The organism is Isoptericola cucumis (assembly GCF_014635665.1).
Taxonomy (GTDB): Bacteria; Actinomycetota; Actinomycetes; order Actinomycetales; family Cellulomonadaceae; genus Isoptericola; species Isoptericola cucumis.
In genome coordinates this window covers 397,668-452,543 of record NZ_BMDG01000001.1, presented here as the reverse complement: position 1 = coordinate 452,543, position 54,876 = coordinate 397,668, and the positions used below count along the sequence as shown (strand labels likewise).

At 75.2% G+C, this 54,876-nt stretch carries 56 protein-coding genes and 1 tRNA gene (2 of these 57 running past the window's edge); 27 read left to right on the top strand and 30 right to left on the bottom strand.

Annotated elements, in window-relative coordinates; genetic code table 11:
• Positions 1–381, top strand: partial view of a YhgE/Pip domain-containing protein gene (locus IEW03_RS02045; RefSeq protein WP_188521967.1) — the end only. It extends 1,884 nt beyond the left edge of the window; 381 of the gene's 2,265 nt are visible here — the last part of the coding sequence; its start codon lies beyond the left edge, outside the window; the stop codon is at positions 379–381.
• Positions 382–477: 96 nt separating this feature from the next.
• Here the strand turns inward: IEW03_RS02045 and IEW03_RS02040 are convergent, their stop codons facing one another.
• On the bottom strand, positions 478–690 hold the full coding sequence (locus IEW03_RS02040) for a hypothetical protein (protein ID WP_188521966.1): 213 nt from the start codon (positions 688–690) through the stop codon (positions 478–480).
• Positions 691–760: 70 nt separating this feature from the next.
• On the opposite strand from IEW03_RS02040, the gene IEW03_RS02035 reads away from it, so the two are divergent.
• Positions 761–1,792 carry a chymotrypsin family serine protease gene (locus IEW03_RS02035; protein ID WP_188521965.1) on the top strand — a complete coding sequence of 344 codons (1,032 nt, stop codon included), beginning with the start codon at positions 761–763 and terminating at the stop codon, positions 1,790–1,792.
• Positions 1,793–1,826: 34 nt separating this feature from the next.
• Here the strand turns inward: IEW03_RS02035 and IEW03_RS02030 are convergent, their stop codons facing one another.
• The 4 genes from IEW03_RS02030 to IEW03_RS02015 all read right to left on the bottom strand — a co-directional run bounded on the left by IEW03_RS02030 (position 1,827) and on the right by IEW03_RS02015 (position 3,649).
• Positions 1,827–2,288, bottom strand: coding sequence for a PTS sugar transporter subunit IIA (locus IEW03_RS02030; protein ID WP_188521964.1), 462 nt, complete (start codon positions 2,286–2,288; stop codon positions 1,827–1,829).
• Positions 2,288–2,518, bottom strand: coding sequence for a PTS sugar transporter subunit IIB (locus IEW03_RS02025; RefSeq protein ID WP_188521963.1), 231 nt, complete (start codon positions 2,516–2,518; stop codon positions 2,288–2,290). Before IEW03_RS02025 ends, IEW03_RS02030 begins: the two co-directional genes overlap by 1 nt.
• 79 nt (positions 2,519–2,597) lie before the next feature.
• Positions 2,598–2,852, bottom strand: a complete 255-nt coding sequence (locus tag IEW03_RS02020; protein WP_188521962.1) for a PTS sugar transporter subunit IIB — start codon at positions 2,850–2,852, stop codon at positions 2,598–2,600.
• Positions 2,849–3,649 (bottom strand): GntR family transcriptional regulator, encoded by an 801-nt coding sequence (locus IEW03_RS02015; protein ID WP_188521961.1) that lies wholly within the window; start codon positions 3,647–3,649, stop codon positions 2,849–2,851. The genes IEW03_RS02020 and IEW03_RS02015 overlap by 4 nt, the downstream gene beginning before the upstream one ends.
• Positions 3,650–3,953: 304 nt before the next feature.
• On the opposite strand from IEW03_RS02015, the gene IEW03_RS02010 reads away from it, so the two are divergent.
• Positions 3,954–5,330 (top strand): PTS transporter subunit EIIC, encoded by a 1,377-nt coding sequence (locus IEW03_RS02010; protein WP_188521960.1) that lies wholly within the window; start codon positions 3,954–3,956, stop codon positions 5,328–5,330.
• Positions 5,330–7,003 carry a phosphoenolpyruvate--protein phosphotransferase gene (gene ptsP / locus IEW03_RS02005; protein WP_188521959.1) on the top strand — a complete coding sequence of 558 codons (1,674 nt, stop codon included), beginning with the start codon at positions 5,330–5,332 and terminating at the stop codon, positions 7,001–7,003. Before IEW03_RS02010 ends, ptsP begins: the two co-directional genes overlap by 1 nt.
• A gap of 81 nt (positions 7,004–7,084) precedes the next feature.
• Here ptsP and IEW03_RS02000 read toward each other — a convergent pair whose 3' ends face one another.
• Positions 7,085–7,354, bottom strand: a complete 270-nt coding sequence (locus tag IEW03_RS02000) for an HPr family phosphocarrier protein (protein WP_188521958.1) — start codon at positions 7,352–7,354, stop codon at positions 7,085–7,087.
• A 70-nt stretch (positions 7,355–7,424) separates the two neighbouring features.
• Positions 7,425–8,225 (bottom strand): TetR/AcrR family transcriptional regulator, encoded by an 801-nt coding sequence (locus IEW03_RS01995; protein WP_188521957.1) that lies wholly within the window; start codon positions 8,223–8,225, stop codon positions 7,425–7,427.
• A 96-nt stretch (positions 8,226–8,321) separates the two neighbouring features.
• Between IEW03_RS01995 and IEW03_RS01990 the strand changes: the two genes are divergently transcribed.
• Positions 8,322–9,296 (top strand): ABC transporter ATP-binding protein, encoded by a 975-nt coding sequence (locus tag IEW03_RS01990; RefSeq protein WP_188521956.1) that lies wholly within the window; start codon positions 8,322–8,324, stop codon positions 9,294–9,296.
• Positions 9,293–10,147, top strand: coding sequence for an ABC transporter permease (locus tag IEW03_RS01985; RefSeq protein ID WP_188521955.1), 855 nt, complete (start codon positions 9,293–9,295; stop codon positions 10,145–10,147). Before IEW03_RS01990 ends, IEW03_RS01985 begins: the two co-directional genes overlap by 4 nt.
• A 78-nt stretch (positions 10,148–10,225) precedes the next feature.
• Here the strand turns inward: IEW03_RS01985 and IEW03_RS01980 are convergent, their stop codons facing one another.
• Positions 10,226–11,068, bottom strand: coding sequence for an aldo/keto reductase (locus IEW03_RS01980; RefSeq protein ID WP_188521954.1), 843 nt, complete (start codon positions 11,066–11,068; stop codon positions 10,226–10,228).
• A gap of 130 nt (positions 11,069–11,198) precedes the next feature.
• On the opposite strand from IEW03_RS01980, the gene IEW03_RS01975 reads away from it, so the two are divergent.
• Entirely contained in the window at positions 11,199–11,420 is a 222-nt protein-coding gene (locus tag IEW03_RS01975) for a hypothetical protein (RefSeq protein WP_188521953.1), read from the top strand.
• 41 nt (positions 11,421–11,461) lie between these two features.
• On the opposite strand, the gene IEW03_RS01970 is transcribed toward IEW03_RS01975, so the two are convergent.
• A complete protein-coding gene (locus IEW03_RS01970) occupies positions 11,462–12,472 on the bottom strand; it encodes a LacI family DNA-binding transcriptional regulator (RefSeq protein ID WP_229737313.1) in 1,011 nt (336 codons plus the stop codon).
• Between the two features lie 153 nt (positions 12,473–12,625).
• Between IEW03_RS01970 and IEW03_RS01965 the strand changes: the two genes are divergently transcribed.
• The 3 genes from IEW03_RS01965 to IEW03_RS01955 all read left to right on the top strand — a co-directional run bounded on the left by IEW03_RS01965 (position 12,626) and on the right by IEW03_RS01955 (position 16,724).
• Positions 12,626–13,771 (top strand): endo-1,4-beta-xylanase, encoded by a 1,146-nt coding sequence (locus IEW03_RS01965; protein ID WP_188521951.1) that lies wholly within the window; start codon positions 12,626–12,628, stop codon positions 13,769–13,771.
• A gap of 79 nt (positions 13,772–13,850) precedes the next feature.
• Positions 13,851–15,821 carry an NHL domain-containing thioredoxin family protein gene (locus tag IEW03_RS01960; RefSeq protein ID WP_188521950.1) on the top strand — a complete coding sequence of 657 codons (1,971 nt, stop codon included), beginning with the start codon at positions 13,851–13,853 and terminating at the stop codon, positions 15,819–15,821.
• 36 nt (positions 15,822–15,857) lie between these two features.
• Entirely contained in the window at positions 15,858–16,724 is an 867-nt protein-coding gene (locus IEW03_RS01955) for a carbohydrate kinase family protein (RefSeq protein WP_188521949.1), read from the top strand.
• An 85-nt stretch (positions 16,725–16,809) separates the two neighbouring features.
• Here the strand turns inward: IEW03_RS01955 and IEW03_RS01950 are convergent, their stop codons facing one another.
• Positions 16,810–17,508, bottom strand: coding sequence for a response regulator (locus IEW03_RS01950; protein ID WP_188521948.1), 699 nt, complete (start codon positions 17,506–17,508; stop codon positions 16,810–16,812).
• Positions 17,505–18,902, bottom strand: a complete 1,398-nt coding sequence (locus tag IEW03_RS01945; RefSeq protein WP_188521947.1) for a sensor histidine kinase — start codon at positions 18,900–18,902, stop codon at positions 17,505–17,507. Before IEW03_RS01945 ends, IEW03_RS01950 begins: the two co-directional genes overlap by 4 nt.
• A gap of 127 nt (positions 18,903–19,029) precedes the next feature.
• On the opposite strand from IEW03_RS01945, the gene IEW03_RS01940 reads away from it, so the two are divergent.
• Positions 19,030–19,857 carry a GAP family protein gene (locus IEW03_RS01940; protein ID WP_188521946.1) on the top strand — a complete coding sequence of 276 codons (828 nt, stop codon included), beginning with the start codon at positions 19,030–19,032 and terminating at the stop codon, positions 19,855–19,857.
• Positions 19,858–19,861: 4 nt separating this feature from the next.
• Here the strand turns inward: IEW03_RS01940 and IEW03_RS01935 are convergent, their stop codons facing one another.
• A complete protein-coding gene (locus IEW03_RS01935) occupies positions 19,862–20,854 on the bottom strand; it encodes a phosphotransferase family protein (protein WP_188521945.1) in 993 nt (330 codons plus the stop codon).
• A 24-nt stretch (positions 20,855–20,878) separates the two neighbouring features.
• Positions 20,879–21,526: an HAD family hydrolase gene (locus IEW03_RS01930; RefSeq protein WP_188521944.1), complete on the bottom strand. Its 648-nt coding sequence runs from the start codon at positions 21,524–21,526 to the stop codon at positions 20,879–20,881.
• Between the two features lie 75 nt (positions 21,527–21,601).
• Between IEW03_RS01930 and IEW03_RS01925 the strand changes: the two genes are divergently transcribed.
• On the top strand, positions 21,602–22,468 hold the full coding sequence (locus IEW03_RS01925) for a sugar phosphate isomerase/epimerase family protein (RefSeq protein WP_188521943.1): 867 nt from the start codon (positions 21,602–21,604) through the stop codon (positions 22,466–22,468).
• Between the two features lie 31 nt (positions 22,469–22,499).
• Here the strand turns inward: IEW03_RS01925 and IEW03_RS01920 are convergent, their stop codons facing one another.
• Positions 22,500–23,102: a TetR/AcrR family transcriptional regulator gene (locus IEW03_RS01920; protein WP_188521942.1), complete on the bottom strand. Its 603-nt coding sequence runs from the start codon at positions 23,100–23,102 to the stop codon at positions 22,500–22,502.
• Between the two features lie 62 nt (positions 23,103–23,164).
• Between IEW03_RS01920 and IEW03_RS01915 the strand changes: the two genes are divergently transcribed.
• The 3 genes from IEW03_RS01915 (at position 23,165) to IEW03_RS01905 (ending at position 26,712) form a co-directional block, all read left to right on the top strand.
• Positions 23,165–23,728, top strand: a complete 564-nt coding sequence (locus tag IEW03_RS01915; RefSeq protein WP_229737312.1) for a DinB family protein — start codon at positions 23,165–23,167, stop codon at positions 23,726–23,728.
• 107 nt (positions 23,729–23,835) lie between these two features.
• On the top strand, positions 23,836–24,822 hold the full coding sequence (locus tag IEW03_RS01910) for a hypothetical protein (RefSeq protein ID WP_188521941.1): 987 nt from the start codon (positions 23,836–23,838) through the stop codon (positions 24,820–24,822).
• Positions 24,823–25,677: 855 nt separating this feature from the next.
• Entirely contained in the window at positions 25,678–26,712 is a 1,035-nt protein-coding gene (locus IEW03_RS01905) for a pirin family protein (protein ID WP_188521940.1), read from the top strand.
• A 7-nt stretch (positions 26,713–26,719) separates the two neighbouring features.
• Here IEW03_RS01905 and IEW03_RS01900 read toward each other — a convergent pair whose 3' ends face one another.
• The 6 genes from IEW03_RS01900 to IEW03_RS01875 form a co-directional block, all read right to left on the bottom strand.
• Positions 26,720–27,211, bottom strand: a complete 492-nt coding sequence (locus tag IEW03_RS01900; protein ID WP_188521939.1) for a nitroreductase family deazaflavin-dependent oxidoreductase — start codon at positions 27,209–27,211, stop codon at positions 26,720–26,722.
• Positions 27,212–27,220: 9 nt separating this feature from the next.
• A complete protein-coding gene (locus IEW03_RS01895) occupies positions 27,221–28,480 on the bottom strand; it encodes an MFS transporter (protein WP_188521938.1) in 1,260 nt (419 codons plus the stop codon).
• 142 nt (positions 28,481–28,622) lie between these two features.
• Positions 28,623–28,696, bottom strand: a tRNA-Gly gene (locus IEW03_RS01890).
• 69 nt (positions 28,697–28,765) lie between these two features.
• The gene (gene crcB, locus IEW03_RS01885; RefSeq protein ID WP_188521937.1) at positions 28,766–29,143 is read right to left on the bottom strand and encodes a fluoride efflux transporter CrcB; all 378 of its coding nucleotides are present in this window, start codon (positions 29,141–29,143) and stop codon (positions 28,766–28,768) included.
• Positions 29,140–29,649, bottom strand: a complete 510-nt coding sequence (locus tag IEW03_RS01880; RefSeq protein ID WP_188521936.1) for a fluoride efflux transporter FluC — start codon at positions 29,647–29,649, stop codon at positions 29,140–29,142. The genes crcB and IEW03_RS01880 overlap by 4 nt, the downstream gene beginning before the upstream one ends.
• Positions 29,649–30,167, bottom strand: coding sequence for a universal stress protein (locus IEW03_RS01875; RefSeq protein ID WP_188521935.1), 519 nt, complete (start codon positions 30,165–30,167; stop codon positions 29,649–29,651). The genes IEW03_RS01880 and IEW03_RS01875 overlap by 1 nt, the downstream gene beginning before the upstream one ends.
• 106 nt (positions 30,168–30,273) lie before the next feature.
• Here IEW03_RS01875 and dcd point away from each other — a divergent pair, with 106 nt between their 5' ends.
• From dcd to IEW03_RS01830, 9 genes are all read left to right on the top strand, one after another.
• Positions 30,274–30,849, top strand: coding sequence for a dCTP deaminase (gene dcd / locus IEW03_RS01870; RefSeq protein ID WP_188521934.1), 576 nt, complete (start codon positions 30,274–30,276; stop codon positions 30,847–30,849).
• Between the two features lie 124 nt (positions 30,850–30,973).
• Positions 30,974–32,092 carry a hypothetical protein gene (locus IEW03_RS01865; protein WP_188521933.1) on the top strand — a complete coding sequence of 373 codons (1,119 nt, stop codon included), beginning with the start codon at positions 30,974–30,976 and terminating at the stop codon, positions 32,090–32,092.
• Positions 32,093–32,238: 146 nt separating this feature from the next.
• Positions 32,239–35,190, top strand: a complete 2,952-nt coding sequence (locus IEW03_RS01860) for a Na+/H+ antiporter subunit A (protein ID WP_188521932.1) — start codon at positions 32,239–32,241, stop codon at positions 35,188–35,190.
• On the top strand, positions 35,187–35,732 hold the full coding sequence (locus IEW03_RS01855; RefSeq protein WP_188521931.1) for a Na(+)/H(+) antiporter subunit C: 546 nt from the start codon (positions 35,187–35,189) through the stop codon (positions 35,730–35,732). The genes IEW03_RS01860 and IEW03_RS01855 overlap by 4 nt, the downstream gene beginning before the upstream one ends.
• Positions 35,729–37,366, top strand: coding sequence for a Na+/H+ antiporter subunit D (locus IEW03_RS01850; RefSeq protein ID WP_188521930.1), 1,638 nt, complete (start codon positions 35,729–35,731; stop codon positions 37,364–37,366). The genes IEW03_RS01855 and IEW03_RS01850 overlap by 4 nt, the downstream gene beginning before the upstream one ends.
• Positions 37,363–37,971, top strand: coding sequence for a Na+/H+ antiporter subunit E (locus tag IEW03_RS01845; RefSeq protein ID WP_188521929.1), 609 nt, complete (start codon positions 37,363–37,365; stop codon positions 37,969–37,971). The genes IEW03_RS01850 and IEW03_RS01845 overlap by 4 nt, the downstream gene beginning before the upstream one ends.
• A complete protein-coding gene (locus IEW03_RS01840) occupies positions 37,971–38,375 on the top strand; it encodes an MrpF/PhaF family protein (RefSeq protein WP_188521928.1) in 405 nt (134 codons plus the stop codon). Before IEW03_RS01845 ends, IEW03_RS01840 begins: the two co-directional genes overlap by 1 nt.
• Entirely contained in the window at positions 38,372–38,743 is a 372-nt protein-coding gene (mnhG, locus tag IEW03_RS01835) for a monovalent cation/H(+) antiporter subunit G (RefSeq protein ID WP_188521927.1), read from the top strand. The genes IEW03_RS01840 and mnhG overlap by 4 nt, the downstream gene beginning before the upstream one ends.
• Before the next feature lie 83 nt (positions 38,744–38,826).
• Positions 38,827–39,840: a cation diffusion facilitator family transporter gene (locus tag IEW03_RS01830; protein WP_188521926.1), complete on the top strand. Its 1,014-nt coding sequence runs from the start codon at positions 38,827–38,829 to the stop codon at positions 39,838–39,840.
• Positions 39,841–39,870: 30 nt separating this feature from the next.
• Here the strand turns inward: IEW03_RS01830 and IEW03_RS01825 are convergent, their stop codons facing one another.
• The 4 genes from IEW03_RS01825 to IEW03_RS01810 form a co-directional block, all read right to left on the bottom strand.
• Positions 39,871–40,428 (bottom strand): methylated-DNA--[protein]-cysteine S-methyltransferase, encoded by a 558-nt coding sequence (locus tag IEW03_RS01825; RefSeq protein WP_188521925.1) that lies wholly within the window; start codon positions 40,426–40,428, stop codon positions 39,871–39,873.
• Entirely contained in the window at positions 40,425–42,056 is a 1,632-nt protein-coding gene (locus IEW03_RS01820; RefSeq protein ID WP_188521924.1) for an AlkA N-terminal domain-containing protein, read from the bottom strand. Before IEW03_RS01820 ends, IEW03_RS01825 begins: the two co-directional genes overlap by 4 nt.
• A 61-nt stretch (positions 42,057–42,117) precedes the next feature.
• On the bottom strand, positions 42,118–43,104 hold the full coding sequence (locus IEW03_RS01815) for an alpha/beta hydrolase (RefSeq protein WP_188521923.1): 987 nt from the start codon (positions 43,102–43,104) through the stop codon (positions 42,118–42,120).
• Positions 43,097–44,293 (bottom strand): LppM family (lipo)protein, encoded by a 1,197-nt coding sequence (locus tag IEW03_RS01810; RefSeq protein ID WP_188521922.1) that lies wholly within the window; start codon positions 44,291–44,293, stop codon positions 43,097–43,099. Before IEW03_RS01810 ends, IEW03_RS01815 begins: the two co-directional genes overlap by 8 nt.
• A 145-nt stretch (positions 44,294–44,438) precedes the next feature.
• Between IEW03_RS01810 and clpB the strand changes: the two genes are divergently transcribed.
• Both clpB and IEW03_RS01800 read left to right on the top strand, forming a co-directional pair.
• A complete protein-coding gene (clpB, locus tag IEW03_RS01805) occupies positions 44,439–47,063 on the top strand; it encodes an ATP-dependent chaperone ClpB (protein ID WP_188521921.1) in 2,625 nt (874 codons plus the stop codon).
• Between the two features lie 115 nt (positions 47,064–47,178).
• A complete protein-coding gene (locus IEW03_RS01800) occupies positions 47,179–49,335 on the top strand; it encodes a GMC oxidoreductase (RefSeq protein WP_188521920.1) in 2,157 nt (718 codons plus the stop codon).
• A 99-nt stretch (positions 49,336–49,434) separates the two neighbouring features.
• Here the strand turns inward: IEW03_RS01800 and IEW03_RS01795 are convergent, their stop codons facing one another.
• From IEW03_RS01795 to IEW03_RS01775, 5 genes are all read right to left on the bottom strand, one after another.
• A complete protein-coding gene (locus tag IEW03_RS01795; RefSeq protein ID WP_229737311.1) occupies positions 49,435–50,241 on the bottom strand; it encodes a C40 family peptidase in 807 nt (268 codons plus the stop codon).
• 430 nt (positions 50,242–50,671) lie between these two features.
• A complete protein-coding gene (locus IEW03_RS01790) occupies positions 50,672–51,403 on the bottom strand; it encodes a septum formation family protein (protein WP_188521919.1) in 732 nt (243 codons plus the stop codon).
• Between the two features lie 11 nt (positions 51,404–51,414).
• The gene (locus tag IEW03_RS01785; RefSeq protein WP_188521918.1) at positions 51,415–52,290 is read right to left on the bottom strand and encodes an exodeoxyribonuclease III; all 876 of its coding nucleotides are present in this window, start codon (positions 52,288–52,290) and stop codon (positions 51,415–51,417) included.
• Positions 52,291–52,344: 54 nt separating this feature from the next.
• Positions 52,345–53,151 carry a MerR family transcriptional regulator gene (locus IEW03_RS01780; protein ID WP_188521917.1) on the bottom strand — a complete coding sequence of 269 codons (807 nt, stop codon included), beginning with the start codon at positions 53,149–53,151 and terminating at the stop codon, positions 52,345–52,347.
• A 55-nt stretch (positions 53,152–53,206) separates the two neighbouring features.
• Positions 53,207–53,713, bottom strand: coding sequence for a VOC family protein (locus tag IEW03_RS01775; protein WP_188521916.1), 507 nt, complete (start codon positions 53,711–53,713; stop codon positions 53,207–53,209).
• Positions 53,714–53,832: 119 nt separating this feature from the next.
• Here IEW03_RS01775 and IEW03_RS01770 point away from each other — a divergent pair, with 119 nt between their 5' ends.
• Positions 53,833–54,606 carry an SDR family NAD(P)-dependent oxidoreductase gene (locus IEW03_RS01770; RefSeq protein ID WP_188521915.1) on the top strand — a complete coding sequence of 258 codons (774 nt, stop codon included), beginning with the start codon at positions 53,833–53,835 and terminating at the stop codon, positions 54,604–54,606.
• Positions 54,607–54,650: 44 nt separating this feature from the next.
• Here IEW03_RS01770 and IEW03_RS01765 read toward each other — a convergent pair whose 3' ends face one another.
• Positions 54,651–54,876, bottom strand: partial view of a TetR/AcrR family transcriptional regulator gene (locus tag IEW03_RS01765; protein ID WP_188521914.1) — the end only. 806 nt of this gene lie beyond the right edge of the window; 226 of the gene's 1,032 nt are visible here — the last part of the coding sequence; its start codon lies off the right edge, out of view; it ends in the stop codon at positions 54,651–54,653.

Here is a 54,876-nt window from a genome sequence, read left to right as displayed (position 1 = left end):
GCCGTCGAGCACCTGAGCGTCGGCGGCTGGGTCGGCGCGGTCCTGCTCGGGGCCGTGGCCTCGGTCGTGTTCGTCGCCGTCCACCAGGGCTTCGTCGGCCTGCTGGGCAACCTCGGGCGCGGGATCAGCCTGCTCATCGCCGTGCTGATCATCGCGACGGGCGTCGTCGCGACGGTCCCCGCCGTGCTGCAGGGGCTGGTCGACGTGCTGCCCGTGGGCGCGGCGCGCGAGGCGCTGACGGCCGTCGTCGTGCCGGACGCCGGCGGGTTGGGCGGCGCGACCGCCGCGCTCGTCGTCTGGGGGCTCGGCGGGCTGGCGCTCGCCACCCTCGTCACGGCGCGCGGCCGGCAGCTGGGGGTGCGGCGGCTGCTGCGGGCCTGACCCGCCTGACCTGCCTGACCCGCCTGACCCGCCTGACCTGCCTGACCCGCCTGACCTGCCCGACCCGCCTGACCTGCCCGACCCGACCGGCCCGCCTCAGCCGGCGAGGCCGCGGCAGGTCGCGGCGACGGCGCGCCACCGGTCGACCAGCTGGCCGTCGGCGCGCCGTCGCGAGGCGGGCCCGAGGTGGGCCAGGCGGCGGTGCTCCCGCAGCGCGGTGAAGTCGTGGTCGAGCGCCCACAGCAGGGCGTCGAACACCTCGTCGGGGGACGGCGGCAGCGCTGCACGCGCGGAGGTCGGACGGCTCACACGGGGAGAGATGTCCGACTCGCCGGTTTGTGACGCGATCTGTGTCACACCCGTGGGCCAGACTCGCCGCATGGAGCTGACCCAGGCGCGCGAGACCAAGAAACAGCTGTCGGACTTCGCCCGTGACCTGGCCGAACGCCACGGCGTCCCGCTCGCGCCGTACTCCCTGGGAGAGGACGTCAGCGCGGCCGACGTGGTGCGTGCGCCCACCCTGTCGCTCGGCCTCGCGCCGCAGTCCGGCGGCGGGTACGGCATCGCGGTGCGCTACCGCCTCGGGGTGCCCACGGCGCGCGCGTTCGTCCGGCGCGTGACCGCCGAGGTCGGCCCGCAGGTCGACGTGCGGCGCACCGGGCGGATCCGCACGCTCGAGGGCAAGGCGCGCCCGCGCCCGCCGGTCGCCACCGCCCTGGCGGCGGGCGAGACCGACCGGGTGCGGCCGCTGCGTCCCGGGGCGTCGATCGCCCACGTGGACGTCACCGCGGGCACGCTCGGCGCGTTCGTCGCGCGGGCGGACGAACCCGACGCGCGGTACGTGCTGTCGAACTTCCACGTGCTGGCCGGGTCGCCGTCCGCGCGGGAGGGCGACGTCGTGCTGCAGCCCGGGCCGGCCGACGGCGGTCGTGACCCGGCGGACCGGGTGGGCACGCTGTCGCAGGTGGCGCCGCTCGCGCCGGGGGAGCCCGCGACGGTGGACGCCGCGCTGGCGCTGCTCGACGACGGCGTCGGCACGGACCCCGCCTACCCGGTGGGCCGGGTCACGACCACCGCCGAGGCGGTCGGCCGCGAGAGCGTCGCCAAGATCGGCCGCACCACGGCGCTGACCGCCGGGACGGTGACGGCGATCGAGCTCGACGACGTGGTCGTCGGCTACGGCGACGAGCTGGGCGTGCTGTCCTTCGACGGCCAGATCGAGGTGGAGAGCACGGGCGAGGGCCCGTTCTCCCGCGGCGGTGACTCCGGGTCGCTGGTGTACCGCGAGGACGGCGTCGCGCTGGGGCTGCTGTTCGCCGGGTCGGAGACCGGCGGCACCAACGGGACCGGGCTGACCTACTGCAACCCGATCGACGCCGTCCTGGCCGCGCTGGGCGTCGCCCTCGCCTGAGCACCTCGCGCCGCTCGGGGGCGACGGTCGGGCGTCAGGACCAGCTGAGCAGGGGCTGACCGTGCTCGATCGTGGTGCCGACCTGCGCGAGCGTCTCCACGGCGTCGGGCGTCGCCTCCAGCGCCACGACCGGGCAGACGGCGGACCGGCCGCCGCCGCGGACCGCGGCCGGGTCCCACGACACGAGCACCGCGCCGCGCTCGACGACGTCGCCCTCGGAGGCGTGGGTCGTGAACCCCTCGCCGCCGAGCTTCACCGTGTCGATGCCCAGGTGCACCAGCACCGCCCGGCCGTCGTCCGCCTGCACCACGAACGCGTGCGGGTGGAGCTTGACGATCGTGCCGGTGATCGGCGCCACGGCCTCGGTACCCCGCACGCCGTCGGGCTCGACGGCGAGGCCGGGGCCGACGAGGCCGGCGGAGAAGACGGGGTCGTCGACGTCGGACACGTCGACGACGGTGCCCGCGACGGGGGACAGGACGGTGAGGCCCGCCATCAGCGCAGGTCCTCGATGTCCGAGGCGATGTTGTCGGCCTCGGGCCCGACGATGACCTGGATCGCCGCGCCCGACCGCACGACGGCGATCGCACCGGCCGCGGTCAGGGCCTTGTCGTCGACCTGGTCCGGGTTCTCGACCTCGACGCGCAGGCGCGTGATGCACGGCTCGAGGTCGACGATGTTGTCGTCGCCGCCGAGGGCGTCGAGGATCTGCTGTGCCTTGCTCATGTTGCTCCCAGATTGTGCTCAGAACGGGTCTTGCGGGGTGTCGGTGGTGCGGTCCGGGCCGGCGGGGCTCACGTGCGGCTCACATGAGCTCGGCGAGGTCCGAGGCGATCGTGTCCACGCGCGGGCCGACCACGACCTGCACGACCCGCCCGTTGATCATCACGCCGAACACGCCTGCCCGCCGCAGCAGGGCGGCGTCGACGAGGGACGGGTCCTTGACGAGGGACCGCAGGCGGGTGGTGCAGGGGTCGATCTCGTCGATGTTCTCCACACCGCCGAGGCCGGCGAGGATCGACGCGGCGACCTGTTCGTCGGACGTGCCGGACGGGGTCATCGTGGGCTCCCTTCGGGGATGCGCCCGGGTCGGCCGGCGGAGGCCCCCGAGCGGTCGGTGCGCGGCACGAGCGTGGGCCGGGCCTCGCGGAGGGGGACGAACACGCTGTAGCGGTCGCCCCGGTAGCAGGCGCGCGAGAGCATCAGCGGCGCGTCGCCGCCGAACGTGCGTCGGGTGGTGCGCATGACCGCCTGCGAGGTGCGCATCTCCAGCGCGGCCAGCTCGTCGGGCGTCGCGTCGGCCGCGGTGATGGTCTCCTCGCCCCAGGTCGGGTCGAGGCCGCGGGCGCGCAGCGCCGCGTAGAGGCTCTCGGGGACGCCGCGGTCGAGCAGGTCGGGGGCGAGGTCCACGGGGATCCATGCCTCCTCGAGGCTCATCGGGTTCCCGTCGGCGGTGCGCAGGCGCAGGACGCGGTGCATGGGGGTGCCGGCCGGCCGGTCGAGGGCCTCGGCCACGGGCGCGGGGGCCGGGGCGGTGCCGGCCTCCAGCACGTCGGCGCCGGGCACGAGGCCGCGGCGGCGGGCCTCCTCGCCGAACGTCGTCAGGCGCATCTCGAAGTCGGCGCGGGGCGGGGCGACGAACGTGCCCCGACCCTGCGCGCGCTCGAGCACGCCCTCCGTGACCAGTGCGTCGACCGCCTGCCGGACCGTCATGCGCGAGACGCCGAACCGCTCGGTGAGGCTGCGCTCGGAGGGGACGGCGTCGCCCACGGAGAGCCGGGTCGCGACGAGGTCGGCGAGGTACGCGCGCACCGCGAGGTACTTGTGCTCACCGCTGTGGGCGCGTGCCGTGACCATCGTCGTGTCCTGTCCTGCCTCGTGACCTGCGCCGTGACGTGCCTGTGAGCTGCCCTGCGAGCTGCCCCGTGACCTGCGTCGTGCCGGCGCCGTCGTCCGTCGCTGCCCCGTGCACGATCGCCGGGGTTGACACATCATGAGGTCTAGACCACTCTTCCTGCAAGTGGTCCAGACAACTGCCGCGCGGCAGGGTCGACCACAGGCAACGGCGCCCGACGCCGTCGCGACACTGCCGCCGGACGACGACCGCCCGGACCGCGCTCGCACCAGCTGCCCGTCCCGGGCCGCCCCACGGAGGAGAACCATGACCACGGTCGCACAGACCAAGGAGAAGAGAGGCTTCCCGGGCCTCGCACAGCTGCAGCGCATGGGGCGCTCGCTGATGCTGCCCATCGCCTCCCTGCCCGCCGCCGCGCTGCTGCTGCGGCTGGGCCAGCCGGACATGCTCGGCGCCGACGGCGTCGCGGGGACGCTCCCGTGGATGCAGCCCGTGGCCGACGTGCTCGGCGCGGCCGGCAGCGCGCTGATCGACAACCTGCCGGTCCTCTTCGCCCTCGGCGTCGCGGTCGGGTACGCGCGCAAGTCGGACGGCACCACCGGCCTCGCGGCGCTCATCGGCTACCTCGTCTTCACCGGCGTGACGGACGCCCTGTCCCCGGCGATCGGTCTCGGGGTCGACGAGGCCGGCGAGCAGGTCCTCATCAACTACGGCGTGCTGGGCGGCATCGTCATCGGCCTCACGGCCGCGCTCCTGTACCAGAAGTACTACCGGATCAAGCTGCCGACGTACCTGGCGTTCTTCGGCGGCCGCCGCTTCGTGCCGATCGTCACCGCCGGCGTCTCCGTCGTCATCGGCGTGGTCGCGTCGCTCGTCTACCCGGCCTTCGACTGGCTCATCAACGACCAGATCGGCAGCTTCGTCACGGGCTCGACCGTCATCGGCGGCTTCATCTTCGGCACGGTGAACCGCCTGCTCCTGCCGTTCGGCCTGCACCACCTGCTCAACTCGCTGCCCTGGTTCCAGTTCGGCTCGTACACGGGAGCGGACGGCACGACGGCGCACGGCGACATCGCGCGCTTCCTCGCGGGCGACCCCACCGCGGGCACGTTCATGACCGGCTTCTTCCCGATCATGATGTTCGCGCTGCCCGCCGCCGCGCTCGCCATGATCCACACGGCGAAGCCGCAGAACCGCAAGGTCATCGGCGGCGTGCTCGGCTCGGCCGCGCTCGTCGCGTTCGTCACCGGCGTCACCGAGCCGCTCGAGTACGCGTTCGTCTACGTCGCCTACCCGCTGTACGCGATCCACGCGGTGCTCACGGGGTCGTCGATGGCCCTGGTCAACGCGATCGGCATCCGCGACGGCTTCGGCTTCTCCGCCGGCGCGATCGACTACCTGCTCAACTTCCGCATCGCCGAGATGCCGCTGCTGCTCATCCTCATCGGCCTCGGCTACGCGGTCATCTACTACTTCCTGTTCCGGTTCGTCATCACGCGGTGGAACCTCAAGACGCCGGGACGTGAGGACGACCCGGAGGAGACCGCCGCCGTCGTCGGCGACCAGGCCACCGAGCAGCGGGCCGACGAGGAGAAGGCCGCGAAGGCGGCCGCGGCGAAGGGTGCGGCGGAGCGCCCGGGCGACGGCGGAGGAGACTCCGCCCCGGGCAGGGACGCGGTCTGATGAGCACCACCCTCACCGGTGCCCCGGTGAGCCCGGGGCGGGCGGCCGGCGTCGTCGTGACGATGCCGGCCCCCGTCCCGGAGCCGCCGCTGGCGACCGTCGCCGAGACCGACGTGGACGCCGCCGTCGAGCGGGTGCGCGCCGCGACGGCTGCTGTGCAGGAGTCGCTCCTGGCGCTCGCCGCCGGGGCGACCGGGACGGCGGCCGACGTCCTGTCCGTCACCGCGGCCATGGCCGCGGACCCGACGCTGGCGTCCGACGCCGAGCGCCGGGTCCGCGCCGGGTCCCGCACCGCCGAACGGGCGGTGTGGGAGGCCGCCGACGCGCTCGCCGCCCAGCTCGAGACCCTGGGCCCGCCACTGAGCGAGCGCGCCCGCGACGTGCGGGACGTGCGCGACCGCGTCGTCGCCGAGCTCACCGGCGTGCGCCCGCCCGGCGTGCCCGCCCCCGGGCACCCGTTCGTGCTGGTCGCGGACGACCTGGCGCCCGCCGACACGGCGACCCTCGACCCGGCGGTCGTCGTCGGCATCGTCACCAGCGGCGGCGGGCCCACGTCGCACACCGCGATCCTCGCGCGCACGCTCGGCATCCCCGCCGTCGTCGCCGTGCAGGGCGCCGCCGACATCGTGGAGGGCGAGACCGTCGTCCTCGACGGCGGGGCGGGCACGGTGCTGCGCGACCCGTCCGACGACGAGGTCCGGGCCGCCCGGGACGCCGTGCGCGTCGAGCGCGTCTTCGACGGCCACGGCCGGACGTCCGACGGGCACCGGGTGGAGCTGCTGGCCAACGTCGCCGACCCCGAGGCCGCGCAGGCCGCCGTGGCCGCGAACGCCGAGGGCGTGGGCCTGTTCCGCACCGAGTTCTGCTTCCTCGGCCGGGACACGGAGCCGTCGGTGGCCGAGCAGGTCGCGGCCTACCGCGGCGTGCTGGCCGCGTTCGGCGGCAAGAAGGTCGTGGTGCGGACCCTCGACGCCGGGGCGGACAAGCCGCTGCCGTTCGTCACGGCCGACGACGAGCCCAACCCGGCGCTCGGCGTCCGCGGGCTGCGCACCGCCGTCCGCCACCCGGAGGTGCTCGACCGGCAGCTCCAGGCGATCGCGGAGGCCGCGGCCGCCGAGTCCGCGGACGTGTCGGTCATGGCGCCGATGGTCGCGACGGTGCCCGAGACCGTGGCCTTCGTCGACGCGTGCGAGCGCCTCGGCCTGAGCCGGGCCGGCGTGATGGTCGAGGTGCCGGCCGCGGCCCTGCGCTCGCGGTCGATCTTCGCGCGCGCCACGTTCGGCAGCATCGGCACCAACGACCTCACCCAGTACGCGATGGCGGCCGACCGCATGCTCGGCGACCTCGCCCCGCTGTCCACGTCGTGGCAGCCGGCCGTGCTCGAGCTGGTGCGTGCCACGTGCGACGGGGCGGCCGCGCACGGGCGGCCGGTGGGGGTGTGCGGCGAGGCCGCGGCCGACGCCGTCCTCGCCCCGGTGCTCGTGGGTCTCGGGGTCCGGTCGCTGTCCATGACCCCGCGGGCGCTCGCCGACGTCGCGGCGGTGCTCGCGCGGGTGTCGTTCGTCCGCTGCCGGGAGCTGGCGCACCTCGCCCTCGAGCAGCCCACCGCCGACGCGGCACGCACCGCCGTGCGCGGCGCGCTCGCCGAGGTCCTGGAGGAGCTCTCCCTCTGACGGGGCGTGGGGACGACTTCGACTGCCGATCGGTCTCGATCGGCAGCCGAAGTCGTCGCCACGGGTGTCAGGCGGCCGGAGTCAGGCCACGGCCTCCTGGGAGAGGAACTCGACGAGGGCGTCGAGCGCGGCCGTGGCGTCGTCGCCGTCGGCCTCCGTGCGCAGCACGACCTCGTCGCCGACGGAGGCACCGAGCGTCATGATCCCGAGGATGCTCGCGGCGTCGACCGGGTCGCCGCCGGTCTTGGCGATCTGCACCGGGACCGGCTGGGCGCCCGCCTTCTGGGCGAAGAGCGCGGCGGGGCGCGCGTGCAGGCCCTCGGTGATGGCGACGACGACGGTGCGTTCCACGGTTCCTCCGTACGACAAGTGGTCTGGACCAGTTCATCGTAGAGACGGAGCGCGGCGTTGGGAAGTGCGGTCAGCGCTCCCGGGCGCGGGCGCGGTCGATCGTCGCCTGCACGGCGTCGAGCAGTCGCTCCAGCGGCCCGGTGAACTCGTCCGTCTCGGGGGCGTCGAAGCCGCCGGCGTTCCAGATCCGCGTCATCGTCGGGTAGCGCTCGGGGTCGAAGTAGTCCACCCAGAAGCTGCTCAGCGACGTCCAGTACTCGTCGTTGCTCTGGCCGGAGCTGGCCTTGTCCGTGGCCTCCGCGACCGTCGCGCGGGCGAGGCCGCGGACGAACGCGTCGATCAGCCCGACGATCTCCACCACCTGGGCCTCGGGCAGCCCGGTGTCCACGAGCGTGCGCAGGCCGGCCTCCTGGGCGTCGAGGGTCGACGGGGTCGGCGGCAGCCGCCACATGCTGGTCTGCAGGATCCACGGGTGGCGCTGGTACAGCTCGAGGTGCTCGCGCGCGTACCGCGTGAGGCCCTCGCGCCACGGCGCGCCGGCCGCTGGGAGGTCGAGCTCGGCGAACGCGCGGTCGACCATGAGGTCGACCAGCTCGGTCCGCCCCGGCACGTACGTGTACAGCGACATCGCCCCGACGCCGAGCTCGGCGGCGACCTTGCGCATCGACAGCCCCTCGAGCCCCTCGGCCCGGGCGACGGCGATCCCCGCCGCCACGACCTGGTCCAGCGTGAGCCGGGCCTTGCGGCCCCGTCCGGACGGCTGGGGCGGCGTCGTCCACAGCAGCGCGAGGCGTCGGGTGGCCTCGGGCGGGCGCGGGACGTCATCGGTGGAGCCGACGGCGGGGTCGGTGGCGGGGTCGGTGGTGGACATGGCTCGTCATCCTCCCATCCCTCGGCGACGCCGTTCCCGTACAGCGTATGCTAATCTGGACGATCCATTCCAGTACTGCGTACGAGAGGTGTGTCGATGATCCGAGCACGCGGCCTGACCAAGACGTTCAGCCGCCGGAAGGAAACCGTCGAAGCCGTCAAGGGGATCGACGTCGACGTGACGGAGGGCGAGCTCGTCGCCTTCCTCGGGCCCAACGGGGCCGGCAAGTCCACCACCCTGCGGATGCTGACCTCGCTCCTGGAGCCGACGTCGGGCGAGGCGACGGTCGCCGGGTACGACGTGACGACCCACCCCGCGCAGGTGCGCGCCCGGCTCGGCTTCATCGGGCAGGGCAACGGCGGCGGCTTCAGCTACAAGGTGATCGACGAGCTGCACAACCAGGGGCGCTTCTACGGCCTGGCGCCGGCCGTCTACTCCGAGCGCGCGGCGGACCTCATGGGCGCGCTCGAGCTCACCGGGCTCGAGAAGCGGTCCGTGCAGTCGCTGTCCGGCGGCCAGCGGCGGCGGCTCGACGTCGCGCTCGGCCTTATGAACCACCCGCCGCTGCTCTTCCTCGACGAGCCGACGACAGGCCTCGACCCGCACTCGCGGGCCAACCTGTGGGAGCACATCACGGCGATGCGGGAGCGGTACGGGATGACCGTCGTGCTCACCACGCACTACCTGGACGAGGCTGACAGCATGGCCGAGCGCGTGGTCGTCATCGACCACGGCGAGATCATCGCCGACGCCGCGCCCGACGTCCTCAAGCGCCGGCACGCGGACGACGTCCTCAACCTGGCGGTCGCGACGGACGACGGCGCGGCGGTGCGCGCCGCGCTGCCGGACGGCCTCGGCGAGGTGGAGCTCACCGCGCTCGACCCGCCGGGCTCCGACGGCCTGCGGGTGCGCGTGGCGACCGCGCGCGGCGCCGACGCCCTGCCCGGCGCCATCGAGGCGCTGCGCCTGGCCGGCGTCGCCACGACCTCGGCGAGCGTGCGCCAGGCCAGCCTCGACGACGTGTTCCTCAACCTCACCGGCCGCAGCCTGCGCGAGGAGGCAGCAGCATGACCGAGCAGACCCGCACCGCACCGCCCGCGACCGCCCACGAGGCGCCGCGGATCGTCACCCGCACGGGCCTCGGCAAGTTCTTCGCCGACACGGGCGCCGTCTTCACGCGCGAGATCCTGCTCGTGCTGCGCGACCCGTTCACGCTGATCTTCTCGCTGCTGCAGCCGCTGATCTTCCTCGGGCTGTTCGGCCCGCTGCTCACCGGCACCTTCGGGGGCGGGTTCGGCGGGGGGTCGGGGAGCGTGAGCACCGCGGACACCCTGCAGTGGTTCGTCCCGGGCGTCATCGTGATGATCTCGCTCTTCGGCACCTCGATGTCGGGGTCCAACCTGCTGTACGAGATCATGACGGGCTCGTACGAGCGGGTGCTCGCCACGCCGCTCGACCGGTCGGCGATCCTCGTCGGGCGGGCGCTCAAGGAGTTCGCGCCGCTCCTGGTCCAGGGCCTCATCATCGCGCTCGTCTGCATCCCGTTCGGGTTCACGTTCCACGTGCTGCCCGCGCTGCTGGGGCTGGCGCTGCTCGGGGTGTTCGGCATCGGGGTGGGTGCGCTGTCGCACTCGCTGGCGCAGGCGTCCAAGAACCGCGAGTGGCTCTTCTGGGGCGTGCAGCAGTCGCTGCTGTTCCCGCTGCTCATCCTGTCCGGGATGATGCTGCCGCTCGAGGCCGGGCCGTCCTGGATGCAGGCGGCGGCGAAGTTCAACCCGCTCACGTACATGGTCGACGCCGAGCGGGCGCTGTTCGCCGGCACGGTCGCCGATCCCGCCGTGCTGTGGGGCGCGATCGCCGCGTGCGTGACGTGCGTCGTCGGGGTCGCCGTGGGCATCCGCTCCACGCGCCGCGCCGTCTGACGCCGACCGAGGTGCCCGTGCCGGGACCGACCTTCAGCGGGTCGGTCCCGGCACGGGTACCTCGGTCGTGCGGCGGGGTCAGCGTCCCGTGTCGTTCATCTCCTCCGGGTGCGAGCCGATGCGCTCGCCGCGGTCCAGGCCGGTGATGTCGGCCATGTCGGCGTCGGACAGCGTGAAGTCGAAGAGGCCGAAGTTCTCGGCGATGCGAGCCGGCGTCACCGACTTGGGGAAGACGACGTCCCCGCGCTCGACGTGCCAGCGCAGCACCACCTGGGCGGGCGTCCGGTCGTGGTCCGCGGCGATGCGGGCGATCGTCGGGTCCTCCAGGACGCGCCCGCGCCCGAGCGGCGACCACGCCTCCGTGACGATGTCGTGCTCGGCGTCCACCGCACGCACCTCCTCGTTGCCGAGCCACGGGTGGACCTCGACCTGGTTCACCGCCGGCACCACCGTGGTCTCGGCGAGCAGGCGGCGCAGGTGACGCGGCTCGAAGTTGGAGACGCCGATCGCGCGGGCGCGCCCGGAGCGGTAGATCTCCTCCAGCGCGCCCCACGCCTCGACGTACCGGTCGACGGCCGGCAGCGGCCAGTGGATGAGGAAGAGGTCCACGTGGTCGAGCTGCAGCTCGTCGAGCGACCGGTCGAAGGCCGCGAGGGCGTCGTCGTGCGCGTGGAAGGCGTTGTTCAGCTTGGTGGTGACGAAGAGCTCGTCGCGGGGCAGGCCCGCCGCGGCGATCGCGTCGCCGACGCCGCGCTCGTTGCGGTACATCTGCGCGGTGTCGAGGTGCCGGTAGCCCGTCTCGAGGGCGACCGTCACCAGGTCGCGCGTCTGCTCCGGCGGGATCTTGAAGGTGCCGAAGCCGAGCTGCGGGATCGACGTGCCGTTGTTCAGGGCGAGGGTCGGGACCGAAGCGGTGCTCATCGACCCATCCTGCGCAGAGACGGCCGGGCGATGCGAGCCGCGGCGCCGGTTCGCCGGTCCGGGTGTGACGGCCGCCGCGGCGAGGGCTGGACAGGGGGAGCACAATGGAAGGGCAGCCGGAGGTGGATCCATGGTCACGAGGGACGAGGCACGCGCCGCCAAACCGACCCTGCGCCGGGCGCTCGAGAGCGTCGAGGGGGTGTGCGGCGTCGGGCTCGCGCAACGGGGCGACGCCGCGGACTGGGTGCTGCAGGTGAACGTCATGACGCCGCGCGCCCGCAAGGACGTGCCGCCCGTGGTGGACGGCGTCCCCGTGCGCGTGCAGGTCGTCGGGGCGGTCACCGCCCTCTGAGCAGCTCCCTTCGAGCGGCTCCCTGAGCTGTTCCTGAGCCGCTATGCCGTGCGGGGCGGGGCCGTCGACGCCCGCACCACGAGCTCGGTCGCGAGCTCCACCCGCGGGCTCGCCACGTCCTCGCCGTCGGTGATGCGGCGCAGCGTGCGCACGGCGAGCCGCCCCATCTGGTCGAGCGGCTGGCGCACCGTCGTCAGCGGCGGCGACGACCACTGCGCCTCCTGGAGGTCGTCGAACCCGACCACGCTCACGTCGTCGGGCACGCGCCGCCCCGTCTGGCGCAGCGCCTCGTAGACGCCGAGCGCCATCTGGTCGCTCGCGGCGAAGACCGCGGTGGGCGCGGCGCCGTCGGCCAGCCATCGGCTGGTGACCTCGAAGCCCGACCGGTAGTCGAACGCCCCGGTGGCGACGAGGTCGCGGTCCAGGTCCACGCCGGCCGCGTCGAGGGCGGCGCGGTACCCGTCCAGGCGGGCGCGCGAGCACCACAGGTCCGGCCGGCCGGCGACGTGCGCGATGCGCGTGTGCCCCAGGTCGAGCAGGTGCTGGGTGGCGGCCCGGCCGCCGGCCCAGTCCGTGGCGCCGACGGTCGGCAGACCGAGGTCGGCGCCGCCCGCGGGGTCCACGACGACCACGGGGATGCGCAGCTCCTGCAGCTCTGCCCGCAGCGCGGCGTCGAGCCCGGTCGTGACCAGCACGGCGCCGCCGGACTCGCGGCCCCGCACGTTGTCGAGCCACCGCCGCCGCTCGGCCGCGCGCCCGTGCACGGCCGAGACCACGGTGCCCGCGCCGAGCCCGTGCGCCTCGTCCTCCACGCCGCGCAGGACCTCGAGCGCCCACGGGCTGTCGATGTCGTCGAAGACGAGGTCGATCAGCGTCCAGGGGCGCGGGGCGGGCGCGCCCCGGCGCCGGTAGCCGTGCTCCGCGAGGAGGTGCTCCACCCGCTCGCGCGTGTCGGCGGCGACGTCGCCGCGCTGGTTGAGGACGCGGGAGACCGTCGGCGCGGACACGCCCGCGCGGGCCGCGATCTCCGCGATCGTGATGCGCGCTGCCACGGCCACCTCCGCCTTCGGTCCTGGGGCGGCGCCAGTCTACGGACCTGCGTCCCGCCCGGGGCCACGGCCCTCGTTGACGGGCCGGGGCGGGCGTCAATACGCTGCACCACATTCCGGAAAGTTCCGGACGTCCGTCACGTCGAAGGAGACCTGATGAGAAGAGCCCTGGCCGTGCTGGCCTCCGCCGCCCTGATCGCCACCGCCGGAGCCGCGAGCGCCGCGGCCGCCCCGCCGTCCGACCACCGGCCGCCGGGCCTGGCGAAGAAGGACACGCTCGCCTGGGCCGCGGGCGACGTGCTCAAGATCGGCTCGGCCGTCGCCGGGGGCGGGCACCACCTGAGCCAGGACTACCCCGACCCGTTCACCGGCGACGCCGCCTACCGCGACCTGCTCGGCCGCGAGTTCACCTCGCTGTCGGCCGAGAACCAGATGAAGTGGGACGCCATCCACCCCGCGCCTGACACCTACGACTTCGCCGCCCCCGACGCGATCGCCGCCTTCGCCCGCGCGAACGGGCAGGACGTGCGCGGCCACACCCTGCTGTGGCACAACCAGAACCCCTCGTGGCTCACCGAGGGCGACCACACGCCCGACGAGCTGCGCGCGATCCTGCGCGACCACATCCAGACCGTCGTCGGCCGGTACGCCGGCACCATCCAGCAGTGGGACGTCGCGAACGAGGTCTTCGACGACAGCGGCAACCTGCGCACGCAGGACAACATCTGGATCCGCGAGCTCGGCCCCGGCATCATCGCCGACGCGTTCCGCTGGGCGCACGAGGCCGACCCCGACGCGCTGCTGTTCTTCAACGACTACAACGTCGAGGGCGTCAACGCGAAGAGCGACGCCTACTACGCGCTGGTCCAGGACCTGCTCGCCGACGGCGTGCCGGTGCACGGCTTCGCCGCGCAGGGCCACCTGAGCATCCGCTACGGCTTCCCGGGCGACCTGGCGCAGAACCTGCAGCGCTTCGCCGACCTGGGCCTCGCCACCGCGCTCACCGAGGTGGACGTGCGCATGGACCTGCCCGACGGCGCGACGCCCACGGAGGCCCAGCTCACCCAGCAGGCCGACTACTACCAGCGGATGCTCGAGGGCTGCCTCGCCGTCGACGGCTGCGACTCGTTCACCGTGTGGGGCCTGCCCGACACCTACTCGTGGGTGCCGCACACCTTCCCCGGCGAGGGTGCCGCCACCGTCCTGTGGGAGGACCTGACCCGCAAGCCCGCGTACCTCGCCCTGCAGGACACGCTGGCCGAGGCCAGCGGGCGTGCCGGGCACCCCGCGCTGCGGGGCTGACGCCCCCCCCGCCCACGTACGGCCGCCCGCCGTCGCCGCCCGACGGCGGGCGGGCGGTCGTCCGGGGGGAGAATGAGGCGTGCGCAGCGACACCTCTCACTCCTCGTCCCGCCTGCCCCGCGTCCGTGCCTCCGCGCTCGTCGGGCGCGGCTGGCTCAACACCGGCGGCCGCGACGTCGCCCTCGCCGACCTGCGGGGCAAGGTCGTCGTGCTCGACTTCTGGACCTTCTGCTGCATCAACTGCCTGCACGTGCTGGACGAGCTGCGCGAGCTGGAGGAGCGGCACCGCGACGAGCTGGTGATCGTGGGGGTGCACTCGCCCAAGTTCGCGCACGAGGCGGACCCGGACGCGCTCGCGGCCGCCGTCGAGCGGTACGAGGTGCACCACCCCGTGCTCGACGACCCCGAGCTGGTGACCTGGGGCGCGTACACGGCGCGCGCGTGGCCTACGCTCGTCGTCGTCGACCCGGAGGGGTACGTCGTGGCGCAGATGGCGGGGGAGGGGCACGCGTCCGCGATCGAGGCGATCGTCGAGGAGCTGGTCGCCGAGCACGAGGCCCGGGGCACCCTGCACCGCGGCGACGGGCCGTACGTGCCGCCGACGCCGGAGCCCAGCACACTGCGCTTCCCCGCCAAGGTGGTGACGCTGCCGGGCGGGAACCTGCTCGTGGCCGACGCCGGGCACCACGCGCTGGCCGAGCTCGGGCCCGACGGCGAGACGCTCCTGCGGCGCATCGGTTCGGGGGAGCGCGGGCTCGCCGACTCCCGCGGCGACGCGGCCCCCGACGAGGCGCGGTTCAGCGAGCCGAACGGGCTCTGCCTGGTGCCGGACGAGCTGCGCCCGGCGCTCGGCTACGACGTGCTCGTCGCCGACACGGTGAACCACGCCCTGCGCGGCGTCGACCTCGCGACCGGGCGCGTGCGGACGGTGGCGGGCACGGGCGAGCAGTTCATGGTCGGCGGGATGGAGAACGTCGTCGGGTCGACCGACGCGTTCGACCCGGCCGCGACCTACCCCGCGACCACCGTGCGCCTCAGCTCCCCGTGGGACGTCGCCTGGTCGCCGCGGCTCGGCGCGTTCGTCGTCGCGATGGCCGGGAACCACACGCTGTGGGCGTTCGACCCGGCGGACGGGCACGGCTCGATCCGCCTGCTGGCCGGCACGATGAACGAGGGCCTGGAGGACGGTCCGGGCGGCGACGCCTGGTTCGCCCAGCCGTCCGGCCTGGCCCCGGTGACGGGACCGGGCGCGGATGATGCGCTCTGGCTCGCCGACGCCGAGACGTCCGCCCTGCGCCGGGTGACGCCGGCCGACGACGGGGCGGTCGTCGTGACGACCGCCGTCGGGCGAGGGCTGTTCGACTTCGGCCACCGCGACGGCGCGGCGGACGAGGCGCTGCTGCAGCACCCCCTGGGCCTGGCGACGCTCCCCGACGGCAGCGTCGTCGTCGCCGACACGTACAACGGCGCGCTGCGGCGGTACGACCCGGCGGTGGACGTCGTGACGACGCTGGCGACCGGCCTCGCGGAACCGAGCGACGTGCTGGTCGAGACGTCCGACGACGCGGTCCACCTGCTCGTCGTGGAGTCCGCCGCGCACCGGCTGACGCGGGTGGCGCTGCCGGCGGACGTCGCGGGCGAGGTGCTCGACGGCGGCGCGCACCGCGTGGCGCGCCCGGCCACGCCGGTGGCGCCCGGCGAGCTGCGGCTGGACGTGCCGTTCGTGCCCGCGCCGGGACAGAAGCTCGACGACCGCTGGGGCCCGTCCACGGAGCTGCGCGTCAGCGCCACCCCGCCCGACCTGCTCCTCGACGGCACGGGCGACGGCGTCGACCTCCGCCGCGTGCTGGTGCTGAACCCGGACGTGGCCGAGGGCGTGCTGCACGTGACGGCCAAGGCGGCGTCGTGCGACGTCGTCCCGCTCGGCCCGGACGGCGAGCCGGACCCCGACGTCTTCCCCGCCTGCCACCTGGCGCAGCAGGACTGGGGCGTGCCGGTGCGCGTCACGGCCGACGGCGACGCGTCGCTGAGCCTGCCGCTGCGCGGCTGACGCGCGCCGAGGCCGCGGCACCCTAGGGTTCCCGTCGTGACCGCATCGAGCCCCGCCGACGTCCTCGTCGCCGGCCCCGTGTCCTGGAACCGCATCGTGCACCTCGACGCGCTGCCCGACCCGACGCCCCACACCGTGTTCGCGCGCGGCGCCTACGACGCCGTCGGCGGCACCTCCGCGGGCAAGGCGCTGAACCTGGCGAGCCTGGGCCGAGGAGTCGTGCTGCGCACCGTGCTCGGGGACGACGACGAGGGCGCGCGCGTGCGCGGCGTGCTCGACGACGCCGGGGTGCGCGTGCTCGCGGAGCCGTCGCCGGACGGGCGCACCGAGAGCCACCTCAACTTCATGGACACCGGCGGCGGCCGGCTGTCCGTCTACCTGCGCGCGCCCGGCGAGGTCGCCGCCGCCGGGCCCGGCTGGGACGCGACGCTCGCGGCGATCGACGCCGCCGCGGCCGTCGTCGTCGACCTCGCCGCGCACTCCGTGCCCGTGCTGGTCGCGGCCGCCGAGCGCGGCCGCGACGTGTGGGTGGACCTGCACGACTACGACGGGGCCACCGCGTTCCACCGCCCGTGGGCCGACGCCGGCACGCACGTGTTCCTCAGCTCCGACCGCCTGCCCGACCATCGGTCCTTCATGGCCGATCGCCTCGACGCCGGGGCTCGGCTCGTGGTGTGCACGCACGGCGCCCGGGGCGCCACCGCCCTCACGGTCGACGGCTTCCTCGACGTGCCCGCGGAGCGGGTGGACGACGTCGTCGACACCAACGGCGCGGGCGACGGGTTCTTCGCCGGCTTCCTCGACGCGCACCTGCGCGGGGCGGACCTCGCCGGGGCGCTCGCGGCGGGCACCGCGCACGCCGCGCGGGTGGTGCGCAGCCCGGGCCTGGCTCCCGTCGGCTGACGCCGCTCCTGCGGGGTTCCACGTCCCGGACGCCGCGCGACACGCCGCAGGGCGTCGATCCTCCCCGCGGTCGGGTCACGTCGCGTCACGCCAGACCCGTGTCCCGCGCGACGATCGCCGCCTGCATCCGCGACACGACGCCGAGCTTCGCGAGCACGCGCGACACGTGGGTCTTGGCGGTGGCCTCGGTGATCACGAGCTCGTCCGCGATGCCCTGGTTGGACAGCCCGCGGCCGAGCGCGCCCAGCACGTCGACCTCGCGCGGCGTGAGGCCCGCGAGCCGGGGATCCGCCGGGGCGGCCGGGTTCGGCGGCGCGGCGGCGGCGGACGGCGCGGCGGCGGTGCCCGTCAGCTGGGCGAGCACGCGGCGGGTGACCTCGGGCGCGAGGACGCCGTCGCCGGCCGCGACGCGCCGCACCGCGTCCAGCAGCGCGGCGGGCTCCGCCGTCTTGAGCAGGAACCCGGCGGCCCCGGCACGCAGCGCGCCGTCCACGTACTCGTCCAGGTCGAACGTCGTGAGCACCAGCACCGCGGCCAGCCCCTCGCCCGTGATGGTGCGGGTGGCGGAGATGCCGTCCACGCCGGGCATGCGCAGGTCCATGAGCACGACGTCGGGGCGCAGCGCCCGCGCGTTGGTCACGGCCGCGGTGCCGTCGGCGGCCTCGCCCACGACCTCCACGTCCGGCGCGGCGTCGAGCAGCAGACGCAGCCCGGCGCGGATCGCGGCGTGGTCGTCGGCCAGCAGGACGCGCACGGACGCGTCGGGGCGGGACGGGGTGCTCACACGGCCTCCTCGGTGTGGTCGGGCTCGAGGGCGGCGACGGCGTCCGTGGGCACGACGGCGCGCACCAGCCAGCCGCCGCCGGGCGCCGGGCCGCCGCCGAACGTGCCGCCCACCCCCTCGGCCCGCTCGCGCATCGTGAGCATCCCGGTACCCGCGCTGAGGGCGCCCGCGGGAAGGGCGCCGTCGGGCAGGGCGCCGTCGGGCAGGGCGCCGCCGCGGGCGCCGCTGCGGACCTCCAGCACCACCTCCGACCGGCGGGGCTCCGGGAGGTCGTGGCGCGCGAGGCGCACCACGACCGCCGCCCCCGGCGCGTGCTTGCGGGCGTTCGTGAGGGCCTCCTGGGCGATGCGGTGCAGGGCCTGGCCCGTCGCGGCGGGCAGCGGGGTCGTCGTGACCCGGTCGGGGTCCTCGACCGTCACGTCGGCGCCCGCCGCCCGGGCGTCGTCGACGAGGGCACCGAGCCGGTCGAGGCGGCCGGGGGCCGCCAGCGGGTCGCGGGGGGCGTCGGCGCGCAACAGCTCGATCATGGCGCGCATCTCCGCGAGCGAGGCGACGGAGCTCGCGCGGACCTGCTCGAGCGCGGCCCGGTCCCGACGCGCGCCGGCCGCGTCGTCGGGCGGCACCGCGAGCGCGGCGCCGGAGTGGATCGCGATGGTGGACAGGTGCGAGGCGATGACGTCGTGCAGGTCGCGCGCCATCGCGGCGCGCTCGGCCTGCACCGCCTCGTGGCGGTCGAGCTCGGCGATGGTGGCGAGGTCCGCCGCGCGCTCGCGCTCCAGCTCGGCGGCCCGGGCGGCCTCGTCGGCGCGGGCCCGCTCGAGCTCGGCGAGCTCCGTCTTCTGCCGCACGTTGTCGGCCCACCACATGGGCACCAGCAGCACGGCGCCGAGCTGCAGGCCGGTGTAGACGAAGTAGCGCACGTCGCGGGCGGCCTCGCCCGCGGCCACCGCCCCGACGACGCTCACGGTCAGGGCCGTGCCCCACAGCCAGGCCCGGGCCCGCGGCCCCGACCACAGCGCCGCCCCGTACAGCAGGTCCCACAGGACGAGGACGACGGCGAGGGTGCCGCCCCACGCGAGGTCCACGAGCGTCACGACGAGCCCGCCCGCCAGCGCGAGCATCGGGTTCGCCCGCTTGACGAGGATGAGCATGCAGCCGACGGCGAGCAGCGCCACGCGCCACCACGGCTCGGGGTCGAGGTCGTCGAGGCGACCGCCCCAGCGGACGATGTCGACGAGGCCGACCTCGATGAGGAGCCACCCCAGGAGGAACGTGAGGACGGCGGTGACGGCGTCGCCCCGCCGGTCGTCGGCGGTCGCGAGCGTGCGCAGCGCGCGGGCGAGCGTGCGCCACCACGGCCCGGAGGGGCCCGGCCCGGCAGGTTCGACGCTCACGGCTCCATCCCAGCACAGCGCGCCGCGGCGCGAGTCGTCCGAACGGCGTACGGCGGGCCGCGGGCCCGCGGCAGGATCACCCGATCGGGCGACGACCGCGCCCGTGCCGGCCCGCGAGGATCGGGGCATGGATCTTCCCCTGGACCTCGGTGGGCTGGAGGGTGCCGGGCTCGGCGCCATGGCCGGCGTGCTCGTCGTGCTCGCGCTGGTCGACTCGACGAGCTTCGGCACCCTGCTCATCCCCGTGTGGCTGCTCATGGCACCCGGCCGGCTCCGGCCGGGCCGCCTGCTCGCCTACCTCGGCACCGTCGCGGTGTTCTACCTCGCCGTGGGGGTGGTCGTCCTGCTCGGGGCGGGGGCCTTCCTCGACCGGTTCGGCGACGCCCTCGACTCGCGGCCGGTGATGATCGCGCAGCTGCTGCTGGGCATCGGGCTGGTCGCGCTGAGCTTCCGTTTCGACGGCAAGAAGGCCCGTGCGCGGGCCGAGCGGGAGGGCGCGCGCCCCGGACGGCTGGTGCGCTGGCGGGAGCGTGCGATGGGCCTCGACGCGGCCGTGCCGGGCGCGGACGCGGCACCCGGCGCCGTCGGCACGACCACGACGGTCGTGCGCAGCCGGGCCTCGGTCGCGCCGCTCATGGGGCTGGCGCTGGGCGCCGTCGCGCTGGAGGTGGGCACGATGCTGCCGTACCTCGCGGCGATCGGCCTGCTCACGGCGTCCGACCTGACGACGCCGGTCGCCGGCGGGGTCCTGGCCGCGTACTGCGTCGTCATGGTGCTGCCGGCGCTGCTGCTCACGGCGGCCCGGCTGGTCGCCGCACGCCGGGTCGACCCGCTGCTGCGCCGGCTCGAGGCGTGGCTGTCCAAGAACGCCGCCGAGATGACCGGCTGGGTGCTCGGCATCCTCGGCGTGCTGCTGGCGCTGAACGCCATGGGCGGCCTCGGCTGGACCGGCTGACGGGTCAGGCGCCGAGCTCGGTGAGCATGCGCTCGAGGTTGGCGCGCGCCGCCGCCTCGTGCTCGGCGACCCACGGCCCGGTGTACCCGCGCGGCACGACCTCCACGACCAGCAGGCACGCGAAGTACGCGCGGTACAGCCGCAGCCGGGTCCAGGCGTCGGGGTCGCCGGCGCCGGGCGTGCCGTCGCCCAGCCCCAGGTGCCCGCCGGCCGACCGGTAGCCGGCCAGCAGGCCGGCGTCGACCGCCCCGACCCCGAGCTGGTCGCACCCGACGAGCTCGAACAGCGGGTCGCCCCACAGCGCGCGCTCGGCGTCGAGCACGCCGACGACGGTGCCGGCGCGCGGGTCGAGCAGCAGGTTGCCCGGCCACAGGTCGGCGTGCACCAGGCGGGGGGTGGTGACGCGGGCGAGCAGGCCTCGGTGGCGCTCGACGGCGGCCCGCAGCCGGTCGGCGGGCAGCGGCACGCCCCACCGGCCGGCGTCGTCGAGGACGGCGTGCGCCATCGCGGCGAAGGCCTCCGGCCAGGTGGCCGCGCCGAGGCGGGCCTCGGGCGCCGGGTAGCCGAACCGGTCTCCGGTGATCCGGTGCAGCGACGCCATGACGCCGCCGAGGGACCGGCGGGCGCGGGCGGTCGCGTGCTCGTCGAGGTCGAGCGTGCTCCACAGGGCGCCGTCGAGGAAGGTCGTGACGAGCGCGTCGCCGTCCACGTGGGCGCGCGTCGCGTCCACGTGCAGCACCCGCGGGACGGGGATCCCGGCGTCGTGGGCGAGCCGGTCGACGCTCGCCTCGGTGCCCAGCAGGCCGCGCTCGTAGCGCAGCAGGCGGGACGTGTCGGCCCCGGTCACCTTGACCACGACGCGGCGCCCGTCGGCGAGGTCGACGCGCTGGACGCTCGCGAACAGCCCGCCGGTCAGGGGTTCGACCCGCGCGACGACGCCCAGCGGGGCGACGAGCGCGGCGACCTGGTCGGCGCTGACCGCGGTCTTGGTGAGCATGCGCGTGAGCGTAGCCGAGCGCCGTCAGGGGCCGGCGAGCAGCGGGACCAGGTCGTGCAACGAGTCGACGACGGTGGCGCGGGCCGCCTCGGGGCGCTCGGCGTGCAGGTAGCCCCAGGGGCCGCGGCGCAGCAGGACCGGCCGCATCCCGGCGTCGGCGGCGGGCAGCACGTCGTTGTCGAGGCGGTCGCCGACGTAGGCGATGTCGGCGGGCGGGAGCCCCGCGAGCTCGGCGACCCTGGCGAAGAACGCCGGCTCGGGCTTCTGCACGCCCCACTCGTCGGAGGTGCGGATCGCGTCGACGGGCAGGTCCATGGCCTCCAGGGCCGCGCGCGCCTGCGGCGGCTGGTTCCCGGCGACGACGACGGCGAGCCCGGCGGCGCGCAGCGCCGCGAGCGCCGGCCGCACGTCCGGGTAGAGGTCGTCGGCGTCGAAGTTCTCCCGCAGGCCGTCGGGGTCGTCGGCGGCCCAGCGCGCGAGCTCGGCGGGCACGTCGACGTCGGGCCGGACCAGCTCGAACGCCCGGCGGTGCGAGAGGTCGAGCGCGGCGCAGCCGCCGAGCACGCCCATGAACGTCAGGGCGGGGACGCCCAGCCGCTCCGCCCAGCGGGTCCAGATCCGGGTCTCGTCGATCAGGGTCTCTCCGACGTCGAACACCACCGCGCGCACCATGGCGCGACCTTATCCGGGGCGGGCGGACAGCCGGTTGTCAGCCGCCGTTCAGACGTGGCGGCTATCGTGCGACCCATGGCCGCATCGATCCCCGTCACGCTCTCGACCGCCTCGGTGTACCCGCGGCGCGCGGGGTTCGCCTTCGAGGTGGCGGCGGAGCTCGGGTACGACGGCGTCGAGGTCATGGTGTGGTCGGACGACGCGACGCAGGACCCGGCCGCCCTGACCCGCCTCGCCGACGAGCACGGCGTGCCGGTGCGCTCGATCCACGCCCCTACCCTGCTGGTGAGCCAGCGCGTGTGGGGCCGGGCGCCCGCGTCGAAGCTGCGCCGCGCCGTCGACATGGCGGGGGAGCTGGGCGCGTCGACCGTCGTCGTGCACCCGCCGTTCCGCTGGCAGTACAAGTACGCGCGCCAGTTCCAGGACCTCGTGCACGAGCTCAACGAGTCCGGCGAGGTGACGGTCGCGGTCGAGAACATGTACCCGTGGCGGCCGCGCTCGAAGGGCGAGCGGGAGCTGAAGGCGTACCTGCCGGGGTGGGACCCCGCCGACCACGACTACGACGCGGTGACCCTCGACCTGTCGCACGCGGCCGTCGCGCAGCAGGACGGCCTCGCGCTCGTCGCCGGGTTCGGCGACCGGCTGCGGCACGTGCACCTCGCCGACGGGACGGCGTCGGCCCGTGACGAGCACCTCGTGCCGGGGCGGGGCGACATGGGCTGCGCCGCCGTCCTCGAGGACCTCGAGCGGCGCGGGTTCGGCGGCGACGTCGTCGTCGAGATCTCGACCCGCAAGGCGCGCACCGCCCACGAGCGGCACGCCGACCTCGAGGCGTCGTTGCTGTTCGCCCGCGCGCACCTGGCGCCGGTGCCGCAGAAGTACTCGCCGCCGCCGCCGGAGCACCGGCACCGGCCCGCGGACGCCTGGACGCCCGGCAGCTGACCCGGGCCGCCGACCCGGACGACCGGGTGGGTCAGGCCGCCGCCTCCTGCGCGCCGACCGCCCGCAGCACGAACACCTCGGCCGCGCGGATCGCCCGCTCGCGCGCCGCGGGGTCCTCGGGGATCAGCCGCCCGGACAGGCAGGCGTTGACGAGCTGCACGGTGGGCTCGATGTCCTGGCGGGGGAACTCGCCGTTGGCGATGCCGGCCCGCAGGATCCGCTTGAGGATCGACTCCACGATCTCGGCGTGCTCGCGCAGGCGCGCCTGCGTGCTGCGGGAGAGCACGGTCCGCAGGTCGGGACCGGGCGCCAGGTGGAAGACGCGGGCGAGCTGCGCCTGCTGGCGGATGTAGGTGCGCAGCTGTGCGACGGGGTCGTCGACCTCGGCGAGCGCGCGCTCCAGCGTCTGCGCGTACTGCTCGGTCTCGTGCGTGATGAACCCCAGCAGCAGCGCCTCCTTGTCAGGGAAGTGGTTGTAGACGGCGGTGCGACCGACCCCGGCTGCCGTCGCGATGTCGGCGAGCGTGATGGAGTCGAAGCCGCGTTCCGACATCAGCGTCGACAAGGCGGTGAACAGCTTGTGCCGGGTCATCTGGCGGTGCTCGTGGAGGCTCTTGCCGATGATCTTGGGCATGCTGACATCATAGGCAGCCGTTGTCAGCACCTGGGACCAGGGGGCGGCGCTATGGTGCCGTTGTGACCGACTCCACCGGCTCCCCCGACGTGCCCGCCGCCCAGCCGGACGGCATCGTGCCCGACACCAAGGACTGGACCTGGGTGCTGTCCCGGACGTGCCCCGAGTGCGGCTTCACGGCCGCCGGGGTCCCGGTGGCGGACGTCGGCACGGTGGTGCGCGACAGCCTGCCCCGCTGGCGTGCCGTGCTCGCCCGCCCGGAGGTGGGGGAGCGGCCCCAGCCGGGCGTCTGGTCGCCGCTCGAGTACGCCGCCCACGTGCGGGACGTGTTCCGGATCTTCGACGAGCGGCTCGTGCAGATCCTGACCGTCCGCGACCCGCAGTTCGCGAACTGGGACCAGGACGTCGCCGCCCTCGAGGGCGACTACGCCGGGCAGGACCCCGCCGTGCTCGCGGACGAGCTCGAGCAGGCGGGCCGCGTCGTCGCCGACCGGTTCGACGCCGTCGCGCCGGCCGACGAGGAGCGCGCCGGCCGCCGGTCCGACGGGTCGGAGTTCACCGTGCGGACGCTCGGGCAGTACTTCGTGCACGACTTCGTCCACCACCTGCACGACGTCCGCGCCTGAGGGGCCGGCGCGGCGCAGGCGTCACGGGGCGCCCGTGACGCAGTCGTGACCCGTTCGTGTCTCGTGCGTGACCCCTCCGGGCGATCTGCCCGGTACGTTCCGCTTCCATGGCCTCCGACCAGTCCCTCGTCCCCGACCAGCACTCGGCCGGCCACGTGCTGGTCGTGCCGGCCGCGACGGGCCCCGCGGAGGTCGCCGGCCTGGCCGCCGCGTGGTTCGACGACACCGTCTGGCTGACGCCGCCGCCCGCCCCCGGCGCCCCGCCGCCACCGTCGCTCGGTGCCCGCTTCCGCGGCCTGCGGCGCGCGCCCGAGCCCCCGCCCGGGCCCGCGGTGCTGCGACTGGGCGACGAGCACCGCGCCACCGGCCCGTTCGAGGTGGCCCCGGCCCGCGCCCGCGCGCTCGGGGTCGTCGACCCGGCGGCCGCGTGGGCGCTGGACCGCCTCGACGGAGGGCACGACGCGCGCGGCCCGCAGCCCGCGACGTACGACGACCCGGACGGCATCGCCCGCGCCTTCGCGGCCGGTCTGCCCGAGCGGGGCGAGCTGGAGGTGGTGCGCTGGGCGGTCGCCGCGGCCCGCCGGGCCGGCGGCGTGCTGCTCGCGGACGGGCGCGAGGCGCTGCGCCCCGACCCGTCGTCCGGCGTCGACCTCACGCTGTGGACGTCGCGCGTGCTGACGCCCGCCGACCTCCTCGCGGCCGTCCGGACGCTCGTCGCGACGGCGCGACCGGCACAGGACGGGAGCGTGGGCGCGGACTATCGCGTGGTCGCCGCCACCCCGTACGACGGGGCGACGGTGGTCGACGTCGTCCGTGCCGAGGGCTGGCCGCGGCCGGTGGTGGGCGAGCAGGGGAGGGCGGTCGCGTACCGGGTCCGGTGGGAGCCGCAGGACGCGGAGGAGCTCCTGGTGGAGCGTCCGTCGGGGGTGCACCTCATCGCCCGTGCGCGGACGCGGGTGCTGCACGCGCGGCTGGCGCAGGAGCTGTGCCGCCGGGTGGGCGGCACGGTCGTCGACGACGACGGGTTCGTGGTGACGCCCCAGGCGCTGGACGCCCGGCTCGCGGAGGTGCCCGGGGCCCGGGCCTGGGTCTGACGGCACGGTCCGACGGCGTGCCTGTGGAGACAGCCCGAGTTATCCACAGGCTGTGTCCACCGCGGCCGCCGGCCCGGCTGTGACGCCGCTCACCTGCGGCGATCCGTCGTCCCGCGGTCGCGGACGGCGCGCGACCGGCCGTCGTCCCAGGGTGCGACGTCCGCCCGAGGGGTGGGAGCCGCGGAATCCTGCGGATTGCGCGGGAGGGGGCGGGGAAGGTGGTCCGTGTCGACCGGGTCATGGTCCGCATCGCGGACGCTGCCGGTGCCGTGCGTGCGGAGTGTTCGTCCACAGATTGTTTCCACAGGCCTGTGGGCGGTGTGGGGATTCCGGGGCTGCTCCTGTGGACGAGCCTGTGGCCGACGAGACCGGGCCGAAAAGTTGCTCCAGACCCCTTGCACAGCGCTGCGACCAGGTCTAGAAACGTGCGTACCGGTCTCGTGGAGATCGGGCCGCCGATCCCCTGCGACGCACGGTCGCGGCCTCCTCCACGAGACGCCGGTCGACCGGAGAACGACGGGCCGTCCCGTACCGCGGTGCGGGTTGTGGGTGACGACACAGGAGCCTGTACGGGGCCGGAAGACCACCCGCGTCCGGCGGTTCGTGGAGAACGGATCCCGGTGGGGCGATGGCGCGCCACAGTGTCGCGCAGGAGCCGCACCGGGGACGACGAACCGCCGGGGCCGTGACGTCGACCACGGCGCCTCTGATCCCCGGGATCGTCGATCAGAGGTACGCGGTCATCTCCGAGGCCCCCCGGCCGCCCCGGGGGGCCTCGGCACCCGATCGCCCCGCCCCGGGGCCGACACCGTCGTCGGCCCACGGGGCAGGGCCCGACATGAGACGCTCGCCCCCATGAGCAACCTCGAGACCCGCCCGGTCGAGCGCACCTGCACCGCCGGTGAGCGGCCCGCAGGCGTCGAGCTCCTCACCGCGCGCGACGTGCCGCTCGGGGGACCGCGCGCGATGAACGTGCGCCGCACCATCCCGCAGCGGCAGCGGTCCCTCGTCGGCGCCTGGTGCTTCTGCGACCACTACGGGCCCGACGACGTCTCCCGCTCGGCGGGCATGCAGGTGCCGCCGCACCCGCACATCGGGCTCCAGACGGTCTCCTGGCTCTTCGAGGGCGACATCGTGCACCGCGACTCGGTGGGTTCCCTCGTCACCGTCCGGCCGGGGGAGCTCAACCTCATGACGGCGGGCGTCGGGATCTCGCACTCCGAGGAGTCGCCCGCCCGCGACCGCACGCCCACCCTGCACGGCGTCCAGCTGTGGACCGTGCTGCCGGCTGCGCACAAGGACGTGGCACCGCACTTCGAGCACCACGGGGACCTGCCCGTCGCCGAGGTCGACGGGGCGCGGGTGCAGGTGTTCATGGGGTCGCTCGACGTGGCAGGCGCGACGCTCACGTCCCCGGCCACGACGTACAGCCCGCTCGTCGGGGCCCAGGTCGACCTGCCCCCGGGCGGGCGAGTCGAGCTCGGCGTGGACCCCGGGTTCGAGCACGCGCTCCTGGTCGACACGGGCGACGTCACCCTCGCCGGCGACGTCGTCCCGCCGGCGGCCCTCGGTTACGTCGCGCCCGGACCGGACCGCCTGGTCGTGACGGCGGGCGACGCGCCCGCGCGCGCCGTCCTCATCGGCGGCGAGCCGTTCGACGAGGACGTCGTCATGTGGTGGAACTTCGTCGGCCGCACCCACGAGGAGATCGTGGCGGCCCGTGCCGACTGGATGGCCCAGGTGGCCGACGGCGGCGGCGGCGACCGCACGGCCTACGCGGCCGGTGCCGCCGACCGGCGCTTCGGCCAGGTGCACGGGTACGACGACGGTCCGCTGCGCGCGCCCGCCCTGCCCGACGTGCGCCTGCGGCCCCGCTCGCGACCGGCCTGACGGCTCCTCAGCCGGCCGCCGCCTCGCCGGGGAGGAGCTGCAGCTCGACGACGGGCACGACCCGCAGCCAGTCGTCCTCCCCCCGTTCGCGGGCGAGCGGCTCCGCCCAGGCCGTGAGCACGCCCCGCAGCCGGTCCCACGCCGCGGGGTGCTGGGACGTGTAGGCCCGCAGCTCGGCGGCCCCGTCGTCGGGCGACATGGTCGTGGCCCGCGCCCGGACGTCGCGCAGCCGGCCGATCGAGACGAGCACGCGGGGGTCGGCCTGGACGTTCCGGAACCACTGGGAGCGCGGCCCGAGCCCGGCGACCACGACGATCCGGTCCGGGGCCGGCCGGCCGGACACCTCGAGCACCACGTACCGGGGCTCGCCGCTGGAGCGCCCGCGGTGGGTCAGCATGAGCAGCCGGTCGCCGAGGAGCGCGCCCAGGCCGTGCCGGTACAGCCAGATCGGCGAGCGGACGAACCAGCGGGTGTGCAGCGCGCGGGAGACCAGGTCCATGGGCCGACGCTACCGGCGCTGCACCGGGGCGGCGGCGCGGCGCGCGACGAGCCGGTTGAGCCGCTCGGACATGACCAGTCCCAGCACCACCAGCACGGCGAGGAACAGCGGGAAGACCCAGGTCCCTGCCCACGTCGAGAGCGCGCCGAACAGCGGCGGCGCGAGGGTGGAGCCGGTGTAGGCCGCGGCCATCTGGATCCCGATGATCGCCTGCGAGCTCCGGCGGCCGAAGTTGACCGGGGTGGAGTGGATGATCGCGGGGTAGACGGGCGCGGACCCGAGCCCGGCGACGACGAGCCCGGCCAGCGCGAGCACGTCGGTCCCCACGGGGACCGCGATCATCAGGACGCCGACGCCGACCGTCACGAAGCCGCCGCGGATCAGATGCTTGTCCCCGACGCGGTCGGCGAAGAAGCCGGCCAGGAACCGTCCGCCCGTGATGCCCAGCAGGAAGAGCGACCCGAACGCGGCAGCCGTGGCGGGGGTGACGCCGCGGTCGGTGACCAGGTACGTCGACGCCCACAGGATCGAGGTGCTCTCGAGCGCGCAGTAGGCGAAGAAGGCCGCCAGGACCAGCGTCACGCCGGGGATCCGCAGGGCCTGGGCGAGCGGGACGTGGGCGCCGGCCGCCGAGGGTTCGTGCTCGGCCTCGTGCGCCTCACGGGCCCTATCGGGCCCACCGGCCCCGCCTGCCCCACCGGCGTAGGCGGGGCGGACCGGATGGACCTTCCCCCACAGCGGCAGGCTGACGACCAGCGCGACCGTGAGCACGGCCTGGGTGATCCCGACGATCTGGTACGCGCTGGACCAGCCCAGGCCGGAGGTGATGGCGTAGCTCATGATGAACGGGCTGATCGAGGCGCCGACGCCCCAGAAGCTGTGCAGCCAGTTCATGTGGCGCGCGGCGTAGTGCAGGGCCACGTAGTTGTTGAGGGCCGCGTCGACCGCACCCGCGCCCAGCCCGTACGGGACGGCCCACAGGCACAGCAGCCAGAACGAGCCGGAGACGGAGAACCCCACGAGGGCGGCCGCGGTCAGCCCGACGCTGACCGCGGTGACGACGCCGGCACCGAAGCGGCGCGTGAGGCGTTCGGACGCGAGGCTGGAGAGGATCGTGCCGCCGGCGATGATCATCGTCAGGAGGCCGGCGAAGGCGACGGGGACGCCGAGGTCCTCGTGCATGACCGGCCAACCCGCACCGACGAGGGAGTCCGGGAGCCCGAGGCTGACGAAGGCGACGTAGATGATCGCCAGGAGGAGCGAGTACACGAAGGCCTTTCAGGGTGTACGGGGGAGGCGCACCTCGGCGGTGCACGGACGAGGGTACCGAGCGGTGGTACGTCCGTACACATCGGTGTCAGGGAACGACGAAGCCCAGGCCGGACGTGGTGTCCGACCTGGGCTCTGGCCGTGGAGCGGGTGACGGGAATCGAACCCGCGCTATCAGCTTGGGAAGCTGAAGTTCTACCATTGAACTACACCCGCGCAGCAGCACCGTAGACGATGTGCGCGCCCCGATCATACCCAACACGGCCGGATGCTTCGAACCGCGTGTCAGAGGGCGGCGCCCCAGCGGTAGCCGAGGGAGGCCAGCGCGACGCACATCACGAGGATGCCGACCGAGTAGGCGAGCGCCGTGCCGTAGCGCTTCTGCTTGACGAGCTGGACGGCCTCGTAGCTCGCGGTGCTGAACGTGGTGTACCCGCCCAGGAAGCCGGTCCCGACGATCGCGGCGACGTCGGTCGAGGCGAGCCTGCTGACGACCAGGCCGGTGAGGACGCCCAGCACCAGCGACCCGGTCATGTTGATGATCGCGGTAGGCCACGGGAACGCGGTCCTGATCTTGGCGTGGATCAGCCCGTCGACCAGGAAGCGCGCGCCCGCTCCCACCCCGCCCGCGGCCGCGAGGAGGAGGAAGACGCCGAGGGTCATCGCTCCGTCCCCCGTTCGGCGGCACGTTCGGCGGCACGTTCGGCGGCACGTTCGGCGGCACGGTCGACGCTCCGGTCGGCGCTCTGCTTGCGCGCGTGGACCCTGGTAGCCACGACGATGCCGGAGAAGGTCGCGACCGCACCGATCACCACCGTCGCCAGGGCGTAGGCCAGCGCGAGGTCGACGCGTGCGCCGTCGAGCAGCAGCGCGGTGTCGACCGCCAGCGTGCTGTACGTCGTGAAGCCGCCGCAGAATCCCGTCCCGAGGAGCAGCCTGAGGCGGGGCCCGAGCGGGTCGCCCGGCAGGCGGCGGGTCACGGCCTCGTAGAGGTAGCCCAGCAGGAACGCCCCGACGACGTTGACGACCGGGGCTGCGACGGGGAGCTCGCCGACGTCCGGCACCGCGAGGTTCACGCCCTCGCGGCCGGCGGTCCCGAGCACGCCGCCGGCCACGACGACACCGATCGAGGCCCAGCGCCGGTGGCGGGGCCTGGTCTCGGCGGCCATCAGGCCGACGTCCAGGGCGGACGGGGCTCGGCGCCGGAGGACCGGGCCGGGATCACCACCACGGGACGGTCCTGGTGGTGCGCGAGGCGCACCGCGACCGACCGGTTGAAGAGCTCCTGGACACCGGCGGCGAACCCGCGCCCGTGGACGCCGACGACGATCATCGCCGCGTCGACCGTCTCCGCGAGGTGGCCGAGGGCCTGGGCGGTGTCGCCCGCCAGCAGCCGGGTGCTCCACCGCACGCCGCTCGGGCCGAGCACCGAGGCGAGGTGCTCCGCGAGCGCCGGCTCGAGCTCCTCCTGGCCGGGGTCGTCGAGGTCCGGGTCGATCGGGGACGTGGTCGTCCGCCCGTCCGCGTCCTCCGACACCACGAACCGGTCCGCGTCCACGTACGCGCAGACCAGCTCGGCGCCGAACTGCCTCGCGAAGCGTGCCGCGTCACTCAGGACGTGGTCGGGCTGCCCCGGGGCGACGCCGAGGACGACCGGCTGCCGGCCCGACCCGCCGTCGTCTCCCATGGCTCGAGCGTAGGACGCTTCCGTCCCGTCCTCCCGCCAGGCCCCGCCGGGCCCTGCCAGGCCCCGTCGGGCACCGTCGGCGCGGCACGCCCGTTACCGTTGCTCCGTGCTGCTCTCCGACCGTGACATCCGGGCCGAGCTCGACGCCGGGCGGGTCGTCCTCGACCCGCTGGACCCGTCGATGCTCCAGCCCTCCAGCATCGACGTCCGCCTCGACCGGTACTTCCGGCTGTTCGACAACCACAAGTACCCGTTCATCGACCCCGCCCAGGAGCAGCCCGACCTGACGCGGCTCGTCGAGGTCGCGCCGGACGAGCCGTTCGTCCTGCACCCGGGCGAGTTCGTGCTGGGGTCCACGTTCGAGGGCGTGACGCTGCCCGACGACGTCGCCGCGCGCCTGGAGGGCAAGTCGTCGCTCGGGCGGCTGGGGCTGCTCACGCACAGCACGGCCGGCTTCATCGACCCCGGCTTCTCGGGCCACGTGACGCTCGAGCTGAGCAACGTCGCGACGCTGCCGATCACGCTGTGGCCCGGGATGAAGATCGGGCAGCTGTGCTTCTTCCGGCTCTCCTCGCCGGCCGAGCACCCGTACGGCTCGCAGGCCTACGGGTCGCGCTACCAGGGGCAGCGCGGTCCGACGGCCAGCCGTTCCTGGCAGTCCTTCCACCAGACCGGGCTCTGAGATGCCGCCGGGGCCGGACGCTTCTCGCGGGGCGTTCCGGGACGGGGGCCGACGTCGCTACGCTCGGTCCCGCCGCGCCAGCGGCCGGGGGCGTCCGCCCCTGTCCCGGAAGGAGCTCCGCCACATGGCCACCACCGCCACCGACCTCCCCCCGGTGCCGCCCGCAGCGGCGCAAGGGCACCAGGCGCGCCACCTGCTGGGGGTGCCGGCGGACGTCGTCGTGGACGAGATCGAGGTGCTGGCGATGTCCCGCTTCGTCGGCACCCGCTGGGACGTGGTCCCGGCGGACCTGCCCGGGGTGGAGGTCCCCGTCGGGCGGATGGCGAACCCCGGCGAGCCGGGCGTGCTGCGCCTGTCGCGCCACAGCACCCTGGCGGGCCCCTACGCGCCGCAGGGCAAGAAGGTCGACACCGGGATGCCGGCCGGCACGACGATGGTCTTCGACGTCGTGTGCCCGCGCGAGCGCTGGGACGACGCGCCCCGGTACGGCGGCGACCGGGACGGCCTCGCCCGGTCGTTCCCGGCCGGCATGCCGAACCGCGAGGAGGAGCGGGTCGTCACCTGGCTGGTCCAGGCGGCCAGGCGGCTCGGCGGCACGGTCCGGCTCGACGTCGCGGGCCGGTGGGACGACGCGGACGGCGGGCGGCGGGCGCCCGGCACCGGCACGACCCTCACCCCCGACCCGGGGGTCGCCGTCGACCTGACGGTCTACTCGGACGTGTGGCTCGACCCCCAGGCGGCGCACCGCGTGCTGCAGGCGGTGCACCCGCGCGTCGTCCTGGCGATGGAGGGCAAGCCGTACCAGGGGCCGCCGAAAGGGATCGCGGACCGGCCGCTCTACCCGGGCGAGCCGCTCGACGACGACGTGCGCCGCGAGCTGCACGCCCGCGCCGACGACTTCGACATCGAGGCGCTGCGGGCCCCGCTGGTGCTGGACGGGTACGGCCTCGTGACCGACCTCGGGATGGACGGGTCGATCACCGTCGAGGTGCTGGGGGAGGAGCGGATGCCGCTGCTCGTGCGCGACCTGCCGTGGGCCGCGTCGGGCGCCGTCTGCTACCACGTGCGCTGGGACGCGCCGGACCTGGTCGAGTCGCAGCGCGAGTTCCCGCAGGCGGCGCACGTCGTCGCGCGCAAGCGGGCGGCCGACCTGGTCGGGAAGATGGCGGTCGCGATCCACGCCGCCACGGGTGGCGAGATCGCCGACGAGGCGGACTTCCTGCTCGACCCCGAAGACCTGTAGCCGGGCCCGTCGGCGGCGCGCGCGGCGCCCGCCGGCCCGCCCGATGACGCAGTTCACAGGCACTCGTCACGTCCGTCGCGGCATTGCCACCCCGACGTGACGATAGAGTAAAGCCCTCGCCCCGCCCCTCGACCGGACGGAGTGCTGTGCTCTCAGTGCTGCTGCTCACCTTCCTGCTGGCCCTCGCGGCGCCGGCTCTGGTGGCGTGGCTGGGCAGGAGGGCCTTCTGGGTCCTCGCGCTCGGCCCGGCAGCGGCAGCGGGCTACGCCCTCGCCCAGACGTCCCGTGTCCAGGCGGGCGACTACCCCGTCTCACGCACCTCCTGGGTGCCGGGCCTCGAGCTGTCCATCGACTTCCGGCTCGACACGCTGTCGTGGCTCATGCTGCTGGTCGTGGGCGGCGTCGGGGCCCTCGTGCTGCTGTACTGCTCCGCGTACTTCGCCCGTGACGCCCTGGGCACGGGCCGGTTCGCGGCGGTCCTCACGGCGTTCGCCGGGGCGATGGTCGGTCTCGTCACCGCCGACGACCTCCTGATGCTGTTCGTCTTCTGGGAGCTGACCACGGTCTTCTCCTACCTGCTGATCGGCCACTACGCGGACCGCAAGGCGTCCCGCCGTGCCGCGATGCAGGCGATCGTGGTGACGACGGCCGGCGGCCTCGTCATGCTGGTCGGGCTGATCGTGCTCGGGGTGTCGAGCGGCACCTGGTTCGTGTCCGAGGTGGTCGCCGACCCGCCGACGGGCACCCCGGCCGTCGTCGCGGCGGTCTGTCTCCTCGCGGGCGCGGCGACCAAGTCCGCCCTCATCCCGTTCCACTTCTGGCTGCCGGCGGCCATGGCCGCCCCCACCCCGGTCTCCGCGTACCTGCACGCCGCGGCGATGGTCAAAGCGGGGGTGTACCTGGTCGCCCGGTTCGCCCCGGCCCTCGCGGACCTGCCCGTCTGGCGCTGGCTGGTGCTGGTGCTGGGCGCCGGCACGCTGCTGCTCGGCGGCTACCGGGCGCTGCGCCAGCACGACCTCAAGCTCGTCCTCGCGTTCGGCACGGTCTCCCAGCTGGGCCTGATCGTCCTGCTGCTCGGCCTCGGCTCGCGGGCGCTCGCCCTCGCGGGACTGGCGCTGCTGGGGGCGCACGCGATGTTCAAGGCGGCGCTGTTCCTCGTGGTCGGCGGGATCGACGTCGCCACCGGCACCCGCGACCTGAGGCGGCTGTCGGGGCTGTGGCGCACCATGCCGGTGACGACGGTCGCAGGCGTCCTCGCGACCGCGTCGATGATCGGCTTCCCGCCGTTCGCGGGGTACGTGGCCAAAGAGGCGGCCCTCGAGGGGCTCTGGCACGACGCCACGCACGGCGGGGGCCTGGAGACGGTGGCGCTCGTCGCCGTCGCGGTCGGCTCCGCGCTGACGGTCGCCTACGGCCTGCGGTTCGTCTGGGGCGCCTTCGGCACCAAGCGGCGCCCGGCCACGGAGTCGGCGGGCACGGGGTCGACGGGCGCGGCGGCGAAGGGCGCGGCGGCGACCGCCCCGGACGCCGACCGGATCGCCGAGCCGACCGCCGTGCGGCGCCAGCCGTGGCTCCTCGTCGCGCCGCCGCTCGTCCTCGCGGTGCTCGGGCTGCTGGTGGCCCTCGCCCCGGCCACCGGCGACCGGCTGCTCGCCCCGCACGCGGACACGTACCCCTCGGGCGAGCCCGGGCACCTGGTCCTGTGGGGCGGGTTCACGCCGGTGCTCGCCATCACCCTCGTGGTGCTGGCGGTCGGCGCGCTGATGTTCGTCCAGCGTGCGCGGGTCGAGCGGTGGCAGGACGCCCTGTGGTCGCCCGAGGGCGCCGACCTCGCCTACCGCCGCACGATGCGCCGCCTCGACGAGGTCGCGGCCGACGTGACCGCCGCGACGCAGCGCGGCTCGCTGCCCGTGTACCTCAGCATCATCCTCGTCGTCCTGGCCGTGGCCCCCGGCACGGTGATCGCCAGCGGGGTGCTGCGCGGCACCACCGTCCCCGTCGAGGTCGTGCCGTGGGACGAGCCCGCGCAGGCCGCCATCGTCGCCATCGTCGTGATCGCCTCGGTCCTCGCCGCCCGCGCGCGCCGGCGCCTCAAGGCCGTGGTGCTCGTCGGCGTCGCGGGCTACGCCAACGCCGCGCTCTTCCTCCTGCACGGGGCCCCCGACCTCGCGCTCACCCAGGTGCTGTGCGAGACGGTGACGCTGGTCGTGCTCGTCCTGGTGCTGCGCCGCCTGCCCCCGTACTTCACGGACCGCCCGCTGAGGGCGAGCCGCTGGGGCCGGCTCGCCCTCGCCGTCGCGAGCGGCCTGGTGATGATGGCCCTGACGGTCGCCGCCCCGCTCGCGCGGGTCGCCACGCCGATCAGCGGGAGCTTCCCCGACGAGGCCGTGACCTACGGCGGGGGCAAGAACATCGTCAACGTGACCCTGGTCGACATCCGCGCCTGGGACACGGTCGGCGAGATCTCGGTGCTGCTCGTCGCCGCGACCGGCGTCGCGTCGCTGGTGTTCCTGCGCCACCGCAGCGGCGAGGTGCTGCGGCTGTCCCGCGCCGCCGACGTCGAGGTCCCGGACACCCACCGCCGCAGCGTCTGGCTCGCCGCCGGTGGCACGCTCGCCCCGGAGCGCCGCTCGGTGATGTTCGAGGTCGTCACGCGGGTGATCTTCCACGCGATGGTCCTGTTCGCCCTGTACCTCCTGTTCAGCGGCCACAACGCGCCGGGCGGCGGGTTCGCCGCCGGGCTCGTCGTCGGGATTGCGCTGGCCGTGCGGTACCTCGCCGGCGGGCGCTACGAGCTCGGCGAAGCGCTGCCCGTGGCGCCGGGCATCCTGCTCGGCACCGGGCTGTTCCTGTCGGCCGGCGTCGGGCTGGCCGCGCTGCTGTCCGGGCAGGAGGTCCTGGAGAGCTTCATCGTGGACTTCTCCCTCCCGGTGATCGGCCACGTGCACCTGGTGACGTCCCTCTTCTTCGACATCGGCGTGATGCTCGTCGTGGTCGGCCTCGTGCTGGACGTGCTGCGCACCTTCGGCGCCGAGATCGACCGGCAGGGCGACGCGACGCCGGCCCCCACCCTCGAGGTCCGGGAGGGCGTGCGATGACCGTCCTGGAGAACACGCCCTCCGCGGTGCTGGTGCTGGCCGTCGGCGTCCTGTGGGCCAGCGGCATCTACCTGATGCTCGAGCGTCCCCTCACCCGGGTGCTGCTCGGCTTCGTCCTCGTCGGCAACGGCATCAACCTCATGCTGCTGGTCGCCGGCGGGCGGGCGGGCGCGTCGCCGATCGTGGGCAACGCCCCGCCCTCGGTGCGGATGAGCGACCCGCTCGCGCAGGCCATGGTGCTCACCTCGATCGTCATCACCCTCGCGCTGACCTCGTTCGTCCTCGCGATGGCCTACCGGTCGTGGCAGCTGAACGGCCACGACGAGGTCGCCGACGACGTCGAGGACCGCCGCGTCGCGCGGCACGCGGCGATCAACGCCCCGGCGTTCGAGGACGCCGACGACGTCGAGACCGGCGAGACCCTCGACGAGGAGGCCGCCGAGGTCTTCGACGAGGTCGCAGGCGACGAGGACGACGAGAGGCCCCCGAAGGACGAGCGGGCCCCGCGGCCCACGAAGGACACGAAGGAGGGGCCGCGATGACCGGTGCCGAGCCCCTGTGGAGCGTCGCGACGCTCGTCCCGCTGCCCGTCCTGCTGCCCCTGTTCGCGGCGGGCCTGACGCTGGCGCTGCACCGCTTCGCCACCGCCCAGCGCGTCATCAGCGTCACGGCGCTGGCCGCGACCACGGCCGCGTCGGCGGCGCTGGTCGTGGCGGCGGACTCGGGCCCGATCGTGGTCGACGTCGGCGGGTGGGCGGCCCCGGTCGGCATCGACCTGGTGGCCGACCGGCTCTCGGCGCTCATGCTCACCGTCAGCGGCGTGATGCTGCTGTGCGTGCTCCTGTACTCCCTGGGCCAGGGCGTGCCCGAGGGGGACACCGGGGACGAGAAGCCGGGCCGCGTGGGCGACGCCATCCCCGTCGCGATCTTCCACCCCACGTTCCTCGTCCTGTCGGCCGGCGTCGCCAACGCGTTCCTGTCGGGCGACCTGTTCAACCTCTACGTGGGCTTCGAGATCCTGCTCGCCGCGTCCTCCGTGCTCCTGACCCTCGGCGGCACCGCGGAACGGATCCGCGCCGGGTCGGTGTACGTGATCGTCGCCCTGATGTCGTCGCTGCTCATCCTGTCGGCGATCGGCCTGGTCTATGCGGCCACCGGCACGGTGAACATGGCGCAGCTCGCGATGCGGCTGCCCGAGATCGACCCGACCGTGCGCCTCGCGCTGCAGCTGCTGCTGCTCCTGGCGTTCGGCATCAAGGCGGCGATCTTCCCGCTGTCGGCCTGGCTGCCGGACTCGTACCCGACGGCGCCCGCACCGGTCACCGCCGTGTTCGCCGGGCTGCTCACCAAGGTGGGCGTCTACGCGATCCTGCGCGTGCAGACCCTCCTGTTCCCGGTCGACGAGACGGTCGACCAGGTGCTCCTCGTGCTCGCGCTGCTGACGATGGTCATCGGGATCCTCGGCGCCGTGGCCCAGAACGACGTCAAACGTCTGCTGTCGTTCACCCTGGTGAGCCACATCGGCTTCATGATCTTCGGCGTCGCGCTCGCCTCCGAGGCGGGCACCGCGGCCGCGATCTACTACGTCGTGCACCACATCTCCGTCCAGACGGCGCTGTTCCTCGTCGTGGGGCTCGTCGAGTGGAGGGGCGGGTCGACGTCGCTCGACAAGCTCGGCGGCCTCGCCAAGCTGGCCCCGGGCCTGGCCCTGCTGTTCTTCGTGCCGGCGCTCAACCTCGCCGGCATCCCGCCGATGTCCGGGTTCCTCGGCAAGGTGGGGCTGCTCACCGAGGGCGTGACCAACGGGTCCGGCCTCGCGTGGGCGCTCGTCGTCGGCTCGGTCGTGACGTCGCTCCTCACCCTCTACGCGGTCGTCAAGGCGTGGAACAAGGCGTTCTGGCAGACCGCGCCGCCCGAGATCGAGCCGCACGTGCCGCTCCCGCGCGGCATGGTCTGGCCCACCGGCGCCCTCGTCGCGTTCGGGCTCCTGCTCACCGTCGCGGCCGGGCCGCTGTACGGGTACGCCGAGCGGGCCGCGAGCGCGTCGATGGACGGGCACTCGTACGTCGACGCCGTCTTCCCGGGCGGGTCGGAACGCGGCACCGGCGAGTCGGCCGAGATCGTGGGGGAGTCCGGCGGGAAGTCGGCCGGCGAGCCCGGAGGTGAGGCGCCGTGAGCCTGCACCCCCGCCGACGGGCAGCGCGCCGCGTGCGCCTGCTGAGCGCGCAGTGGCCCGCCCTCGTCGTCCTCACCGTCATCTGGGTGCTGCTGTGGGGCGACCTGTCGTGGGCGAACGTCCTCGCCGGGCTGGCGCTGGCCGTGTTCCTCGTCGTCGTCTTCCCGCTGCCGCCGATCGTGTCCGACGGCCGGTTCCGCCTGGTCCCGTTCCTGAACCTGGCGGGGAGGTTCCTGTCCGACCTCGTGGTCGCGTCGTTCAAGGTCGCGTGGGTGGCGCTGCGCCCCGGCCCGGCGCCCCACGGGGCGGTCGTGCAGGTGCGGCTGCGCAACGCACAGGACGTCTACCTCACGCTGACGGCGGTCCTGTCCACGCTGGTGCCGGGCTCGCTGGTGATCGAGACGCGGCGGGACGCCGGGATCCTGTTCCTGCACGTGCTCGACATCGAGGCGTCCGGCGGCCTGGACGGGGTGCGTCGTGACATCCTCGCGCTCGAGGCGCGTGTGCTGCGCGCCCTCGCCTCGGACGAGGTGCTCGCCCGCTGCGGCATGCCCGACGGCCGGTCGGTCGTGGACACGGTCCGGACGACGGAGGGGGAGGGCTGATGGCGGTCGTGGTCGTGGTCGCCGCGGTGCTCGTCGTGTCGGCGGCGCTGCTCGCGCTCCGGCGCATCGAGAAAGGGCCGTCCATGCTGGACCGCGCCCTGGGGCTCGACCTGCTGACGGCGAGCCTGGTCGGCGCGATCGCGATCGAGGCGGCCTGGTCGCGGCGCACGGAGACCATCCCCATCCTCGTCGCCCTGTCCCTGGTGGGCTTCGTCGGGTCGGTCGTCATCTCTCGCTTCGTCGCGCGCGAGCCCGACGGCGACGGCGAGGTGCGCTCGCCGGAGGAGGTCGCAGCCCAGGCGCGCGCCGCCGACGTGCCCCGGGGGGAGCAGTTCGGCGGCGACCACCCCGGTGAGTCGGACGAGGCCGACGGCGACCGGCGCGAGCGGAGGAACAGGTCATGACCGACGTCGACGCCGGGTTCTGGACGACGGTGGCCGACACCGTCGCGGCGGTGTGCCTGCTCGCGGGGGCGTTCCTCACGTTCGCGGCGGGTGTCGGCACGCTGCGCTTCCCCTCGCTCCTGGCGCGGATGCACGCGGTGACGAAGCCGCAGGTGCTCGGGCTCATCCTCGGCCTCACGGCGCTCGCCCTGCGCGTGCGGAACTGGTCGGCGGTCGCGATGCTCGTGCTGGTCGTCATCTTCCAGCTCGCGACGGCGCCGGTCGGGGCACACCTCGTCAGCCGGGCGGGCTTCCGTACCGGCAAGGTCGACGAGACGGAGCTGCAGCCCAACGAGATGGACCCGAGCAGCACCGACGACCCGCACTGACCCCGTCCGCCGGCTCGACAGGCCCGGGCCCGGGAGGCTGGCGCCGCCGCGCGCCGCGGGCGGGCGGCTGGTAGACCGGCACCATGACCGGCGACGACAGCGACCTCGACCCGTCACGAGGTGTCGCGGAGTCCGCCAGCCCGCGGGTCGCGCAGACCGGGGCCACGGGCGAGAGCACGCTGACCGTCGTCATCGCCTTCGTCGCGAACGCGCTCGTGGCGGTGGCGAAGTCGGCGGCCGCCGTCCTCACCGGCTCGGCCTCCATGCTCGCCGAGGCGGTGCACTCGTGGGCGGACACGGGCAACGAGGTGTTCCTGCTGATCGCCGACCGGCGGTCGCGCCGTGCCGCGGACGCGGAGCACCCGCTGGGCTTCGGGCGCGAGGCCTACGTGTGGTCGATGTTCGCGGCGATCGGGCTGTTCGCGGTCGGCGCGGGCGTGTCGATCACGCACGGCATCCAGGAGCTCGTGCACCCCGAGCCGGCCAGCGACTTCGGGATCGCGTACGCGGTGCTGGGCGCGGCCTTCGTGCTCGAGGGGATCTCGTTCCTGCAGGCGACCCGGCAGGCCCGCGCGGAGGCGAAGAAGGTGGAGCGGGAGGTACTGCACCACGTGCTCGTTACCTCCGACCCGACGCTGCGCGCCGTGTTCGCCGAGGACGCCGCGGCGCTCGTCGGCCTCGTGGTCGCGTTCGGCGGGGTGCTGGCCCACCAGCTCACCGGGTCGCCCGTGCCCGACGCGGTCGGCTCGATCGTGGTGGGCGTCGTGCTGGCCGTGGTGTCGCTGGTGCTGGTGGACCGCAACCGGCGGTTCCTCGTGGGCGAGGCGGCGCTGCCCGGCACGCGCGACGCCGTCCTCGCGCACCTGCTGGAGATGCCGCAGGTGGAGCGCGTGACGTACCTGCGGCTGGAGTACGTGGGGCCGCGGTCGCTCTACCTGGTGGCCAGCGTGGACCTGCGGGGCAACGAGCGGGAGGAGTCGGTGGCCCGGCGGCTCGACGAGCTGGAGCGCGCGGCGGTCCGCTCGCCCGCCGTCGCCGGCGCGGTGTTCACCGTCTCCGTGCCCGAGGAGCCGTCGCTGCGGCCCGCCGCAGGCTGACCCGCGCCGATCTCCTGCCCTCGGCGGGGGTCAGCCGGCGTGCCTTGCCTCGTGGTCCAGCAGGCGTCGCTTCACCTCGACGCCGTACCGGAAACCGCCGAGGCCACCGTCGGTGCGCAGCACACGGTGGCACGGCACGAACAGCGCGGCCGCGTTCATCGCGCACGCGCCAGCGGCGGCGCGCACCGCCGCCGGCCGGCCCGACAGCTCCGCGTAGCGGGTGTACGTCACCGGGTCGCCGGCCTCGACCGTGCGCAGCACGTCCCACGCGTGCGACCGGTACGGGCCGGACGACTGGCGCACGGGGACCGCGTCGATCGCGTGCACGTCGCCGGCGTAGTAGGCGTGCACCGCCGCCACGGCCGGTGCGACGACCGGGTCGTCGGCGCCCGTCGCGACGACCTCCGCCGGCCGGACGTCGGGGTGGGTGAGCGCGACCAGCGACGCGACGTCGTCCGTCCAGCCCGAGGCGAGCACGGCGCCGTCCGCCGCGACGACGACCGTGAACGGCCCGTCGGGGGTGTCGGTCGTCGTGCTGGTGGCGGTCCTGGTGCTGGTGGCGGTCGTGGGGTCGGTCACGGTGCTCATCGGGTCTCCTTCGGTCGGTCGGTCGGCAGGGCGTGACGCCACAGGTGCACCGCGGCGTACGAGCGCCACGGCGCCCAGCGCGCGGCACGGGAGCGCAGGGCGGACGACCGGGCCGCACGCCCGGCGTCGGGGAGGGTGATGCCGGCGGCCTGCGCGCCGGCGAGCAGGGCGACGTCGCCGTCGAGCCAGGCGTCGGGGTCGCCGAGCACCCGCATCGCGACGTACGCCGCGGTCCAGGGCCCGATGCCCGGCCGGGCGACCAGGGCATCGCGCAGGGCGCCGGCGTCCGCGCCGACGTCGACCACCAGGTCGCCGTCGGCCAGCGCCCGTGCGGTGCCGGCCACCGCGGCGCGGGAGCGGGCAGGCAGGCGCAGCTGCTCGGCGCCGCCCGCGACCTGGGCCGCCGTCGGGAACAGGCGGGTCAGCCCGTCGATGCCGGAGTCGTAGGCCGTGCCGACGGCGGCGGCCAGGCGCCCGAGGTGGGTGCGGGCGGCGGCGACGCTGATCTGTTGGCCGACGATCGCCCGCACGACGAGCTCGTGCGGGTCGACGGCGCCGGGGACGCGGATGCCGGGCATCGCCGCGACGAGCGGGGCGAGCGCCGGGTCGTCGCCGAGCGCGGTGTCGACGGCGACCGGGTCGGCGTCCAGGTCGAGGAGCCGCCGCAGCCGGGCGACCGCCACCGGGACGTCCGCGGCCGTGGCGAGCTCGAGGCGCACCGCGACGCGCCCGGGGCCGACGCCCGGCCCGGCGGAGACCTCCGCCGCGCCGGGCCCGTGGGGCAGCGTGAGGGTGCGCGCGTACCGCACGTCCGGGCCGGCCAGGGTGGCGGTCTCGACGCCGTCGACGGCGCGGGCGGCGAGGAAGCCGACGACGCCGCGGGCGTCGAACGGCTCGCGCACCGGCAGCTCCAGCGCGAGCCGCACGCGGGCGACGCAGGCCGCGCCTCCCGGCACGGGAGCCGTGCCGCTGTCGGGCCCCGGGACGGCAGGGGCCCCGTGCGGGGAGACCAGGGCCGGGCGGTTCCGGGGCCCGCGACCGCGGCGGGCGCGGGCGCGCAGCGCGCTGGGGGTGACGTCGAAGACCTCCGCCACGGTGTCGTTGAACTGCCGGATCGAGCCGAAGCCCGCCGCGAACGCGACGTCGGCCAGCGGGAGGTCCGTGCCGACGACCAACGCCCGCGCCGTCTGCGCACGCTGGGCGCGGGCGAGGGCGATCGGGCCGGCGCCGAGCTCGGCGGTGAGCAGCCGGTGCACCTGCCGCGCGCTGTAGCCCAGGCGGGCGGCGAGGCCTTCCACGCCGTCGCGGTCCACGACGCCGTCCGTGATGAGCCGCATCGCGCGGGCGGCGACGTCGTGCCGCAGGTCCCACTCCGGCGTGCCGGGGGCCGCCTCGGGCAGGCACCGCTTGCACGCGCGGTACCCGGCGTCGTGCGCGGCGGCCGACGTCAGGTAGAACGTGACGTTCTCCGGCTTGGGGGTACGGGCCGGGCACGACGGGCGGCAGTAGATCCCGGTGGTGCGCACGGCCGTGTAGAACTGGCCGTCGAAGCGGGGGTCGCGCGCGGCGATGGCGCGGTACCGCTGGGCGAACGCGGGCGCCGGCTGCGGGTCGTCGAGAACTGCCATGCCGCCATCCTCACCCGCGCACCGGGCGGTGGCTAGCGGGATTCGGACACGACCGTGGCGGTCACGGGACGTGCGTGTCGACCCAGTCCAGGACGGCGGACAGGTAGGCGCTCCGCGCCGGCTCGGGGGAGAGGGCGAGGTCGTGCGCGCCGCCCGGGACGGGGACGAGGGTGACGTCGGTGCCGAGCCGCGGCGCGCGGTCCGCAATCTGCGCGACGTCCAGCACCGAGTCGGTCGTGACCAGCTCGGGGTGCCACCGGCGCGCCGGGCCGGACCGGGCCGAGGTGAGGACGAGCACCGGGATCGTCAGGTCGAGGCCGCGGGCGACGCGGCGGTGCGCGCGCCGCACCGTGCGCAGCCATGCGGAGCGGACCGGGAAGCCTTCGCGCGGCTTCCACGCCAGGTCGTAGTCCCACGCGCCGCCCGTCGTGCGGTGCAGGGCCCCGCCGTAGTGCTCGCCGAGCCTGCCGACCACGAGCCGCGGCGCGACGCGCCCGCCCACGTCGATCGCCCAGGTCGCCGGGACGCGCTCGAACCAGCCCTCGTTGAGCTCCAACCAGGGGCTGTTGAGCACGAGCGCGTCGGCACGGCCCGGGCGGCCGTTCGCCCACAGCGGGGCAATCAGCCCACCCGTCGAGTGGCCCAGGACGACGAGCCGCTCGTGCCCGGCACCGCGGACGACGGCGGCCGCCGCGTCGAGGTCCTGGGCGTACAGCGCGAGGTCGGTCACCAGGTTCGGGTCGTGGCCGGCGGCCGTGTGCGCCGCCAGGGACCGCCCGTGGCCGCGCAGGTCGACGGCGTAGAAGGCGTGGCCCCGGTCGGCGACGGCGCGTGCCACGTGGGGGTGGAAGAAGTAGTCGACGAAACCGTGCACGTACAGCACCGCGACGCGCGCGGGGTCGTCGCCCGGGCCGTCGGGCGTGGACGGGACGTGGCGCACCAGCGTGGCCTCCGCGCCGCCCGGCAGCGGCAGGGTGCGCGCCTCGAAGTCGGGGCCGAGGACGTCGGGGCGCCACGCCCCGCGCGCCGGCTCCGGCCGGTCAGGCACCCTGCGGAGGATCGGTCGGCCGGCGCTCGGGGGTCTCCGGCGACGGCGTCTCCGGCGATGGCGTCTCCGGCGTCGTCGGGTCGACCGGCCGGGTCGGGTCGTGGGGCTCGACCGGTCGTGTCGGGGGCTCCGTGGGCTGCACCGGCTCAGCGGGCTCCGACGGCGGCACCGGGGCGGTGGGCTCGGTGGCGGGTCGGGGCTCGGCGGGCTCCAGGGGCTCCGGGACCGGGCCGGTGCCGCCGTCCTGGCCAGGGCCCGGCTCCGTGGGCTCCGGGGCGGGGCCGGGCTCGAGCGGCTCGGGGACGGGGCCGGTCGTGGGGGCCGGTGCCGCGGCGGGCGGCGCCGTCGGCTCCGGCGCGGAGGCCGGGCGCGTGCCGAAGACCTGCTCCTCCGCCGTCGGCCCGGTGCCGCTGCCGGGGGTGGTGCCCGGGTCGGCCATCGGTGCCGCGCCGAACGCGGCGCCGGGCCCGGCGCCCGGCCCCGCCTGCGGCGCGGTGGCGGCGGCGCCGGAGCGCCGCGAGCGCACGACGAGGACCACGACGAGCGCGAGGACGAGCACCCCGACGACGAGCCCGACGAGCCACCACGGGAAGCTGCTGCCCGCCTCGGCCGCACCCCGCGCCTGGATCTCGGTGGTCTCGCCGAGCTGCGGCGTCCACACCACGGTGTTGCCGTCGACCGTGCCGTTGGTCTCGCCGACGGGCCCGGGGAACGTCACCGCGATCCGGACGTCGAAGGAGTCCTTGACGCCGTCCGGCATGGAACCGAGCTGGTCGGCACCCTCGGACAGGTCCATGGTCCCGGTGACGACGTACTCGTCGCCCTCGCGCGTGATGGAGAGGTCCTCGGCGCCGCCGCCCGAGAAGTTCTCGATCGGGGCGTCCGTGAACGTGAACTCCGAGCCCGTGTACTCGTCGTCGGAGTACGGCTCCTGCGTGGCACCCTCGGGCAGGTCCTGCTGGAGCTCCCCGCCCGCCTGGTCCCAGAGCTGGCCGGGCTCCATGCCCATGGTCTCGGCGAGCTGGTTGGAGATCGCCATGACCATCGACCCGGAGACGGTGTCGTCCTCCGACAGGGTCATGTCCATGTCGACCTTCATGCAGCCCGCGAGGGCGACGAGGCCGACGGCGGCGAGCAGGGCCGCGAGCGCGGTGCGGAGGCGGCGCACGCCTCGGGTCGGAGTGTTCACCGGGTCAGCATCTCGCAGGCGCGGGACCCCGGCCACCCGTGCGGGACCAGCGCTTGCGAGCAAAGTTGAGTGGAATAGACTCAACCTCGCCGAGGTTGCTCCTGGCAGACGTTTCCTGCGTTTCCCCAGCCAGACCGGAGGTCCCATGGACATCAAGCTCACGACCATGTCGCAGCAGGCGCTCGGCGACGCCGTCCAGACGGCGTCGGCGGCCGGCAACCCGCAGCTCGAGCCCGTGCACGTGCTCGCCGCCCTGCTCCAGCAGAGCGGCGGCGTCGCCGTCGGCCTGCTCGAGGCCGTCGGCGCCGACCCCCAGCAGATCGGTCAGCGCACCCGTGCGGCCCTCGTCGCGCTGCCCGCCGCCAGCGGCTCCGCCGTCGCCGAGCCGCGGGCGTCGCGTGCCACGACCACCGTGCTCGAGCTCGCGGGCAAGGAGGCCGAGGCGCTCGGCGACGAGTACGTCTCGACCGAGCACCTGCTCATCGCGATCGCGGCCGGGCAGTCGTCCGCCGCCCAGGCGCTCACCGGCGCCGGCGCCACCGCCGACGCCCTGCGCGCCGCGCTGCCCGCCGTCCGCGGCTCCGGCCGTGTGACCACCCCCAACCCCGAGGGCACCTACAAGGCGCTCGAGCAGTACGGCTCGGACCTCACGCAGGCCGCGCGCGACGGGAAGCTCGACCCCGTCATCGGGCGTGACTCGGAGATCCGCCGCGTCGTGCAGGTGCTCAGCCGCCGCACCAAGAACAACCCCGTGCTCATCGGCGAGCCCGGCGTCGGCAAGACCGCCGTCGTCGAGGGCCTCGCCCAGCGGATCGTCGCCGGCGACGTCCCCGACTCCCTGCAGGGCAAGCGCCTCGTCGCGCTCGACCTCGCGGGGATGGTCGCGGGCGCCAAGTACCGCGGCGAGTTCGAGGAGCGGCTCAAGGCCGTCCTGGAGGAGATCACCGCCTCCGACGGCGAGGTCGTGACGTTCATCGACGAGCTGCACACCGTCGTCGGCGCGGGCGCCGGCGGCGAGGGCGCCATGGACGCGGGCAACATGCTCAAGCCCATGCTCGCCCGCGGCGAGCTGCGGATGGTCGGCGCCACGACGCTCGACGAGTACCGCGAGCACATCGAGAAGGACCCGGCCCTGGAGCGACGCTTCCAGCAGGTCTTCGTCGGCGAGCCGTCCGTCGAGGACACCGTCGCCATCCTGCGCGGGCTCAAGGAGCGGTACGAGGCGCACCACAAGGTGACGATCGCCGACTCCGCGCTCGTGGCCGCGGCGTCCCTGTCCGACCGCTTCATCACGGGCCGCCAGCTTCCCGACAAGGCCATCGACCTGGTCGACGAGGCCGCCAGCCGCCTGCGCATGGAGCTCGACTCCTCGCCCATCGAGATCGACGAGCTGCAGCGCGCCGTGACGCGCCTCGAGATGGAGGAGGTCGTGCTCAGCGAGTCCACCGACGCGGCGAGCGTCGACCGGCTCGAGCGGCTGCGGGCCGACCTGGCGGACAAGCGCGAGGAGCTCGCCGGGCTCACCGCGCGCTGGGAGTCCGAGAAGGCCGGGCACAACCGCGTCGGCGACCTGCGCGCCCGCCTCGACGCGCTGCGCAGCGACGCCGAGCGCAAGCTGCGCGAGGGCGACCTCGAGGGCGCCGCGCGCGTCCAGTACGGCGAGATCCCCGCCGTGGAGCGCGAGCTGGTGGACGCCGAGCGCGCCGAGGCGTCGACGGACGCGTCCGCGGAGGCCGGCGACGTCGCCCAGGAGGCACCGATGATCGCCGACAAGGTCGGCGCCGACGAGATCGCCGAGGTCGTCTCCGCCTGGACGGGCATCCCCGCGGGGCGCATGCTGCAGGGCGAGTCCGAGAAGCTCCTGCACATGGAGGACGTCATCGGTGAGCGGCTCATCGGCCAGCGCGACGCGGTGCGCGCCGTGTCCGACGCGGTGCGGCGCTCGCGGTCCGGGGTCGCCGACCCCGACCGGCCGACGGGCTCGTTCCTGTTCCTCGGGCCCACGGGTGTCGGCAAGACGGAGCTCGCCAAGTCGCTCGCGGACTTCTTGTTCGACGACGAGCGCGCCATGGTGCGCATCGACATGTCGGAGTACGCGGAGAAGCACTCCGTGGCACGGCTGGTCGGGGCGCCCCCCGGCTACGTCGGCTACGAGGAGGGCGGCCAGCTCACCGAGGCGGTGCGCCGGCGCCCGTACTCCGTCGTCCTGCTGGACGAGGTGGAGAAGGCGCACCCGGAGGTCTTCGACATCCTGCTGCAGGTGCTCGACGACGGCCGGCTCACCGACGGCCAGGGCCGCACGGTGGACTTCCGCTCCACGATCCTCGTGCTGACGTCGAACCTCGGTTCGCAGTTCCTCGTCGACCCGACGCTGGCCGACGAGGCGAAGCACGAGGCCGTGATGCAGGCCGTGCGGGCGTCGTTCAAGCCGGAGTTCCTCAACCGGCTCGACGACGTGGTCGTCTTCGACGCGCTGAGCGTGGACGAGCTGGGCCGGATCGTCGACCTGCAGGTCGAGGCGTTCGCCCGCCGGCTCGCAGACCGGCGCATCACGGTGGAGGTCACGTCCGCCGCGCGCGAGTGGCTGGCGCTCGAGGGCTTCGACCCGGCGTACGGCGCCCGCCCGCTGCGCCGCCTGGTGCAGCGCGAGATCGGCGACCGGCTCGCGAAGCTCCTGCTGGCGGGGGAGGTCGCCGACGGTGACACCGTCGTCGTGGACCGCGCGCCCGACGCCGCGGGGCTGGTGGTCGCGGCGCCCGCGGTCGTGTGACCGCGCGGCCGGGTGACAGGCGCGGAGGGCGGAACCTACGATGAGTCCGGCCCGTGACCAGGGTCACGCGGCGTCCTGACGGGCGCCGCCCCCGCGCCGCCACCCGAGAGGGCCCATGACGAGCACGCAGCCGAGCCCCGACGTGATCGTCGTCGGCAGCGGGTTCGGCGGCGCCGTCGCGGCGGCCCGGTTCGCGCAGGCGGGGTTCGGCGTGCTCGTCCTCGAGCGCGGCCGCCGCTGGGCGCAGGGGGAGTTCCCGCGCGGCCCCCGCGTCGAGGACGGATGGTTGTGGGAGGCCGGCCACGGCCTGTACGACATCCGCTGGCTCGACGGGATGGGCGCCGTGCAGGGGGCGGGCTGGGGCGGCGGCTCCCTCGTCTACGCCAACGTGTTCGCTCGCCCGGCGGACGCCACGCTGGAGGCTCGCTGGCCGGCGCACCTGCGCCGCGGCGAGCTCGACCCGTACTACGACCTCGCGGCGCACATGCTGCAGGTGCGGCCGGTCACCGCCGACCCGAGGACGGGGCGGCCCCCGGACCGGCAGGCGATGGTGGAGCGCCTCGTCTCCCCGATGGACGTCGCCGAGGGGTCGTTCACGCCGAACCTCGCCGTGACGTTCGGCGACGTCGACACGTGGCGCCCCAACGCGCACGGCGTCCCTCGCCGCGGCTGCGCCTTCGTCGGGGAGTGCGTGCTGGGCTGCAACCACGGCGCCAAGAACTCGCTCGACCACACGTACCTCGCCGTCGCCGAGCGGGCCGGCGCCACCGGCGTCACGGACGCCGAGGTCACCGGCATCGCGCGCGACGGCGACGGGTACGCGGTGACCGTGCGGACGCCGTCGGACCCGGACGCGCCGCCGCGCGTCTTCCGGGCGCCGCGGGTCGTCCTCGCGGCGGGCGCGGTGGCCACCACCGAGCTGCTGCTCCGGGCGCGTGACGTGGACGGCACCCTGCCCGACCTCTCGCCGCGTCTGGGGGAGGGGTTCTCCGGCAACGGTGACTTCCTCGCGCTCGCCCGGGGCCGGCGTTCCGACGGCGACCTGACGACCGGGCCCACCATCACGACCACCACCGTGCTCGACGTGCCCGAGGGGCGCGGGTCCGCCTGGTTCCAGGTGCAGGACGGCGCCTACCCGCTCGCGCTGCGGCGCCTGCTCGACGAGACGCTGCCAGCCCGGGGCCTGCGCTCCCGGTGGCGCCGGCTCCGCGGCCTCGACCCGCGCCAGGCCTTCGCGCTGCTGTCGATGGGGCACGACGCCGGCGACGGCCGGCTGCGGCTCGACCGGCACGGGCGGGCCGTCCTGGACTGGCGCCACCGGAGCAGGTCCACGACCGCGCGGCTCTACCGCGCCCAGGGGAGGGTGGGGCCGCTCGTGGCACGCAGCCTCGGGTCGGCGGTGCGGACCCCGGTGACCTGGTCGCTGCTGCGCCGGACCACCACGGTGCACCCGCTCGGCGGCGTCCCGGCGGGGGTCGATCGTGACGCGGGGGTCGTGGACGACCTCGGCGAGGTGCACGGCGCGCCGGGCCTGTTCGTGATGGACGGGTCGGTGCTGCCGTCCTCCACGGGGGTCAACCCGTCGGCGACGATCCTCGCCGTCACCGAGCGCGCCGTCGAGGGCGTCGTCCGCGCCTCCCGCCCGGGATGGCGCGCGCCGGAGTGGGACGACGTGCGCCCGCGGGACGTCCCCGAGGACGCCGCCACCACCGCCATGGCGCGCCGCCGGGCCGAGACCGCCGGCGACGGCGTCCGGTTCGACGAACGGATGGTCTCGCGCGACCGGCCGGGGCGGCGCGTCGTCCTGACGCTGCGGGCGACCGTGCCCGGCATGGAGCCGTTCCTGCGCGACCCCGGGCACCCGGTCCGGGTGGAGGGCGAGATCGAGGCGCCGGGCCTCGCCCGCGCCGCCCCGGTCTCCGGCGTCCTGCACCTGTTCCCGGACGACGGGTCGGAGGCCATGGCGTACGACCTCGAGTTCGCCGACGACCAGGGCCGGCGCTGGCGGGCCCGCGGCACCAAGCACGTGCGGTACCGCGACCCGGTCGGCCTCCTGGTGGGCCTGACCACCCTGCGGCTCGAGCTCACCGCGGGTCAGGAGACCCGCCGGGTCGTGCTCGTCATCGGCCCCGCCTCCGTCGCCCGCCTGGTGCTGGCCCTGCGCGGCACGGGGTTCACCGGGCCGCGGCGCGCCCGGGCGCTGCTGCGCTTCGCGTCCTTCTTCGTGGGCTCGGCCCTGACACGGCGCGGCGTCGGCCGACACGTCCCCTGACCGGATGACGGACCGGCGACGGCCGAGCCGCACGGCCCTCGACGCACGGACGGCCCTCCCCGAGATCCCGGGGAGGGCCGTCCGTGCGTGCGGGGAGGGTCACATGCGGATGAACCGCGGGTTGTCCTGCCAGATGTGGCGCTTGACGACGCCGACGCCCGGGCGGGCGGCCTCGACCTGCTTGCCCTTGCCGATGTAGACGGCCACGTGACCCGGCGTGTAGATGAGGTCGCCGGGCCTGGCGTTCTTGCGGGACACGGCCTTGCCGGCGCTGCGCTGCGCGGACGAGGAGCGGGGCAGCGTCTTGCCGACGGCCTTCTTGTACACGTACTTCGTCAGGCCGGAGCAGTCGAAGGCGCTCGGGCCGTTGGCGCCGTACCGGTAGCGGTCGCCGACCTGCGCCTTCGCGACGCGGACGATCTTGGCGCCGCGGCTCAGCTTGTTCGCCCGGATGCCGACCGTGCGGGTCGAGGTGCTCCGCAGCGAGCTCTTCGAGGGGTTCACGACCACGCGCGCCTTGTTCTTGCCGTGGCGGTAGTGCGCGGAGGAGGGCGAGAAGGTGGCCTTGCCGCGGTGGAGCGTCTTGACCTGGACGCTCTTGCCGCTGATGCGGAGCCGCACCTTGCCGGCGGCGGCCTTGCCGGCGTGCGAGACCTTGACCTTGAACACGGGGCGCGTGCCCGTGCCGGCGGTGATCCGGTGCTTCGACACGGAGAGGCTGGTCTTCGGGGTGGCCTTGGCCGCGGCCTGCACGGCGGTGGGGGCCGGGGCGGCGGAGGCCTGGCCTGCGGTGGCGACGAGGCCGCCGCCGGTGAGGGCGGCGACGAGGCCGAGAGCGACGACGGCGCGTCGCGGGCGCGAGGCGGCGACAGCCGCAGGGCGCGGCTGATCGAGGGAGGTGGACATGTGGTGACCTCTCGAGCCTACGAGATGAGCTGTCGGGTGAGGCCGAGATCGTTGGCCCGCCGTCTGCCGCCTGTCCGACCCAGTCGGACGTGCGGACGAGACCGCTTAACCCCGAGACCGTGTCCGGCGACGTGTCGCCGGGCCCGGCCGAAAGGTGGTTCTCCCGTTGCTGCCGTGAGGTTCGTCGGTGATCGGAGCGCCGGCAGCACTCGGCTGCGCCCCGTCTGCCGTTCGCGAGCGTCGCGAGCGGTCGAAGGACGCTAACCCCGGCGACCCTCGCGGGTCACGTTCGGATAACGCCCGGCGCGTCGCCGCGACGGCGAGGGGTGCGGCGTCGGCCCAGGACGACTCGGGGCATTCACGGACCTACCCGGCACCGCGGTTCGGCATGTCGTGTGACGAAGGTCACTCCGGGCTCCGGCCGGACCGCTCAGCGCAGCAGCGACCCGGTCTCGGCCGGGTCCGACGACGCGAGGCACAGGCTGGTGCGGTCGCCGGCCTCCCACGACGCCTCGCTCGGTGCCCAGACGACGAACCGCAGCCCGTCCGCCTCCCGGCGGCCCTGCGCCCCGAGCAGCGGCGGCCCGCAGGACGCCCGCGCCCTCGCGCCGGCGTCCTGGTCGCCCGGCCAGACGGCGTCCGGCGACGCGTCCGTCCGTCCCACGACCTGGGCCTCGTGCGGGTCGTCGCACGGCACCACGGTGACCCGCTCCACCGCCCCGTCGGCGGGCAGCTCGGCGACGCACGAGCCGAGGACCAGCTGCACCGAGTTCACCTCGAGGGCCTCGGGGACGTCGGCGCTCACCGGCTCCCACGCGCGGCTCCGGGCGGCGTCGACGCCCAGGGCGACGCCGGCGGCGACGAGGGCGAGCGCGACGACGGCGCCGGTCGCGAGCAGGACACGTCGTCGCCCGACGTCTCCCGGCGCGGGCCCGCCGGACGTGGCGGGCGCGGACGCCGCCGGCCCGTGGCCGGGCCGCCCGGGAGGGCCGTCGCCGGTGGCCGGCAGGCGGACGTCGTCCAGCCCGCCGGCGGGCAGCACGCCCGCCGGGGTGGGCGAGGCGAAGGTCGGCTCGGCGGGCTCGGCGGGCTCGGCGGCACGGTCGGGGGCGTCGGGGCGGTCGCGGTCCTGCGGGGACGTGGGGTGGTCGTCGCTGCTCATGCGCCCTCCCGTCAGGTCGCGGGGGCGGCGACGTCGAGGACGACCGGGACATGGTCGCTCGCGCCCTTGCCCTTGCGCTCGTCGCGGTCGATGACCACCCCGGTCACCCGGTCGGCGAGGCGCGGCGAGGCGTAGGCGAAGTCGATGCGCAGGCCCTTGTTCCGGGGGAAGGCGAGCTGCTGGTAGTCCCAGTAGGTGTAGGTGTGCTCGGCGGGCAGGTGCTGCCGGGTCACCTCCGTGTAGCCGGCGTCCGCGAACGCGGCGAAGGCCTCCCGCTCGGCGGGCGTGACGTGCGTGTGCCCGGCGAAGGCGGCCGGGTCGTAGACGTCGGTGTCGAGCGGGATGACGTTCCAGTCGCCCATCAGCGCGACCTGCGCCGCGGGGTCGGCGTCGAGCCAGCCCGCGGCGGCGTCGCGCAGCGCACCGAGCCACGCGAGCTTGTAGGCGTAGTGCGGGTCGCCGATCGCGCGGCCGTGCGGCACGTACAGCGACCACACGCGCACCCCGCCGCAGGTGGCGCCCAGCGCCCGGGCCTCGACGGGCGGGGGCACGTCGAGCAGGGCGGCCGGCTCCGGCTCGGGGGCCTCGGCGGGGGCGTCGTCGGTGGCGGCCGGGGCGGTGGGCTTCGCGAAGCCGGGCTGGCCGGGGAACGACGTCGCCACGTCGGCGATGCCCACCCGCGAGGCGATCGCGACGCCGTTCCACGCGGAGTGGCCCACGTGCGCCACCTCGTACCCGGCGGCCTCGAACGCCGCGACCGGGAACTGCTCGTCGCGGCACTTGGTCTCCTGGATCGCCAGGACGTCGGTCTGCGACCGCTCCAGGAAGGCGACCACGCGGTCGACGCGGGCACGGACGGAGTTCACGTTCCAGGTGGCGAGGCGCACGGTCGCCAGGCTACCGGCGCACAGACACGTCACTCCCACCGGCGCCCACCCATGTCACTCCCACGTCGCGGTGTCCGGGTCGACGCCGTGCGCGCGGGCGTTCTCGTCGATCACGTCGAGCAGCCAGGCCGTCAGGCCGGGCCGGACCGCGTCGTGGTTCGCGGTGAAGTCGGCGTCCGTCGCGTACAGGCGCGCGATGAGGGCGTGCCGGGCGTGCGTGACGTCGAAGTACGCGCCGAGCGACGCGCGGTGCCGCTCGGCGAGGGCGTCCGCCTCCGCGCTGCCGGGCCGCACGCCGCGGCCCATGGCGTCGGCGAGCGCGGCGAGGACGGCCTCGGCCTCGGCCGCGACCGCCGCCCAGTCCTCGGCCGAGCGCTCGGCCGCGCGCTCGGCGAACTGGGCCCACTGGTCGGTGTCGCCCCACCGCTCGCGGGCCCCGGCGGCCCACGACGGCTGCCAGCTCTCGCCGAACACGGCGACCTGCTCCTCGGGGGACAGCAGGACCCCGCGCTCGCGCGCCTCGATCAGCCGGTCCAGCGCGCCGGCCGAGCGCTCCAGGCGGCGCAGGCGCTCGCGGACCAGGTCGCGCTGGCGGCGCAGCGACGCGTCCGCCCCCTCCGGGGCGTCGAGCAGCGCGCCGATCTCCTCGAGGGGCACGTCGAGCTCCCGGTACAGCACCACGCGGTGCACGCGCGCCAGGTCCGACGCCGTGTACAGGCGGTACCCGGCGGCCGTGCGCGCGGACGGCCGCACCAGGCCGACGGCGTCCCAGTGGTGCAGCGTGCGCACGGTGACGCCCGCGGCCCGCGCCGCGGCGCCGACGGTCAGGCCGTCGGCGCCGGGCGCGGCTCGGGACGTCATGGCGCCCAGTCTGCCCGCCGTGACGACCGGCGCGCGCCCTGCGGGGACCGCGGGGTCATCCCTCGGCGCCGAAGCCCAGCTCGTCGCGCACGTGCTGGGCCTCCGGGCTGCTCGGGTCCCACGGCCGTGCCGCGGTCATGACGACCCGCGTCCGCTCGGGGGTCACGACCTCCAGGTCCAGGGTGCCCCACGGCTGCACCCGCGGTCCCGTGGTGGAGCCGGGCGCGACGCGCTCGCACGCGGCCGCGATCTCGTCGATCTCACCCTGCACGCAGGAGAAGCTCACGCTCAGCGGGCCGGCCTCGGTTGCCGGAGCGGCGGGCACGAGCAGCACGTCCTGGAACGCCCACCGGCGCAGGTGCACGACGGTCCCCGGCGCGGCGAAGAACTCGAAGAAGCCGAGGCCGTTCACCCAGAAGTCGGTGGACGCCTCGAGGTCGTGGGTCGGGACGTTGACGAACATCGGCATGCCGTAGATGCCGCGGAACAGCTCGGGCGGCTGCACGCCGGGTCCGGGCAGGGGGACGGGGCTGACGGAGAAGGCGGGGAAGGTGTCGGTCATGCGGCCAGCCTGGAGCCTGACGTCGCGTGAGGGTCAAGTCCCGCGGCGACCGGGCGGGCACCGGGGCCGCCGGGAGGGTCGCGGTCCTGGCCGCGCGCCGGACGCTCTAGGCTGCCCCCATGGGAACCGCGCTCGTCACCGGCGCCACCGCCGGACTCGGACTGGAGTTCACCTGGCAGCTCGCCACCGCGCGCCACGACGTGGTGCTGGTGGCCCGCGACGCCGACCGGCTGGAGCGGGTCGCGAACCAGGTGCGTGCCGCCGCGGGCGTGCGCGTCGAGGTGCTGGCCGCCGACCTGTCGCGCCCGGAGGACACGGCCCGGGTCGCCGAGCGGCTCGCGGTCACGGGCGACGAGGACGGCGACGACCGCCGTCCGGTCGGGCTGCTGGTCAACAACGCCGGCTTCGCGACGGCGCAGCGCTTCGTCGGGGGCGACCTCGAGACGGAGCTGGCCGCGCTCGACGTCATGGTGCGGGCCGTCGTCGTCCTCTCCCACGCGGCGGCCGGCCAGATGACCGCCCGCGGCCGGGGCGCGATCCTCAATGTGGCCTCGGTGGCGGCACTCACCGCCGGCGGCACGTACGCGGCCGCGAAGTCCTACGTGCGGTCCTTCACCGAGGGGCTCGCCGTCGAGCTGAAGGGCACCGGCGTCACGGCGACGGTCGTCTGCCCGGGGTTCACCCGCACCGAGTTCCACGACCGGGCGGACGTCGACATGAGCGCGGTCCCCGAGATCGGCTGGCTGCAGGCCCCCGCCGTGGTGTCGGAGGCGCTCGCGGACGTGCGCCGCGGCGTCGTCATCTCGACGCCGTCCGTGCGGTACAAGGCGGCCTCGGCGCTGCTGCGCGTCGCCCCGCGCGGCGTCGTCCGCGCGGTCGGCAAGTACCGCTGAGCCTCTGACCTGCTGAGCCTCTGACCCGCTGAGCCGGCCGCTCGTCAGTCGGTGTCGCGGGCCCGCTCGGCGGCGGCCTTCGCCACCTCGGCCTCCGCCTTGCGCGCGTCGCGGGCCGCCTTCTCCAGCTCGCGCACCTTCTTCTGCGCCTCGCGGACGCGCTTGTCGGCCTCCTTGCGCTTCGCGGCGGCCTTCTTCACCCTCGCGTCCGAGGCGTAGAGGCCCACGAGGGACGTCGCGTCGGCGACGTCCGGGTCCGTGGCGTGCGCC

Coding starts and splice junctions, on each gene's coding strand:
- IEW03_RS02035 (WP_188521965.1), top strand. CDS start 761: ATGGAGCTGACCCAGGCGCGCGAGACCAAGAAACAGCTGTCGGACTTC.
- IEW03_RS02030 (WP_188521964.1), bottom strand. CDS start 2,288: ATGGCGGGCCTCACCGTCCTGTCCCCCGTCGCGGGCACCGTCGTCGAC.
- IEW03_RS02025 (WP_188521963.1), bottom strand. CDS start 2,518: ATGAGCAAGGCACAGCAGATCCTCGACGCCCTCGGCGGCGACGACAAC.
- IEW03_RS02020 (WP_188521962.1), bottom strand. CDS start 2,852: ATGACCCCGTCCGGCACGTCCGACGAACAGGTCGCCGCGTCGATCCTC.
- IEW03_RS02015 (WP_188521961.1), bottom strand. CDS start 3,649: ATGGTCACGGCACGCGCCCACAGCGGTGAGCACAAGTACCTCGCGGTG.
- IEW03_RS02010 (WP_188521960.1), top strand. CDS start 3,954: ATGACCACGGTCGCACAGACCAAGGAGAAGAGAGGCTTCCCGGGCCTC.
- ptsP (WP_188521959.1), top strand. CDS start 5,330: ATGAGCACCACCCTCACCGGTGCCCCGGTGAGCCCGGGGCGGGCGGCC.
- IEW03_RS01995 (WP_188521957.1), bottom strand. CDS start 8,225: ATGTCCACCACCGACCCCGCCACCGACCCCGCCGTCGGCTCCACCGAT.
- IEW03_RS01990 (WP_188521956.1), top strand. CDS start 8,322: ATGATCCGAGCACGCGGCCTGACCAAGACGTTCAGCCGCCGGAAGGAA.
- IEW03_RS01985 (WP_188521955.1), top strand. CDS start 9,293: ATGACCGAGCAGACCCGCACCGCACCGCCCGCGACCGCCCACGAGGCG.
- IEW03_RS01980 (WP_188521954.1), bottom strand. CDS start 11,068: ATGAGCACCGCTTCGGTCCCGACCCTCGCCCTGAACAACGGCACGTCG.
- IEW03_RS01975 (WP_188521953.1), top strand. CDS start 11,199: ATGGTCACGAGGGACGAGGCACGCGCCGCCAAACCGACCCTGCGCCGG.
- IEW03_RS01965 (WP_188521951.1), top strand. CDS start 12,626: ATGAGAAGAGCCCTGGCCGTGCTGGCCTCCGCCGCCCTGATCGCCACC.
- IEW03_RS01940 (WP_188521946.1), top strand. CDS start 19,030: ATGGATCTTCCCCTGGACCTCGGTGGGCTGGAGGGTGCCGGGCTCGGC.
- IEW03_RS01935 (WP_188521945.1), bottom strand. CDS start 20,854: ATGCTCACCAAGACCGCGGTCAGCGCCGACCAGGTCGCCGCGCTCGTC.
- IEW03_RS01930 (WP_188521944.1), bottom strand. CDS start 21,526: ATGGTGCGCGCGGTGGTGTTCGACGTCGGAGAGACCCTGATCGACGAG.
- IEW03_RS01925 (WP_188521943.1), top strand. CDS start 21,602: ATGGCCGCATCGATCCCCGTCACGCTCTCGACCGCCTCGGTGTACCCG.
- IEW03_RS01920 (WP_188521942.1), bottom strand. CDS start 23,102: ATGCCCAAGATCATCGGCAAGAGCCTCCACGAGCACCGCCAGATGACC.
- IEW03_RS01910 (WP_188521941.1), top strand. CDS start 23,836: ATGGCCTCCGACCAGTCCCTCGTCCCCGACCAGCACTCGGCCGGCCAC.
- IEW03_RS01905 (WP_188521940.1), top strand. CDS start 25,678: ATGAGCAACCTCGAGACCCGCCCGGTCGAGCGCACCTGCACCGCCGGT.
- IEW03_RS01900 (WP_188521939.1), bottom strand. CDS start 27,211: ATGGACCTGGTCTCCCGCGCGCTGCACACCCGCTGGTTCGTCCGCTCG.
- crcB (WP_188521937.1), bottom strand. CDS start 29,143: ATGACCCTCGGCGTCTTCCTCCTCCTCGCGGCCGCGGGCGGGGTGGGA.
- IEW03_RS01880 (WP_188521936.1), bottom strand. CDS start 29,649: ATGGCCGCCGAGACCAGGCCCCGCCACCGGCGCTGGGCCTCGATCGGT.
- IEW03_RS01875 (WP_188521935.1), bottom strand. CDS start 30,167: ATGGGAGACGACGGCGGGTCGGGCCGGCAGCCGGTCGTCCTCGGCGTC.
- IEW03_RS01865 (WP_188521933.1), top strand. CDS start 30,974: ATGGCCACCACCGCCACCGACCTCCCCCCGGTGCCGCCCGCAGCGGCG.
- IEW03_RS01855 (WP_188521931.1), top strand. CDS start 35,187: ATGACCGTCCTGGAGAACACGCCCTCCGCGGTGCTGGTGCTGGCCGTC.
- IEW03_RS01850 (WP_188521930.1), top strand. CDS start 35,729: ATGACCGGTGCCGAGCCCCTGTGGAGCGTCGCGACGCTCGTCCCGCTG.
- IEW03_RS01840 (WP_188521928.1), top strand. CDS start 37,971: ATGGCGGTCGTGGTCGTGGTCGCCGCGGTGCTCGTCGTGTCGGCGGCG.
- mnhG (WP_188521927.1), top strand. CDS start 38,372: ATGACCGACGTCGACGCCGGGTTCTGGACGACGGTGGCCGACACCGTC.
- IEW03_RS01830 (WP_188521926.1), top strand. CDS start 38,827: ATGACCGGCGACGACAGCGACCTCGACCCGTCACGAGGTGTCGCGGAG.
- IEW03_RS01825 (WP_188521925.1), bottom strand. CDS start 40,428: ATGAGCACCGTGACCGACCCCACGACCGCCACCAGCACCAGGACCGCC.
- IEW03_RS01820 (WP_188521924.1), bottom strand. CDS start 42,056: ATGGCAGTTCTCGACGACCCGCAGCCGGCGCCCGCGTTCGCCCAGCGG.
- clpB (WP_188521921.1), top strand. CDS start 44,439: ATGGACATCAAGCTCACGACCATGTCGCAGCAGGCGCTCGGCGACGCC.
- IEW03_RS01800 (WP_188521920.1), top strand. CDS start 47,179: ATGACGAGCACGCAGCCGAGCCCCGACGTGATCGTCGTCGGCAGCGGG.
- IEW03_RS01795 (WP_229737311.1), bottom strand. CDS start 50,241: ATGTCCACCTCCCTCGATCAGCCGCGCCCTGCGGCTGTCGCCGCCTCG.
- IEW03_RS01790 (WP_188521919.1), bottom strand. CDS start 51,403: ATGAGCAGCGACGACCACCCCACGTCCCCGCAGGACCGCGACCGCCCC.
- IEW03_RS01780 (WP_188521917.1), bottom strand. CDS start 53,151: ATGACGTCCCGAGCCGCGCCCGGCGCCGACGGCCTGACCGTCGGCGCC.
- IEW03_RS01775 (WP_188521916.1), bottom strand. CDS start 53,713: ATGACCGACACCTTCCCCGCCTTCTCCGTCAGCCCCGTCCCCCTGCCC.
- IEW03_RS01770 (WP_188521915.1), top strand. CDS start 53,833: ATGGGAACCGCGCTCGTCACCGGCGCCACCGCCGGACTCGGACTGGAG.